52 protein-coding genes, 1 tRNA gene and 1 pseudogene (2 of these 54 only partly in view) are annotated in these 56,181 nt (G+C 64.1%); 35 read left to right on the top strand and 19 right to left on the bottom strand.

Annotated elements, in window-relative coordinates:
• On the top strand, positions 1-609 hold the 3' portion of the coding sequence (locus ACAW63_RS26905; RefSeq protein ID WP_371230455.1) for a glutathione S-transferase family protein. 327 nt of this gene lie to the left of the window's left edge; only the last 609 of its 936 coding nucleotides appear in the window; its start codon lies beyond the left edge, outside the window; its stop codon occupies positions 607-609.
• Here the strand turns inward: ACAW63_RS26905 and ACAW63_RS26900 are convergent.
• From ACAW63_RS26900 to ACAW63_RS26890, 3 genes are all read right to left on the bottom strand, one after another.
• Complete coding sequence (locus ACAW63_RS26900) at positions 590-1,510, bottom strand: DUF4344 domain-containing metallopeptidase (RefSeq protein WP_371230453.1); 921 nt, start codon at positions 1,508-1,510, stop codon at positions 590-592. The two genes, ACAW63_RS26905 and ACAW63_RS26900, sit on opposite strands and share 20 nt — an antisense overlap.
• 162 nt (positions 1,511-1,672) lie before the next feature.
• Positions 1,673-2,680 carry a nucleoid-associated protein YejK gene (gene yejK / locus ACAW63_RS26895; protein WP_331319167.1) on the bottom strand — a complete coding sequence of 336 codons (1,008 nt, stop codon included), beginning with the start codon at positions 2,678-2,680 and terminating at the stop codon, positions 1,673-1,675.
• A 113-nt stretch (positions 2,681-2,793) separates the two neighbouring features.
• Positions 2,794-4,155, bottom strand: coding sequence for a TAXI family TRAP transporter solute-binding subunit (locus ACAW63_RS26890; protein ID WP_371230451.1), 1,362 nt, complete (start codon positions 4,153-4,155; stop codon positions 2,794-2,796).
• A gap of 133 nt (positions 4,156-4,288) precedes the next feature.
• Here ACAW63_RS26890 and sbcD point away from each other — a divergent pair, with 133 nt between their 5' ends.
• From sbcD to ACAW63_RS26875, 3 genes are all read left to right on the top strand, one after another.
• Positions 4,289-5,515 (top strand): exonuclease subunit SbcD, encoded by a 1,227-nt coding sequence (gene sbcD / locus ACAW63_RS26885; protein ID WP_371230449.1) that lies wholly within the window; start codon positions 4,289-4,291, stop codon positions 5,513-5,515.
• Positions 5,512-8,961, top strand: coding sequence for an AAA family ATPase (locus ACAW63_RS26880; RefSeq protein ID WP_371230447.1), 3,450 nt, complete (start codon positions 5,512-5,514; stop codon positions 8,959-8,961). Before sbcD ends, ACAW63_RS26880 begins: the two co-directional genes overlap by 4 nt.
• A 336-nt stretch (positions 8,962-9,297) precedes the next feature.
• Complete coding sequence (locus ACAW63_RS26875) at positions 9,298-9,807, top strand: Dps family protein (protein WP_371234799.1); 510 nt, start codon at positions 9,298-9,300, stop codon at positions 9,805-9,807.
• Between the two features lie 66 nt (positions 9,808-9,873).
• Here ACAW63_RS26875 and ACAW63_RS26870 read toward each other — a convergent pair whose 3' ends face one another.
• Both ACAW63_RS26870 and prlC read right to left on the bottom strand, forming a co-directional pair.
• Positions 9,874-10,143: a YheV family putative zinc ribbon protein gene (locus tag ACAW63_RS26870; protein WP_275608395.1), complete on the bottom strand. Its 270-nt coding sequence runs from the start codon at positions 10,141-10,143 to the stop codon at positions 9,874-9,876.
• Entirely contained in the window at positions 10,143-12,188 is a 2,046-nt protein-coding gene (gene prlC, locus ACAW63_RS26865; RefSeq protein WP_371230445.1) for an oligopeptidase A, read from the bottom strand. The genes ACAW63_RS26870 and prlC overlap by 1 nt, the downstream gene beginning before the upstream one ends.
• Before the next feature lie 76 nt (positions 12,189-12,264).
• Between prlC and ACAW63_RS26860 the strand changes: the two genes are divergently transcribed.
• Together ACAW63_RS26860 and ACAW63_RS26855 are read left to right on the top strand one after the other, a co-directional pair.
• Complete coding sequence (locus tag ACAW63_RS26860; protein WP_371230444.1) at positions 12,265-12,807, top strand: gamma carbonic anhydrase family protein; 543 nt, start codon at positions 12,265-12,267, stop codon at positions 12,805-12,807.
• A 49-nt stretch (positions 12,808-12,856) separates the two neighbouring features.
• Positions 12,857-13,399, top strand: a complete 543-nt coding sequence (locus ACAW63_RS26855) for a hydrolase (protein WP_243806236.1) — start codon at positions 12,857-12,859, stop codon at positions 13,397-13,399.
• A gap of 146 nt (positions 13,400-13,545) precedes the next feature.
• On the opposite strand, the gene rlmF is transcribed toward ACAW63_RS26855, so the two are convergent.
• The 5 genes from rlmF to ACAW63_RS26830 all read right to left on the bottom strand — a co-directional run bounded on the left by rlmF (position 13,546) and on the right by ACAW63_RS26830 (position 19,133).
• The gene (gene rlmF / locus ACAW63_RS26850) at positions 13,546-14,565 is read right to left on the bottom strand and encodes a 23S rRNA (adenine(1618)-N(6))-methyltransferase RlmF (RefSeq protein ID WP_371230442.1); all 1,020 of its coding nucleotides are present in this window, start codon (positions 14,563-14,565) and stop codon (positions 13,546-13,548) included.
• A gap of 52 nt (positions 14,566-14,617) precedes the next feature.
• Complete coding sequence (locus tag ACAW63_RS26845; RefSeq protein WP_371230440.1) at positions 14,618-15,196, bottom strand: VTT domain-containing protein; 579 nt, start codon at positions 15,194-15,196, stop codon at positions 14,618-14,620.
• 10 nt (positions 15,197-15,206) lie between these two features.
• Complete coding sequence (locus tag ACAW63_RS26840; protein ID WP_371230438.1) at positions 15,207-15,503, bottom strand: helix-turn-helix domain-containing protein; 297 nt, start codon at positions 15,501-15,503, stop codon at positions 15,207-15,209.
• Between the two features lie 32 nt (positions 15,504-15,535).
• Positions 15,536-17,365, bottom strand: coding sequence for an SLC13 family permease (locus ACAW63_RS26835; protein ID WP_371230436.1), 1,830 nt, complete (start codon positions 17,363-17,365; stop codon positions 15,536-15,538).
• Between the two features lie 112 nt (positions 17,366-17,477).
• The gene (locus tag ACAW63_RS26830; RefSeq protein WP_371230435.1) at positions 17,478-19,133 is read right to left on the bottom strand and encodes a thiamine pyrophosphate-binding protein; all 1,656 of its coding nucleotides are present in this window, start codon (positions 19,131-19,133) and stop codon (positions 17,478-17,480) included.
• Between the two features lie 225 nt (positions 19,134-19,358).
• Between ACAW63_RS26830 and ACAW63_RS26825 the strand changes: the two genes are divergently transcribed.
• Positions 19,359-21,263, top strand: coding sequence for a M14 family metallopeptidase (locus ACAW63_RS26825; RefSeq protein WP_371230433.1), 1,905 nt, complete (start codon positions 19,359-19,361; stop codon positions 21,261-21,263).
• A gap of 6 nt (positions 21,264-21,269) precedes the next feature.
• Here the strand turns inward: ACAW63_RS26825 and ACAW63_RS26820 are convergent.
• The 6 genes and pseudogenes from ACAW63_RS26820 to ACAW63_RS26795 all read right to left on the bottom strand — a co-directional run bounded on the left by ACAW63_RS26820 (position 21,270) and on the right by ACAW63_RS26795 (position 27,480).
• A pseudogene (locus ACAW63_RS26820) lies at positions 21,270-21,537 on the bottom strand (DUF86 domain-containing protein).
• A gap of 40 nt (positions 21,538-21,577) precedes the next feature.
• The gene (locus ACAW63_RS26815) at positions 21,578-21,868 is read right to left on the bottom strand and encodes a nucleotidyltransferase family protein (RefSeq protein ID WP_371230432.1); all 291 of its coding nucleotides are present in this window, start codon (positions 21,866-21,868) and stop codon (positions 21,578-21,580) included.
• Between the two features lie 85 nt (positions 21,869-21,953).
• Complete coding sequence (locus ACAW63_RS26810) at positions 21,954-24,803, bottom strand: valine--tRNA ligase (RefSeq protein WP_371230430.1); 2,850 nt, start codon at positions 24,801-24,803, stop codon at positions 21,954-21,956.
• Between the two features lie 191 nt (positions 24,804-24,994).
• A complete protein-coding gene (locus ACAW63_RS26805; RefSeq protein ID WP_371230428.1) occupies positions 24,995-25,384 on the bottom strand; it encodes a DNA polymerase III subunit chi in 390 nt (129 codons plus the stop codon).
• Between the two features lie 19 nt (positions 25,385-25,403).
• Positions 25,404-25,832: a DNA polymerase III subunit chi gene (locus tag ACAW63_RS26800; RefSeq protein ID WP_371230426.1), complete on the bottom strand. Its 429-nt coding sequence runs from the start codon at positions 25,830-25,832 to the stop codon at positions 25,404-25,406.
• A 160-nt stretch (positions 25,833-25,992) separates the two neighbouring features.
• Complete coding sequence (locus tag ACAW63_RS26795; RefSeq protein WP_371230425.1) at positions 25,993-27,480, bottom strand: leucyl aminopeptidase; 1,488 nt, start codon at positions 27,478-27,480, stop codon at positions 25,993-25,995.
• Between the two features lie 201 nt (positions 27,481-27,681).
• Between ACAW63_RS26795 and lptF the strand changes: the two genes are divergently transcribed.
• Entirely contained in the window at positions 27,682-28,806 is a 1,125-nt protein-coding gene (gene lptF / locus ACAW63_RS26790) for an LPS export ABC transporter permease LptF (RefSeq protein WP_275608383.1), read from the top strand.
• Entirely contained in the window at positions 28,799-29,866 is a 1,068-nt protein-coding gene (lptG, locus tag ACAW63_RS26785) for an LPS export ABC transporter permease LptG (RefSeq protein WP_371230423.1), read from the top strand. Before lptF ends, lptG begins: the two co-directional genes overlap by 8 nt.
• Before the next feature lie 73 nt (positions 29,867-29,939).
• Here lptG and ACAW63_RS26780 read toward each other — a convergent pair whose 3' ends face one another.
• Entirely contained in the window at positions 29,940-30,452 is a 513-nt protein-coding gene (locus tag ACAW63_RS26780; protein ID WP_371230421.1) for an RDD family protein, read from the bottom strand.
• A 165-nt stretch (positions 30,453-30,617) separates the two neighbouring features.
• Between ACAW63_RS26780 and ACAW63_RS26775 the strand changes: the two genes are divergently transcribed.
• From ACAW63_RS26775 to ACAW63_RS26745, 7 genes are all read left to right on the top strand, one after another.
• On the top strand, positions 30,618-32,168 hold the full coding sequence (locus ACAW63_RS26775) for an EAL domain-containing protein (protein ID WP_371230420.1): 1,551 nt from the start codon (positions 30,618-30,620) through the stop codon (positions 32,166-32,168).
• 533 nt (positions 32,169-32,701) lie between these two features.
• Positions 32,702-33,094, top strand: coding sequence for a type IV pilin protein (locus tag ACAW63_RS26770; protein ID WP_343577633.1), 393 nt, complete (start codon positions 32,702-32,704; stop codon positions 33,092-33,094).
• A 5-nt stretch (positions 33,095-33,099) separates the two neighbouring features.
• Complete coding sequence (pilV, locus tag ACAW63_RS26765) at positions 33,100-33,651, top strand: type IV pilus modification protein PilV (RefSeq protein ID WP_343577757.1); 552 nt, start codon at positions 33,100-33,102, stop codon at positions 33,649-33,651.
• Complete coding sequence (locus tag ACAW63_RS26760; RefSeq protein ID WP_371230417.1) at positions 33,648-34,757, top strand: PilW family protein; 1,110 nt, start codon at positions 33,648-33,650, stop codon at positions 34,755-34,757. The genes pilV and ACAW63_RS26760 overlap by 4 nt, the downstream gene beginning before the upstream one ends.
• Positions 34,754-35,242, top strand: a complete 489-nt coding sequence (locus ACAW63_RS26755; RefSeq protein WP_343577637.1) for a hypothetical protein — start codon at positions 34,754-34,756, stop codon at positions 35,240-35,242. Before ACAW63_RS26760 ends, ACAW63_RS26755 begins: the two co-directional genes overlap by 4 nt.
• Positions 35,239-38,307, top strand: a complete 3,069-nt coding sequence (locus ACAW63_RS26750) for a pilus assembly protein (RefSeq protein ID WP_371230415.1) — start codon at positions 35,239-35,241, stop codon at positions 38,305-38,307. Before ACAW63_RS26755 ends, ACAW63_RS26750 begins: the two co-directional genes overlap by 4 nt.
• A 9-nt stretch (positions 38,308-38,316) precedes the next feature.
• Positions 38,317-38,823: a GspH/FimT family pseudopilin gene (locus tag ACAW63_RS26745; RefSeq protein ID WP_371230413.1), complete on the top strand. Its 507-nt coding sequence runs from the start codon at positions 38,317-38,319 to the stop codon at positions 38,821-38,823.
• Positions 38,824-39,034: 211 nt separating this feature from the next.
• On the opposite strand, the gene ACAW63_RS26740 is transcribed toward ACAW63_RS26745, so the two are convergent.
• A tRNA-Leu gene (locus tag ACAW63_RS26740) sits at positions 39,035-39,121 on the bottom strand.
• A gap of 106 nt (positions 39,122-39,227) precedes the next feature.
• Between ACAW63_RS26740 and queA the strand changes: the two genes are divergently transcribed.
• From queA to ACAW63_RS26710, 6 genes are all read left to right on the top strand, one after another.
• Positions 39,228-40,271 carry a tRNA preQ1(34) S-adenosylmethionine ribosyltransferase-isomerase QueA gene (gene queA, locus ACAW63_RS26735; protein ID WP_343577643.1) on the top strand — a complete coding sequence of 348 codons (1,044 nt, stop codon included), beginning with the start codon at positions 39,228-39,230 and terminating at the stop codon, positions 40,269-40,271.
• A 12-nt stretch (positions 40,272-40,283) separates the two neighbouring features.
• On the top strand, positions 40,284-41,402 hold the full coding sequence (gene tgt, locus ACAW63_RS26730) for a tRNA guanosine(34) transglycosylase Tgt (protein WP_275611997.1): 1,119 nt from the start codon (positions 40,284-40,286) through the stop codon (positions 41,400-41,402).
• A gap of 36 nt (positions 41,403-41,438) precedes the next feature.
• On the top strand, positions 41,439-41,780 hold the full coding sequence (gene yajC / locus ACAW63_RS26725) for a preprotein translocase subunit YajC (RefSeq protein ID WP_152225372.1): 342 nt from the start codon (positions 41,439-41,441) through the stop codon (positions 41,778-41,780).
• A 64-nt stretch (positions 41,781-41,844) separates the two neighbouring features.
• Entirely contained in the window at positions 41,845-43,707 is a 1,863-nt protein-coding gene (secD, locus tag ACAW63_RS26720) for a protein translocase subunit SecD (protein WP_370599948.1), read from the top strand.
• A gap of 10 nt (positions 43,708-43,717) precedes the next feature.
• Positions 43,718-44,635 (top strand): protein translocase subunit SecF, encoded by a 918-nt coding sequence (gene secF, locus ACAW63_RS26715; RefSeq protein ID WP_207887497.1) that lies wholly within the window; start codon positions 43,718-43,720, stop codon positions 44,633-44,635.
• A 158-nt stretch (positions 44,636-44,793) separates the two neighbouring features.
• Positions 44,794-45,330 carry a glycine zipper 2TM domain-containing protein gene (locus ACAW63_RS26710; protein WP_371230410.1) on the top strand — a complete coding sequence of 179 codons (537 nt, stop codon included), beginning with the start codon at positions 44,794-44,796 and terminating at the stop codon, positions 45,328-45,330.
• Between the two features lie 208 nt (positions 45,331-45,538).
• Here the strand turns inward: ACAW63_RS26710 and suhB are convergent, their stop codons facing one another.
• On the bottom strand, positions 45,539-46,354 hold the full coding sequence (suhB, locus tag ACAW63_RS26705) for an inositol-phosphate phosphatase (protein WP_371230408.1): 816 nt from the start codon (positions 46,352-46,354) through the stop codon (positions 45,539-45,541).
• A gap of 149 nt (positions 46,355-46,503) precedes the next feature.
• Here suhB and trmJ point away from each other — a divergent pair, with 149 nt between their 5' ends.
• The 13 genes from trmJ to pilW all read left to right on the top strand — a co-directional run.
• Entirely contained in the window at positions 46,504-47,283 is a 780-nt protein-coding gene (gene trmJ / locus ACAW63_RS26700) for a tRNA (cytosine(32)/uridine(32)-2'-O)-methyltransferase TrmJ (RefSeq protein ID WP_371230406.1), read from the top strand.
• Positions 47,276-48,055 (top strand): serine O-acetyltransferase, encoded by a 780-nt coding sequence (gene cysE / locus ACAW63_RS26695; protein WP_371230404.1) that lies wholly within the window; start codon positions 47,276-47,278, stop codon positions 48,053-48,055. The genes trmJ and cysE overlap by 8 nt, the downstream gene beginning before the upstream one ends.
• A 139-nt stretch (positions 48,056-48,194) precedes the next feature.
• Complete coding sequence (gene iscR / locus ACAW63_RS26690) at positions 48,195-48,689, top strand: Fe-S cluster assembly transcriptional regulator IscR (protein ID WP_152225360.1); 495 nt, start codon at positions 48,195-48,197, stop codon at positions 48,687-48,689.
• A 28-nt stretch (positions 48,690-48,717) separates the two neighbouring features.
• Entirely contained in the window at positions 48,718-49,932 is a 1,215-nt protein-coding gene (locus ACAW63_RS26685) for an IscS subfamily cysteine desulfurase (protein ID WP_275608366.1), read from the top strand.
• Positions 49,933-49,959: 27 nt separating this feature from the next.
• The gene (gene iscU / locus ACAW63_RS26680; RefSeq protein ID WP_015478505.1) at positions 49,960-50,346 is read left to right on the top strand and encodes a Fe-S cluster assembly scaffold IscU; all 387 of its coding nucleotides are present in this window, start codon (positions 49,960-49,962) and stop codon (positions 50,344-50,346) included.
• Between the two features lie 28 nt (positions 50,347-50,374).
• Positions 50,375-50,698 carry an iron-sulfur cluster assembly protein IscA gene (gene iscA / locus ACAW63_RS26675; RefSeq protein ID WP_207887490.1) on the top strand — a complete coding sequence of 108 codons (324 nt, stop codon included), beginning with the start codon at positions 50,375-50,377 and terminating at the stop codon, positions 50,696-50,698.
• Positions 50,699-50,706: 8 nt separating this feature from the next.
• Complete coding sequence (hscB, locus tag ACAW63_RS26670; RefSeq protein ID WP_275608365.1) at positions 50,707-51,228, top strand: co-chaperone HscB; 522 nt, start codon at positions 50,707-50,709, stop codon at positions 51,226-51,228.
• A gap of 45 nt (positions 51,229-51,273) precedes the next feature.
• The gene (gene hscA / locus ACAW63_RS26665) at positions 51,274-53,133 is read left to right on the top strand and encodes a Fe-S protein assembly chaperone HscA (protein WP_371230403.1); all 1,860 of its coding nucleotides are present in this window, start codon (positions 51,274-51,276) and stop codon (positions 53,131-53,133) included.
• 6 nt (positions 53,134-53,139) lie between these two features.
• Positions 53,140-53,478, top strand: a complete 339-nt coding sequence (gene fdx / locus ACAW63_RS26660) for an ISC system 2Fe-2S type ferredoxin (protein ID WP_015478501.1) — start codon at positions 53,140-53,142, stop codon at positions 53,476-53,478.
• A 14-nt stretch (positions 53,479-53,492) separates the two neighbouring features.
• Positions 53,493-53,693 (top strand): Fe-S cluster assembly protein IscX, encoded by a 201-nt coding sequence (iscX, locus tag ACAW63_RS26655; RefSeq protein WP_331319149.1) that lies wholly within the window; start codon positions 53,493-53,495, stop codon positions 53,691-53,693.
• A 251-nt stretch (positions 53,694-53,944) separates the two neighbouring features.
• Entirely contained in the window at positions 53,945-54,376 is a 432-nt protein-coding gene (gene ndk, locus ACAW63_RS26650) for a nucleoside-diphosphate kinase (RefSeq protein ID WP_015478499.1), read from the top strand.
• Between the two features lie 27 nt (positions 54,377-54,403).
• Entirely contained in the window at positions 54,404-55,552 is a 1,149-nt protein-coding gene (gene rlmN / locus ACAW63_RS26645) for a 23S rRNA (adenine(2503)-C(2))-methyltransferase RlmN (protein ID WP_275608362.1), read from the top strand.
• Positions 55,553-55,568: 16 nt separating this feature from the next.
• Positions 55,569-56,181 carry the 5' portion of a type IV pilus biogenesis/stability protein PilW gene (gene pilW / locus ACAW63_RS26640; protein ID WP_371230400.1) on the top strand. Its footprint extends 146 nt past the window's final position, so 613 of the gene's 759 nt are visible here — the first part of the coding sequence; the start codon lies at positions 55,569-55,571; the stop codon falls past the right edge of the window.

The following is a 56,181-nucleotide window of genomic DNA, read 5'->3' as shown; positions in this document are numbered from 1 at the left end:
GTGTTCCAGCCCGAATCCATCGCGGTGCGCTTCGGCAAGTTGCCGCCGGAGTTCCTCAAGGCCTTCATCGCCGATCGCAGCCAGCTGTTCAGCGGCGGCACCGCGAGCCGCCTGCCGGCTGAGCTGGCCCGACACCAGTGGCCGGTGTTCATGGCGCGGATCGAGCAACAGCTGGGGCGGGAGGAGGGCGACTTCCTGTTCGGCGAGCCATCGATCGCCGACTTCGCCCTGGCCCACTGTCTGTGGTTCCTCAAGGGGACGCCGGTGACCGCGCCGCTGGTGGACGACTACCCGGCGGCCAGCGCCTGGCTGGGCCGCGTGCTCGGTTTCGGCCACGGCGCCCACAGCGAGATGAGCGCAGAGGAGGCCATCGCGATCGCCCGCGACAGCCAGCCCGCCGCACTGCCGGAGGATGATTTCGTCGATCCCAATGGCTTCACGGCCGGTCAGCGGGTGGTGATCGCCGCCACCGACTATGGCGTCGATCCGGTGGAGGGCGAACTGCTGCATGCGGGGCGCGAAAGCCTGATCCTGCGTCGCGAGGACCCGCGCGCCGGCACCGTCCACGTGCACTTCCCACGCCTGGGCTTCAGCATCCGCCCGGCCTGAGCCCCGCGGGCCAGGGACATCGCCGCGTCACCGGGGTACGCAGGCGCGGCAGGTTCTCGGCCATCTCGCGAAAGTGCTGCAGGCGCTCGTAACAGAGCGCCATTTCCCCGGCGTTGATGTTGTACCAGGCATCCGGCGCGCCGCAGTTGACCAGTCGCAGGGTCAGCGGACGGGGCGGATGGAATTGCAGGAAGACCTCGTCGACGAGTGCCTGGAGGCGGTTTTCGTCGCGCAGCAGGGCGATCAGTTGCTCGCTTTCCTGGAGGTTGGTCAGCGGCGGTTCGAACTCTACGCGCACCCCGGGATGATGCCGTATGGCCTGGGTGCGCCGGACGTGGCGCACCCAGTTCACGGCCTTGCTGGCCTGCTGGAATTCCTGGTCGCAATACACCGCACGTTCGTAGGGCAAGCCCGTCAACGCCGGCACCCAGTCCAGCCGGCTCATGTCGCTGCCGTACAGCAGGCAGGCGATGTTGTAGTAGCGCTGCTCGTCCAGCGGGTGGCTGTCCCAGGCCAGCACCTGGTCCGGCGGTGGCTTGGGAGTCTGCCATTCCAGGCGCCAGTAGTCGGCGATGTCCAGCAGGCGCGCGTCGATCTCGTCCTGGGGCAGTTTCGCGTAGAGGCGGAACAACAGGATGAAGCCGAGCTGGTCGGCGGCATCCTCCTCGCGCCCCAGCACGGGCAGGTCGTATTCGGCGATCAGCATGTGCCCCATCTCGTGCATCACACTGAATTCGGCGTTGGCCAGCACGAAGCGCGCGACGTTGGGCGAAAGCGGTGGCGCCGGACCGGCGCATACGAGCCCGGCGCAGAGCAGGAACAGCAATGCGAGGTACGAGCGGTGCGCCCGGGAGCACCCGGAGCGCGGAGGGGAGACGGCGGTGAATGCGTGGGCGGACATGGCGGCCACCGTGAGAGTGAGGCGCCTCAATTGACTCTAGCAGCCGTGGCGAGGAGGTTTTCGGCGGTTCGTCGGTGGAGTATCGCGAACTGCCTCGACGCAGAAATCCGGACCCACAAAAAAGCCCATCTCTCGATGGGCTTTTTCATGCACGGCGTGGCGTCAGTTCTTGCGTCGCTTGAGCTGGTCGTGCAACTGGGTCGGCAGGCCGCGGATGATCAGCATGTCGCGCTCCTCGTCGTATTCCACCTTGCTGCCCAGCAGGTGTGCCTCGAAGCTGATCGACAGCCCCTCGGCGCGGCCGGTGAAGCGGCGGAACTGGTTGAGGGTGCGCTTGTCCGCCGGGATCTCCGGCGACAGGCCGTAGTCCTTGTTGCGGATGTAGTCGTAGAAGGCGCGCGGGGCCTGGTCGTCCATCAGCTCGGAGAGCGCGTCCAGGGCCATCGGCTCGCCGATCTTCGCCTGGCTGGTGGCGTAGTCCACCAGCACGTCGGTCTTCTCGCGGGCCTGCTCTTCGGGCAGGTCCTCGCTTTCCACGAAGTCGCTGAAGGCCTTGAGCAGGGTGCGCGTCTCGCTCGGCCCGTCGACGCCCTCGGTGCAGCCGATGAAGTCGCGGAAGTAGTCCGAGACCTTCTTGCCGCCCTTGCCCTTGATGAAGGAGATGTACTGCTTGGAGGTCTTGTTGTTGCGCCACTCGGAGATGTTGATCCGTGCTGCCATGTGCAGCTGGCCGAGGTCGAGGTGGCGCGACGGGGTGACTTCCAGCGACTCGGTCACCGCCACCCCTTCGCTGTGGTGCAGCAGGGCGATGGCCAGGTAATCGGTCATGCCCTGCTGGTAGTGGCAGAACAGCACGTGGCCGCCGGTGGAGAGGTTCGACTCTTCCATCAGCGACTTCAGGTGCTCCACCGCCTGCTTGGAGAAGGCGACGAAGTCCTTGCCGCCGTCCAGGTACTCGGTCAGCCAGCCGCTGAACGGGTAGGCGCCGGATTCGCCCTGGAACAGCCCCCAGGCCTTGTTCGGCTTGGCGTTGTAGCTCTCGTTGAGGTCGGCCATCAGGTTCTCGATGGCCTGGGAATCGCCCAGCTCGGCTTCGCGCGCGTGCAGCGTCGCGGGGTTGCCGTCGGGCTTCTTGTCGATCAGGTGGACGATGGCGTGGCGAATCGGCATGGCGGACCTGGATGTTCAATGCCGGCCTCGCGCCGGCAGGGTAGCGGCGGGGCGGCAGATGATTGGAAAACGCCAGAGTTTACCCGACCCGGCGGCGCCGTGCTTGGTGCCGGTCAGTCCGGGAGGTTGGCTTGTGCGTCCCGCTCCCGCCGGTTGCGCCGCAACTGGCGCAGGCGGCGGATGACGTAGTTCAGGTGCAGGTGCAGTTCGTACAGCTCGTTGTAGTACGACAGCGGCACCTCGACCTTGGCCAGCTCGGCCTCCAGTTGCTCCAGGCGCTCGATCTCGGTGCTCAGTTCGGCGCTGCCGGCGCGTTCGTCCAGGCGCCGGTCGATCTCGCGCAGGTAGCGGTACCAGCGGTAGATGCGCGCGCGGATGCGCCAGCGGTACAGTGGGCCGATGGACTTCATCAGCGGGATCAGGATGGCGATGAAGGGGATCAGCAGGATGATGTAGCGGTCGGCCAGCGAGGCGATACGGAACGGCAGGAAGCGCTGCAGCAGCGGCGGGCCGCTCTTGTAGTAGCGTTCGGCGTCGCTCTGCAGGGCCAGGGTGCGCGGCTCGGCGCTGGGGAAGGCGCCGGCCGGGTCGAGCAGGGTGCCTTTGCTCATCACCCGGCGCGCGGCCTCCAGGATCAGCGGGGTGAGCGCCGGGTGGAAGTTGTCGTTGATCACCAGGGTCGCCACCGGCGACAGCGTGGCCATGTCCTGTTCCGGGACGTTCTGCGCCAGGTTCAGCAGGCCTTCGCTGACCTCCACCCGCTTGAGGAACGGAATCCGCGCCTCGTAGGCGTGGGCACGGCGGAAGCCGGCGAGCTTGAGCTCCGGGCTGGCCGCCAGGCGCTGGATCAGCGGGTTCTCCGCCGGGCCGACGAAGAAGGCCGCGTCCAGGGTGCCGGCCAGCAGCTCGCTGGCCACCGTGTTGCCGCCTCGGGCCTGCCAGTTCGCCGGCAGCGGGTCGCTGGGGATGTCATTGGCCTTGAGGATGGCTTCGGTCACCGCCTCGGTGCCGCTGCCCGGCGTGCCGATGGCCAGCCGCAGCGGCAGCAGGTCGGCGATGCGGTCGATCTTCAGGTCGCGACGCTGGAACAGCCACAGGGGCTCCTGGAACATCGCCCCGAGTGTCTGCAAGCCGCCGCGCTGGGCGGGTTCCAGTTGCTGCTCCTGGCCGCTCTGCACCAGCCCGATGTTCACTCCGCTGCCTTCATCCAGCAGCTTCTCCAGGTTCTGTCGCGAGCCCGCGGTTTTCACCAGGTTCAGCTCGAAGCCCTGCTTGGCCAGCTCCTCCTTCAGGTGTTCGCCGAAGATCGCATAGCCGCCGCCCGGCGCGCCGGTGGCGAGGGTCGCGCTCATGGGCGGTGGCGGGGCGACGAAGTAGAACAGCGCGGCCACCAGCGCGGCCAGCACCGGCACCAGCCAGAGGTTGGCGCGGACGAGGATGGCGAGGTCCTTGAGCATGTTGACGAGGCGTTGCATGGAGAGTCCTTTTCGCGTCGAGCCGTCCTGAAAAGATAGCCAGCCTGCGCGGCGGTGGCCGGCGAATCCGCCATCACGGCGGTGGAAGCCGCTATCATCCCAGCCTTTGGATAACGGTTGCGGACGTCACGGTATGCGCATTCTCCACACCTCCGACTGGCACCTGGGCCAGCACTTCATGGGCAAGAGCCGCGAGGCCGAGCACCAGGCGTTCTGCGCCTGGCTGGTCGGGCAGGTGCGCGAGCAGGGGGTGGATGCGGTGATCATCGCCGGCGACGTGTTCGACACCGGCGCGCCGCCCAGCTACGCCCGCGAGCAGTACAACCGCTTCATCGTCGAGCTGCGCGATACCGGTGCACGCCTGGTGGTGCTGGGCGGCAACCATGATTCGGTGGCCATGCTGGAGGAGTCCCGCGAGTTGCTGGCGCGCCTGGATACCCTGGTGATCGCCGCGGTCGGCACCGACCTGGATGCGCAGGTGCTGGTGCTGCCGCAGCGTGACGGCGAACCCGGCGCGATCCTCTGCGCTATCCCCTTCATCCGCCCCCGCGACGTGCTCACCAGCCAGGCCGGGCAGAGCGCGCAGGACAAGCAGCTGGCGCTGCAACAGGCGATCCAGACGCACTACCGGCAGCTGTTCGAACGCGCCGAGGCGCAGCGCGAAGCCCTCGGCCGCCACCTGCCGATACTCGCCACCGGCCACCTCACCACGGTGGGCGCCAGCGCCAGCGAGTCGGTGCGGGAAATCTACGTCGGCACGCTGGAAGCCTTCCCCACCAGTGCCTTCCCGCCGGCGGACTACATCGCCCTGGGGCACATCCATCGGCCGCAGAAGGTCGGCGGGCTTGAGCACATCCGCTATTGCGGCTCGCCCATCGCGCTGAGTTTCGACGAAGCCACCCAGGGCAAGGAGGTGCTGCTGGTGGACCTGGATGACAGCGGCCTGCGCAGTGTCAGCGCCTTGCCGGTGCCCTGCTTCCAGCCGTTGAAATCGGTGTCCGGCAGCCTCGCCAGCCTGCCCGCCGAACTGGCCCGCGTAGCTCGGGAGGGCAGCGTGGAACAGCCGGTATGGCTGGAGGTACTGGTGCACACCGACGACTACCTCACCGATATCCAGGTGCGCGTCGAAAAGCTGTGCGAGGACCTGCCGGTGGTCGTCCTGCGCACCCGCCGCGAGCGCGGCAATGCGCAGGCGGCCCTGTTCAGCGAGGCGAAGGAAACCCTCGACGAGCTCAGTCCCGAGGATGTGTTCCGCCAGCGCCTGGACAGTGAGGAGCTGGAGGCCCCGTTGCGCGAACGCCTGAGCGGGTTGTACCGGCAGGTGGTCAGCGAGTTGCAGGATCAGGAGCAGCAGCCATGAGAATCCTCAGCCTGCGCCTGAAGAACCTCAACTCGCTCAAGGGCGAGTGGAGGATCGATTTCACCGCCGAGCCCTTCGCCGGCAACGGCCTGTTCGCCATCACCGGTCCCACCGGCGCCGGCAAGACCACGCTGCTCGATGCCATCTGCCTTGCGCTCTATCACCGTACGCCGCGTATGAGCGTGCTGTCGCAGAGTGGCAACGAACTGATGACCCGGCACACCGCCGATTGCCTGGCGGAAGTGGAGTTCGAGGTGAAGGGGCAGCCCTACCGCGCCTTCTGGAGCCAGCGCCGCGCCCGTGACAAGGCCGAGGGCGCGCTGCAGGCGCCGAAGGTGGAGCTGGTGCGCATCGACCGCGCCAGCGGCGAGGGGGAAATCCTCACCGACAAGATCAACGACAAGCTCAAGCAGACCGAAATCCTCACCGGCCTCGACTTCGAGCGCTTCACCAAGTCCATGCTGCTGGCCCAGGGTGGTTTCGCCGCCTTCCTCGAAGCCAACGCCAACCAGCGCGCCGAGTTGCTGGAGGAACTGACCGGCACGGAGATCTACGGGCTGATCTCGCAGCGCGTCTTCGAACGGACCCGCGACGTGCGTGGCGCGCTCGACCAGCTGCGCGCCCGCGCCGAGGGCGTCGAGTTGCTCAGCAGCGAGCAGCGGGAAGCCCTCGAACAACAGAACCACCAGGCGCTGTTGCAGGAAGCCTCGCTGCAGGGCCGCCAGGTGGCGTTGCAGGCCCAGCACCGCTGGCGCGAGGACCTTGGCCGCGCCGAGCAGCAGATGCAGCAGGCCAGCGAGAAGGAAACGGGTGCCCGGCAGTCGCTCGATGCGGCGCAGCCGGACCTGCAACGCCTGGCCGCCAGCGAGCCCGCCGCGCGTCTGCAGCCGCTGCACCAGGCCTGGCGCGCCAATCATGACAGCCTGGCGCAGGACCGCGCCGCGCTGGAGGACAATCGCAGCGAGCAGGCCGCCAGCCGCGAACGGATCGCCGAGGCGCTGTGGAGCGCCAGCCAGCTCGCCCGACAGGTCAGCGATGCCCGTGGCGCGGACCTGAACGCCCTCGCGGAGCAGCGCTCGGCGCTGGAAGCTCGTCTTGCCCAGCAACCGCAACGGGCCCGGCTGGGAGAATTGCTCGGGGGCTGGCGCGCGCAGTTCGCCCAACGTGCTCGTCTGGTGTCGGCCTGTGCCGATAGCCAGCGTCAGTTCGATCTCGCGGAGCAGGCGTTCCGCGACGCCGGCACCCGCCGAGAGGTGCTGCAAGGCGCCGTCAGTCATGCCGAGCAGAAGCTGGGCGAGGCTCGCCAGAACGAGTCCGCCGCCCGGCAGCAACTGGATGAGTTGCTGGCCGGTGCGACCGAGGCGCAACTGCGCGAACGTGCGCAGCAGTCGCAGGCGCTTGGCCGTGGATTCGACCGCCTGGAGCAGATCGCCCAGGCACGGGCCCAGGCCGCCGCGCAGCTCGCCCGCTGGCAACCGGAACTGCTCGCGCTGCGCCAACGCAAGGGCGAGCGCGACGGCGCCATCGTCGCCCTGCGCGAGCGCTACAAGGCGATGCAGCAGCAGGTTGCCGACCGGGAAAAGCTCCTGCAGCAGGAGCAGCGCATCCACCAGCTCGAACACTGGCGTGCGCAATTGCAGCCGGGCGAAGCCTGCCCGCTCTGCGGCTCCCAGCAGCACCCGGCGGTGGACGCCTACCAGGCACTGGATGTGTCGGCGACCCAGACCGCGCTGGAAGAGAGCAAGCGGGCGCTGGCCGAGCTGGAGAGCCAGGGCATTGCCCTGCGCGGCGAACTGGCCGAGCTGGACGCGCAGATACAGCAAGGGCAACGTCAGCTCGACGAAGCCGACGCGGCGCTCCGGCAACAGCACGAAGCCTGGCAACAGCAGTGCGCTACCCAGGGATTGCAGCTGGAGGATGAGCAGGCGCTGGCGAGCGAGCGCCAGCGTCACGAAACGGCGCTGGCTGATCTGCAACAGCAGTTGAAGGCGCTGGAAGAGCACAAGGCTCGCCTGCAGGAGAGCTTACAGGCGCGCGTCGATGCCGAGCGGGCGCACAGCGAGGCGGCGCAGCAACTGGCGCTCTTCGAGGGCGAGCAGCAGTTCGCTCGGCAGCGCCAGGAGGAGCGTACGCAACAGATCGCCAACCTGCGTGGTGAGTTGCAACAGCAGGAGGAAGCCTTGGCTGCCGCGCTGGCGGAGTTGGGCTATGGCCTGCCGGACGATGGCGAGCAGTGGCTGGCCGAGCGCGATGAGGAGTGGCGACTCTGGCAACGGGACCAGCAACTGGCCCAGCAATTGGCCGCCGGCGAGCGTGATGCGGCGCAGGCCGCCGGCGCGGCGCGGGAGGCCGCACAGCAATGGCAGCAACGCTGGCAGGACGCGGCGTTCGAGCCACGGCCAGAATTGCCGAAGGGTGACGATCCGCAGCAGGCACTGGCCGAATCCGAAATCCGTCTGAGCGCCAGCCTGCGCCAGGCCGATGCGCTGCAAGGCCGCGAACAGACGCTGCTGGAGCGCCTGGAGCAGGACCAGGCACGTCTGACGCAGAGCCAGGCGGCTTGGCAGCACGCCCTGGAGCAGAGTCCGTTCGCCGACGAGTCCGCATATCTGGCGGCGCTGTTGGACGACGCCCAGCGCGCCGACCTCGGCACCCTCAAGCAGAAACTGGAAACCGCCATCACCGAGGCCATGGCCTTGCGTGCGGCGGCGTTGCGGGACGTCGAGCGCCTGAAGGCCGAGCCGCATGGCGATCTGTCGCTGGACGAACTGAACCAGCAACTGCTCACCCTCAACGCCGAGCTGCGCGAACTGGGTCAGCGCCAGGGCGAAATCCGTGCACAGTTGCAGGGCGACGATGCGCGGCGCGCCAGCCAGCAACGCCTGTTCGAGGAGATTAGCCGGCAGGAGGAGGAGCACGATCTCTGGCAGCGTCTGAACAGCCTGATCGGTTCGGCCGACGGCGCGCGTTACCGGCGCTTCGCCCAGGGCCTGACCCTCGACCACCTGGTGCACCTGGCCAACCGCCAACTGCAACGCCTGCACGGCCGCTACCAGTTGGCGCGGCGCAGCGACGGCGAGCTGGAGCTGGAGGTGATCGACACCTGGCAGGGCGACACCGCGCGTGACTGCAAGACACTCTCCGGCGGCGAGAGCTTCCTGGTCAGCCTGGCGCTGGCGTTGGCCCTGTCCGACCTGGTCAGCCACAAGACCAGCATCGACTCGCTGTTCCTCGACGAAGGTTTCGGCACCCTCGATGGCGAGACGCTGGAGGTGGCGCTGGACGCCCTCGACAGCCTCAATGCAACGGGCAAGACCATCGGCGTGATCAGCCACGTCGAAGCGCTCAAGGAGCGCATCCCGGTGCAGCTCAAGGTGCACAAGGGCTTTGGCATGGGCTACAGCCAGCTCGATGCGTGCTTCCGCTTCACGCCGGAGAAGGGTTGAGGAGATTGTTTCACGATTGATCTGCAGTCATGGGGAACGCATTGGCGCCAGCGGCTGTCGACTTGCAAACAACGCTGAGCGAGATAGGCTCAAAACCGCGTAAGTCAGCCACGCCCCGAATGGGAAGGCATCCACAGGTATCGTGATCTTTCGTAGAGGTGATTTGTGATGAAGAAATCCGCATCGGCTCCGAAGAAACCTGCGGCGGCAAAAACCGCCGCTACGAAGCCGGCAGCGAAGGCGGCCGCCAAACCTGCAGCCAAGCCGGCCGCTAAGCCGGCCGCCAAGGCCGCCGCCAGCAAACCCGCCGCCAAGCCCGCTGCTGCGAAACCCGCCGTGCGTCGCGCACCGGCCCTGGCCACGCCTTCGGACCTGAGCAAGAACGCCACCCGCGATCTTTCCGCCGCGCTCAACCGCCTGCTGGCGGACGTCTTCGCCCTCTATCTGAAGACCAAGAACTTCCACTGGCATGTCAGCGGTCCGCACTTCCGCGATTACCACCTGCTGCTGGACGACCATGCCACCGAAATCTTCGCGATGACTGACGCCATCGCCGAGCGCACCCGCAAGATCGGCGGCAACACCATCCGTTCCATCGGCCACATTGCCCGCGACAAGCGCATCCTCGACAACGATGCCGAGTTCGTGCAGCCGCTGGACATGCTGGCCGAGCTGCAGGAGGACAACAAGGCGCTGACCTCCTACATGCGCGAAGTGCATGACCTGTGCGACGAGTACCATGACATCGCCACGGCCAGCCTGATCGAGAACTGGATCGACGAAACCGAGCAGCGCACCTGGTTCCTCTTCGAGACCAGCCGCCGCGGCGACGGTACCGGCCACTGATCCTCGGCGCATGAAAAAAGCCGTTTCTCCCGAAGGAGAAACGGCTTTTCCATTTACAGCGCAGGCTTACTCGCCCGGCTTCTTCAGCTTCGGGTTGGGGAAGAACTGCACGCTCTGCACCTTCGGGTCGGCGGGCTTCTTCAGGCCGCTGACGTTGACCCGCGTGGTCAGTTCCTTCGGCACCGACTGGCCCTGGGCGTTGAGGGTGTCGGCATAGCCGCAGGCCACGCATTCGCGGTGCGGCACGCCGTCTTCATCCCACATGACGATCTTGTCCTGCTCGCTGCACGCCGGGCACACCGCCCCGGCGATGAAGCGTTTCTTTACCTCGGCCATCACGCAGCCTCCTCGGAAAGGCCGGAGTGGCGCAGCAGGGCATCGATGGACGGCTCGCGGCCGCGGAATGCGACGAACAGTTCCATCGGCTCCTGGGAACCACCCTTGGCCAGGATCGCATCGCGGAACGCCGCGCCGGTCGCCGGGTTGAGCACACCTTCTTCCTCGAAGCGGGAGAAGGCGTCGGCGGATAGCACTTCGGCCCACTTGTAGCTGTAGTAACCGGCCGCATAACCTCCGGCGAAGATGTGCGCGAAGCTGTTGGCGAAGCGGTTGTACGCCGGTGGGCGCATCACAGCGACTTCATCGCGCACGGTTTCCAGCACGTCGAGCACGCTGCGGCCGTCGCCGTGGGTGGCGTGCAGTTCGAAGTCGAACAGGGAGAACTCCAGCTGGCGGACCATCATCAGGCCGGACTGGAAGTTCTTCGCGGCCAGCATTTTCTCCAGCAGGTCCTGGGGCAGCGCGGCACCAGTCTCATAGTGGCCGGAGATCAGCGCCAGGCCCTCGGGCTCCCAGCACCAGTTCTCCATGAACTGGCTGGGCAGCTCCACCGCGTCCCAGGCCACGCCGTTGATGCCCGAGGCACCGGCGTGTTCGACGCGGGTCAGCAGGTGGTGCAGGCCGTGGCCGAACTCGTGGAACAGGGTGGTGACTTCATCGTGGGTCAGCAGCGCCGGCTTGCCATTCACCGCCGGGGTGAAGTTGCACACCAGGTAGGCCACCGGCGATTGCAGCTCGCCGCCGGCGGTGCGGCGACGGTCGCGCGCGCCGTCCATCCAGGCGCCGCCGCGCTTGTTGGCGCGGGCGTAGAGGTCGAAGTAGAAGCGGCCGACGTGCTGGCCGTTTTCCTCGATCTCGAACAGGCGCACGTCCGGGTGCCAGCGTTCGAAGTCGTTCAGCTCGCGGATCTGGATGCCGTAGAGCTTCTGCACGATGGCGAACAGGCCGGAGAGCACCTTGTCGATCGGGAAGTAGGCGCGCAGGGCTTCCTGGGACACGCTGTAGCGCGCCTCGCGCAGCTTCTCGCCGAAGTAGCTGGCGTCCCAGCTCTGCAGATTCGGGCAGCCCTGTTCGGCGGCGTAGGCCTTGAGCTGCGCAAGATCCTGGGCGGCGAAGGGTTTGCTGCGCACGGCCAGGTCGCGGAGGAAGTGCAGGACCTGCTCGGGCGTCTCGGCCATCTTGGTGGCCAGGGACAGCTCGGCGAAGTTCGCAAAGCCCAGCAGGCGCGACAGCTCCTGGCGCAGGTCGAGGATTTCCTGCATCACCGGGCCGTTGTCGTTCTGCCCTGCGTTGGGGCCCTGGTCGGAGGCGCGGGTGCAGTAGGCGGCATAGACCTCTTCGCGCAGGGCGCGGTCTTCGGCATAGGTCATCACCGCGAAGTAGCTGGGGAACTCCAGGCTGATCAGCCAGCCGTCCAGGGCCTTGGCCTGGGCGGCGGCCTGCATCTGCGCCTTGGCCGAGTCGGTCAGGCCGGCGAGTGCCGCTTCATCGGTGATGTGCTTGGTCCAGGCCTGGGTGGCATCCAGTAGCTGGTTGGAGAAGCGGCTGCCCAACTCGGACAGGCGCGTCTGGATTTCGGCGTAGCGCTGCTGCTGGTCGGCCGGCAGGTCGATACCCGACAGGCGGAAATCGCGCAGGGCGTGTTCGAGGATGGTCTTCTGGGCGACGTCGAAGTCCTGGGACTCGGCGCCGGCGGCCAGCGCTTCATAGGCCTTGAACAGCTCGCGGTTCTGGCCCAGCTCCGTCCAGTAGGCGGACAGCAGCGGCAGGCAGCCTTCGTAGGCCTCGCGCAGTTCGGCGCTGTTGCACACCGCGTTGAGGTGGCTGACCGGGCTCCAGGCCTTGCCCAGGCGGTCATGCAGTTCGTCCATGGCCAGCACCAGGCCGGCCCAGGTCGGGGTGCCGTTCTGCTCGGCGAGAATGCGCGCGATGGCGGCGCGGTTGTCGGCGAGGATCTGCTCGATGGCCGGCTTCACGTGCTCCGGACGGATGGACGAGAAGGGCGGCAGGTCGTAGCTCTGCAGAAGGGGATTCGCGCTCACGGTGGCACCTTGGTTGAAGAAACACTCGGCCATCTTAAATACAATCGGCCGTATTCGCAGCCAGAGAGACTCTATCGTGACTATTCGTTCGTATCAGGGCAAAACGCCAGCGCTCGGCGAGCGTGTGTTCGTCGACGCCAGTGCCGTGGTCATCGGCGACGTGGAGATCGGCGCGGACAGCTCGGTGTGGCCGCTGGTCACCATCCGCGGCGATATGCACCGCATCCGCATCGGCGCGCGCACCAGCGTGCAGGACGGCAGTGTGCTGCACATCACCCACGCCGGCCCGTTCAATCCGGACGGCTTCCCGCTGACCATCGGCGACGAGGTGACCGTCGGCCACAAGGTGCTGCTGCATGGCTGCACCATCGGCAACCGCATCCTGGTGGGCATGGGCTCCATCGTGATGGACGGCGCGGTGATCGAGGACGAGGTGATCCTCGGCGCCGGCAGCCTGGTGCCGCCGGGCAAGGTGCTGGAAAGCGGTTACCTCTACGTTGGCAGCCCGGTGAAGAAGGCCCGTCCGCTGACCGACAAGGAGCGCGCCTTCTTCAGCTACAGCGCCGGAAACTATGTGAAGCTCAAGGATCTGCATATCGCCGAGGGCTATGCCGGCTGAGCATTCGACCAGCCATGACATTCACGCCCCCATGAGAGGAGAGCCCGCCATGTTGCTACGCGCCCAGACGTCCACCCTGTTGATCATCGATATCCAGGAACGCCTGTTCCCGGCCATTCATGAAGCCGAGTCGGTGCTCGAACACACCGCCTGGCTGCTGGCGGTCGCGCAGCGCCTGGGCGTGCCTGCGCTGGCCACCGAGCAGTATCCGAAGGGCCTGGGCCCGACCCTGCCCGCGCTGCGCGATGCGCTGCCGGCCGAGGCGCTGCTGGAGAAGATCGCCTTCTCCGCCGTGACCGATCCCGGCCTGTTGCAGATGCCCGGCGGGGAGCGTCGGCAGTTCGTGGTCTGTGGCACCGAGGCGCATGTCTGCGTGCTGCAGACGGTGCTGGGCCTGCTGGCCGAGGACCGCGAGGTGTTCGTGGTGGACGAGGCGGTCGGTTCGCGCCGCCCGCGGGACAAGGCGCTGGCGCTGGAGCGGATGCGTCAGGCCGGGGCGATGATCGTCTCGCGGGAGATGGTCGCTTTCGAGTGGATGGAGCGCGCCGGCACGGAAGTGTTCCGGGAGATCAGTAAGCAATTCATCCGCTGAGAACCTGTTTACGATCTCGCGAGCTAGAGCAGAACAAGGCAAAAACAGGCGAGGACGCGGAGTTTACGAGCTGTAAATGAGCAGTCCGAGCCTGTTTTTAACGCAGTTATGCCGACGCGCAGCAGATCGTGAACAGGTTCTGAGCGTCATTTCCACCCGGTGCGCCATGTCGCGCGCTGCTCGGGTTCGAGGAAGGTCCAGGCGACGAAGCGGCTCTGCTTCTGGCCCTGGGCCATGTCCACGGTGCGGATGCTGATGGCGCCGGCCTTCTTCAGGGCGCGGCGGAATTCGTCGAGATTGCCGGCCTTGGACACCAGCGAGCTGAACCACAGCACCTGATTGCCGACTTCCGCACTTTCCGCCGCCAGCTTGCGCAGGAAGGCGATCTCGCCGCCTTCGCACCACAGCTCGTTGCTCCGCCCGCCGAAGTTCAGCTTCGGTAGCTGGCGCGACGGGTCGAGCTTGCCGAGGTTCTTCCATTTGCGCCGGCTGCCGCTGCTGGCTTCCTCGGGCGAGGCGTGGAAGGGTGGGTTGCACAGGGTGGCGTCGAAGCGTTCATCGGCGCCCAGCAGGCCATGGAAGATGTGCTTGGGGTCGTGCTGCTGACGCAGTTCGATGGCCTCGTTGAGGCCGGGGTTGCCATTGAGGATGGCGTGGGCCGAGGCGAGGGCGGCGGGCTCGATGTCCGAGCCAAGGAAGCGCCAGCCGTAGTCGCGGTGGCCGATCAGCGGGTAGATGCAGTTGGCGCCGACGCCGATGTCCAGCACGCGCACCTCCGGCCCGCGTGGAACCCGGCCGGCGTTCTCCTCGCCGAGCAGGTCGGCCAGGTAGTGCACGTAGTCGGCGCGGCCCGGAATCGGTGGGCAGAGGAAGCCGGCGGGGATATCCCACTGGGCGATGCCGTACTGCGCCTTGAGCAGCGCGCGGTTGAATACGCGCACGGCCTCGGGATTGGCGAAGTCGATGCTCGGCTTGCCATAGGGATTGGTGATGACGAAGCGGCCCAGCGCCGGGCAGCCCTCGATCAGCGCCGGGAAGTCGTAATGCCCCTGGTGCCGGTTGCGCGGGTGCAGCAGGTTCGGCCGCTTGGCGGCGGGGTCGCGCAGGGCCTGAGCGGGTTTCGCGGGTGTAGCGGGGCGTTTCGGCGATTTGGGCGGTTTCGGCATGAGGGTGCGCTGGGCAGGTAAGCGGTGGGCGATTTTCCCACAGATGGGCGCCTCAGCCGAGCAGCGTGTTGCCCAGGTGGTCGAACAGCAGGCAGCACAGCAGCAGCGGAATGGGCAGGCCAAGCAGGGTGCCGAGCATGTAGGGCGAAAAGCCCACGCCGGACAAGGCGAGGCTGTAGTTCAGCGTGGGGGCGGTGATGAACGCCAGGCGCAGGAGGAACACGCTGCCGGCCGGGCGCTGGTCGAGGTGACTGAATACCGCGCGGGTGAGTCGGTTGTTCAGCAGACGCAGCCCGTCGCCGCCCACCGCGCGTATCACCAGGAAGGTGAAGCCGCAGGAGAGCACCGCCGCGCCGTAGGTGATCAGCCCGCCCCACAGCTTGCCCAGCGCCAGCACGGCGGCGGCGAGGAACAGCAGGCCGGGGACGTGCAGCAGGTTGCCCAGGGCGAACAGCCCGACGAACAGCAGCAGGCCGCGCACGCGGTTGTCCTGCAGTTCGCTGCGCAGGTAGCCGAGACTGAAATCCTCGTGCAGGCCGCTGGCGCGGTAGAGCGCGAACAGCACCAGGGCGAAGGCGAGCAGCAGGATCAGTCGGCGAAAACGCCAGACGACGGGCGGGACGGCAAGCATCTGGGCGGGTTCAGGGGTACTGCAGCACGTCCTTGATCTGCGCTAGGTGCTGGACGATCCAGCGCGGATCGATGGCGCCCCAGTCGCGGATGCGGTAGTGCCCGGCGTTGTTGCGCTCGCCGTCGTGCTGCTCGAAGGTGCAGTCGATGTCCAGATCGGTCAGCGCGGCCATGGTGTCCTGGGCGGTGCGCCGGGGCATGCCGGTGGCCTCCATCAGCGCGGGCACGCTGGTGGCCGTGCCGCTGTCGATCAGCCAGGCGACATAGAGGCGGCGGTAGAAACTGCTTTTGGTCTTGCTCACTTCCATCGAGACGTTTCCTTGTTGGCCTTGTGGGTCCACTACAGCGGCAGCAGCCAGGGTACCAGCAGAACGCTGACGATCATCACCAGAATCGTGAAGGGTACGCCAACCTTGACGAAATCTCCGAAGCGGTAGCGTCCGGGACCGAGCACCAGGGTGTTCACCGGCGAAGAGATCGGCGTCATGAAGGCTGCCGAGGCGGCCAGCGCGACGATCATCGCAAAGGCCTGGGGCGAGGCGCCGAGCGCTTTCGCCGTGGCGATGGCGACTGGCGCCATGAGCACGGCGGTGGCGGTGTTGGAGATGAACAGGCCGATTACCGCGGTGAGCACGAACAGGCTGGCGAGGATCGCGTAGGGCCCCGCATCGCCGAGGGCGCCGACCAGGCCATTGACCGCCAGGGTGATGCCGCCGGTCTTCTGCAGGGCGAGGGCGAACGGCAGCATGCCGACGATCAGCAGCAGGCTCTGCCAGTGGATGGCGCGGTAGGCGCTGTCCATGTCGATGCAGCGGAAGGCGCCCATCAGCAGGCAGGCGATCAGCGCGGCCATGACGTTGGGCACCAGTCCGCTGACCATCAGGATCACCATCACTGCCAGGCTGAACAGCGCGTGGGGCGCCTGGCTGGCGGCGGGGGCGGCTTCGTCCTCCTCCGCCGGCAGGCTGAGCACCAGGAAGTCGCGCCCGCGCGCCTGAAGCTGGCGGATGTCCTTCCAGGCGCCGATCACCAGCAGGGTGTCGCCGACTTTCAGCTTGGCTTCCAGCAGACCTTCCACCAGCGCCTCGCGGTTGCGCCGCAGACCGACCACGTTGAGTCCGTACTGGCTGCGGAAGCCCAGCTCCAGCACGCTCTTGCCCTGCAGGGCGGACTCCGGCGGCAGGGTCACTTCGGCCATGCCCACTTCGTGGGCACGTTCGGTGAAGTAGTCGCCCTGCAGGCTCAGCGGCTCCAGCCCGTATTCGTGGTACAGACCCAGCAGGTCGCCGCGCTCGCCGTAGATGTCCACCAGCAGCACGTCGCCGGCCTGCAGGACGATGTTGGCGGTGGGGCCGAGGATCTTCTGGCGGAAGTGCACCATGCGTTCGATGGCGACCACGTTGGTGCCGGCGCGGGCGCGCAGCTCCACGTCGCCCAGGCTTGCGCCCACCAGCTGCGAGTCGGCGCGGATGCGCAGGCGGCGTTCGCGGCCGGCCAGCTGATAATCGCGGATCAGGTCGCCCAGGGTGCGGCGCTTGAGGCTTTGCTTGTCGTCGCCCGCGTCGTCGCCCAGCCAACGGCGTGCCACCAGCATGTAGCCGATGCCCAGGGCGAGAATGACCAGGCCGAAGGGGGTGAAGCTGAAGAAGCCGAACCCGGTCGAGCCTTCGCGCACCAGCTCGCTGTGCACCACCACGTTGGGCGCGGTGGCGACCAGGGTGAGCATGCCGCTGATCAGCCCGGCGAAGCTCAGTGGCATCATCAGCCGGCGTGGCGAGACGTGCAGGCGCGCGGCGATGCTCAGAACCACGGGAATGAAAATGGCGACCACGCCGGTGGAACTCATCACCGAACCCAGCCCGGCCACGGCCAGCATCAGCAGCACCAGCAGGCGCGTCTCGCTGGCGCCGGCGCGGCGCGTCAGCCATTCGCCGATGCGGTAGGCCACGCCGGTGCGCACCAGGCCTTCGCCGATGACAAAGAGCGCGGCGATGAGGATGACGTTGGGGTCGGCGAATCCGGCCAGCGACTCCTGCACGCTGAGGATGCCGGAGAGGGGCAGGGCGACCATCACCAGCAGGGCGACCACGTCCATTCGTGGCCGGTTGATGACGAACAGTCCGACGGCGGTGGCGAGCAGGGCGAGAACCCAGATCAGTGGCAGACTCATGTGCTTCCCTAGCGAGTATTCGGCGCCATTGTGCCCGCCGAGGCGGGCGCAATGTCTTGATCCGATGCAGCTTAGCGAAGCCAGTGGTCCTGTGCGGCGGCGAATCGCATTGTTACGGCAGGCGTGCGATAGGGGTGATCTGTCTGGGATCGGTGCGCAGCTCGATCAACGCCGGCTTGCCGCTGGCCTGGGCGCGCTGGAAGGCGGCGGCGAAGTCCTCGGTGCGCTCGACGAGTTCGCCGTGGGCGCCAAAGGCCCTGGCGAGGGCGACGAAGTCGGGGTTGCGCAGTTCGGTCGCGCTGATGCGTCCCGGATACTCGCGCTCCTGGTGCATGCGGATGGTGCCGAGCATGCCGTTGTTGACCACGATGACGGTCAGTGCGGCGCCGTACTGCACGGCGGTGGCCAGCTCCTGCGGGTACATCATGAAGCAGCCGTCCCCGGCGAAGCACACCACGCTGCGCTGCGGGTCGCGCAGCTTGGCGGCGATGGCGGCGGGGAAGCCGTAGCCCATGGCGCCGTTGGTGGGGGCGAGCTGGCTGCGCGGCGAGCGATAGCGGTAGAAGCGGTGTACCCAGACGGCGTAGTTGCCGGCGCCGTTGCTGATCGCCGCGTCCTCGGGCAGGGTCTCGCTTAGGTAACTGACGACTTCCGCCAGGTCCACGCCTTGCGGACGCTCGGCGTTCTGCGGCGGGGTGGAGTAGGCGAGGTAGTCGGCGCGGGCCGCGGCGGTCCATCCGGCCCAGGGGCGTTCGCTCAATGGGGGAAGGGCGTCGAGGGCCGCTGCGATGGCAGGCATGCTGGCCTGTATGGGGAGGTCGGCCTGGTAGACCCGGCCCAGTTCGCTGGCGTCCGGGTGGATGTGGATCAGCGTCTGAACGGGGCGTGGGCTCTGCACCAGGGTGTAGCCGGCGCTGGGCGTTTCGCTGAGGCGCGAGCCGAGCACCAGCAGCAGATCGGCCTCCTGCACCCGGGCGGTGAGTTTGGGCGAAGCGCCGAAACCGAGCTGGCCGGCATACTGGGCGTCGCGGTTGTCGTAGAGGTCCTGGCGGCGGAACGAGGCCACCACCGGCAGGTCGTTGGCCTTGGCGAAACGCTGCAGGGCATGGCGTGCGGCGTCGTCCCAGCCCGTGCCGCCGATCACCAGCAGCGGTTTGCGGGCGCGGGCCAGCAAGCCGCGCAGTCCCTCCAGCGCAGCCTGCGGCGAGGCGATCTGCGCAATGCGCGGCGCGGGGATGTCCGCTACCGGCGCTGAGCCGAACAGCACTTCCTCCGGCAGCCCCACCACCACCGGGCCGGGACGTCCGGACTGGGCCACGGCGAAGGCCTGGGCGACCACTTCGGGGATGCGGCGGATGTCGTCGATCTCCGTGGCCCACTTGGCCAGGCCGCCGAACATCTGCCGGTAGTCCACTTCCTGGAAGGCTTCGCGGCCCTTGAAGGCGCTTTCCACCTGGCCGACGAAGAGAATCATCGGCGTCGAATCCTGTTTGGCCGTGTGCACGCCATTGGCCGCATGGGTTGCGCCCGGTCCACGGGTAACGAAGCAGATGCCCGGGCGCCCGGTGAGCTTGCCGTAGGCGTCGGCCATGTTCGAGGCGGCGCCTTCGTGGCGGGTGACGACGGTGCGGATCGATCGGGCGTCGTGCAGGGCATCGAGCACCGGCAGGTAGCTCTCGCCGGGGATGCAGTAGACGGTATCGACCGCATTGCCCAGCAGGGCTTCGACGAGGATCTGGCCGCCATTGCGGACGGGGAGGTCGGACATGGGAGTCGGTTTCCTGGATGGGCAGGGGTGCGCTGATCTTCGGCGAACTGCCGCGCCGAACCAAGCGAGCATTCTTCGCAAGGTCATTCCAACGAGGAATGAATGGACCGCCCCAGAGCGGCTGCGACGACGAACCGCGCCGGCGTCTTTCCTGGGTTGGCTATGGTTGATGCACGGGCGCCCCCGCGCCCGCAGGACGTTTTATTGCAGAAGGAGCCCCCTCCCATGTCCCCCCTCTCGTCCCGAGCCCTGCTCGCCAGCCTGTTCGCCACCTCCAGCCTGCCCCTCTACGCCGCCCTGCCTTCGGCGCCGGGCTATGTCGATGACAGTGGCTATAGCGCCGCGGCCAAGACCCGCATCCTACCGGCGATGTTCGAGCAGAAACTCGGCAGCACCAGGTACATCGCCAAGGCCGACAACCCGCTGATCACACTGGCCGAATCCAGCGGATTCAAGCAGACCTCCGATTACCACCAGACCCGCGCCTGGCTGCAGACGCTGGTCGATGCCTCCGGCGGCGCCATCACCCTGAGCGACCTGCCGGAGAACAGCGCCACCGGCGAGCCGATGCTGCTGGTCACCGCCAGTCGCGAGGCGGACAAATCGGCCGCCGGGCTGAACAAGTCCGGCAAGCCGACGATCTTCGTCGAGGCGGAAATCCACCCCGGCGAGGCTAATGGCAAGGACGCGATGTTCATGCTGCTGCGCGACATGACCACCGGCGACAAGCCACTGGCTGGCCTGCTGGACAAGGTCAACATCCTCTTCATTCCCACCGTGAACATCGACGGCGACCTGCGCCGCAGCCCCTACGGACGAATCAACCAGAATGGCCCGGAGGTTACCGGCTGGCGGGTCAACGGCCTGAACTACAACCTCAACCGCGACTTCACCAAGCTCGACAGCGCGGAAATCCGCAACGTCGCCTCGGTGTTCAACCAGTACGACCTGAGCTTCTTCGCCGATACCCACTCCACCGATGGCGCCATGTACCCCTACGACAGCTCCTACTGCCACAACGGCAACGGCTGGTCACCGGCCTCCAGCGAATGGATGGACAAGGTCATGCGGCCGCCGGTGTACAAGGAATTGGAAGGCGACGGCCATGTGGTCCATGAGTGCATCAGCTTCAACGACAACCAGGACCCGACCAAGGGCTATTACCCCTATCGCACGGACCTTGCGCGCTTCTCCAACCAGTACGGCGACATCCGCAACGTGCCCTCGATCCTCATCGAGCAACACGCGCTGCATCCCTACGAAACCCAGGTGCTGGGCAACTACGTGATGCTCAAGGCGATGTTCCAGGTGATCGGCGACAACGCCGACTCGCTCAAGCAGGCCATCGCCAAGGACCGCGAGCGCCTCGCCGCGCAGAAGGACGTAATCCTGACCTGGAAGCCCGGCAAGGAACAGCACACGCCGTTCGCCGTAGGGGACTACCGTTACGAGGAGTCACCGATCACCGGCAAGAAGACCATCGTCTGGAGCAACAAGCCCAAGCAACTGAACGTGCCGATCAGCGACAACTCGGTGCCGGACCTGGTAGTGAAGCGGCCGAAGCAGTACGTGGTGCCGGTGCAGTGGAGCGAGGTGATCGCGCGCCTGAAGTCCCACGGCATCCAGATGAAGACCCTGGACAAGGCCACGCCCATCGAGGTGACCTTGAACCGCATGGACAACATCAAGCTGGCCGGCGGCTTCGAGCCGGACCGTGCCGCCACCAACGAGATTCCCGGCTATGAAGGGCACCTGTTGGTCAGCGGCGTGGGCAAACCATTCCAGCGCCTGCAGACCTACCCGGCCGGCTCGGTGGTGATCGATACCGACCAGCCGCTGGGCGTGCTGGCGATCAACCTGCTGACGGCAGAAAGCCCTGACTCGTTCTGGTCCTGGGGCTTCTTCAACTCGACGCTGGTGGTGGCCGAGGAGCCGGAGGAGTACGTGATGGAGCCAATGGCGCGGAAGATGCTTGCCGAAGACCCGAAGCTCAAAGCCGAGTTCGAGAAGAAGTTGAAAGACGACAAGGCCTTCGCCAAGGACGCCCAGGCGCGCCTGCAGTGGTTCTACCAGCGCACGCCGTTCTATGACGTGAATGCCTATGTGTACCCGGTGGGGACGGTGTACTGAGGCAGTTCAGGGTTGTTGCTGGCGCAGCTCCCGCAGCTGCGTCAGCAGTTTGGGGACCTCGTCGCGGACGATGCTCCACAGGGTGTCGTTATCGATGCCAAGATAGCCGTGGATCAGTCGGTTTCGGGTAGCCACCAGCATGCGCCAGGGAACCTGCGGCTTCGCCGATGATCTCCAGATTGCGCAAGGTCGCGTCATAAACCAACGGGGTAGCGACGAAGGCCTGCTGATCCAGATTTGCGCAGTAGGCGAGGACCTTCTCGGCGCACGCCATCATGTCGTCGACGTAGAAATACCAGACTCGCTCGGGACGCTCAGACATTCACCGCCTCCGCTTCGATGAAGGGGCGTAGCTCCGGGCGAAGCGCCTTTTCGGTTACCAGGTCGACACTGTGGCCTAGCAAGTCTTCGAGGTAGAACTGCACGCCGAAGTAGCGCTCCGAGGTCGCAGGGCCGTCGAAACTGACCAGAATATCCACATCGCTATCCGGTCCTGCGTCGTCACGTGCCGTCGAGCCGAACAGAGCCAGCCTGACCACACCGAAGCGCGTGGCCAGTTCTGGCTTGCAGCTTTCCAGCAGGGTCAGGGTGTGGTGGCGGTCCATATTGGTTACCGGATCAGTGAATACGCCTGAAGGTAGCACAAGCGGAAAAAACAAGGCCCGCATTGGCGGGCCTTGTGGATGACGCTTACAGACTGGCGATCTTCTCGCGCTGCTGGATCAGGTTGGTCACCGCCTGCTCGGCTTCGGCGAGCTTGGCGCGTTCCTTTTCGATCACATCCGCCGGGGCCTTGGCGACGAAGCCTTCGTTGGCGAGCTTGCCGCCGACACGTTTGACTTCGCCTTCCAGGCGCTGGATTTCCTTGTCCAGGCGGGCCATTTCGGCGGCCTTGTCGATCAGGCCGGCCATCGGCACCAGCACCTGCAGGTCGCCGACCAGAGCGGTGGCGGACATCGGCGGCTCTTCGCCTTCGCCCAGCACGCGGATGGTCTCGAGCTTGGCCAGCTTCATCAGCAGCGGCTCGTTGTCGGCCAGGCGGCGATGGTCTTCGGGCGAGGCGTTGTTCAGCACCAGGTCGATGCGCTTGGCCATGGAGATGTTCATCTCGCCGCGGATCTGGCGGATGCCCAGCATCAGGGCCTTGACCCACTCGATGTCGCCTTCGGCGGCGGCGTCGATCTTCGCCTCGTCGGCGACCGGCCAGGGTTGCAGCATCAGGGTGTCACCGGTCTTGCCGGCGGATGCCTTGATGCGCTGCCAGATTTCCTCGGTGATGAACGGCATGAACGGGTGCGCCAGGCGCAATGCGGTTTCCAGCACGCGCGCCAGGGTGCGGCGGGTGCCGCGCTGGCGTTCGATCGGCGCGTTCTCGTCCCACAGTACCGGCTTGACCAGCTCCAGGTACCAGGCGCAGTACTCGTCCCAGATGAATTCGTAGAGGGCCTGGGTGGCCAGGTCGAAGCGGAAGGCGTCCAACTGACGGGCGACTTCGATCTCGGTGCGCTGCAGGGCGGAGATGATCCAGCGGTCCACCGAGGACAGCTCGACCGGCTCGCCATTCACGCCGGTGTCCTTGCCATCGGTGTTCTCGATGACGAAGTTGGCGGCGTTCCACAGCTTGTTGCAGAAGTTGCGGTAGCCCTCGACGCGGCCCATGTCGAACTTGATGTCGCGGCCGGTGGATGCCAGCGAGCAGAAGGTGAAGCGCAGGGCGTCGGTGCCGTAGCTGGCGATGCCTTCGGGGAACTCGGCGCGGGTCTGCTTGGCGATCTTCTCGGCGAGCTTGGGCTGCATCATGCCGCTGGTGCGCTTCTCCAGCAGTTCGTCCAAGGTAATGCCATCGACTATGTCCAGCGGGTCGAGCACGTTGCCTTTGGACTTGGACATCTTCTGGCCCTGGCCGTCGCGCACCAGACCATGGACGTAGACGGTCTTGAACGGGATCTGCGCGCTGCCATCGCCATTCTTGATCAGGTGCATGGTCAGCATGATCATGCGCGCCACCCAGAAGAAGATGATGTCGAAGCCGGTCACCAGCACGTCGGTGGGATGGAAGGTCTTCAGGTATTCGGTCTGCTCCGGCCAGCCGAGGGTGGAGAAGGTCCACAGGCCCGAGCTGAACCAGGTGTCGAGGACGTCTTCGTCCTGGCGCAGGTTGGCGTCGCCCAGGTTGTGCTTGGCGCGCACTTCGGCCTCGTTGCGGCCGACGTAGACGTTGCCGGCGTCGTCGTACCAGGCCGGGATGCGGTGGCCCCACCACAGCTGGCGGCTGATGCACCAGTCCTGGATGTCGCGCATCCAGCTGAAGTACATGTTCTCGTACTGCTTGGGCACGAACTGGATGCGGCCGTCTTCCACGGCGGCGATGGCGGGTTCGGCCAGCGGCTTGGTGGAGACGTACCACTGGTCGGTCAGCCAGGGTTCGATGACGGTGCCGGAGCGGTCGCCCTTGGGCACTTTCAGCGCGTGGTCGTCGATCTTCTCCAGCAGGCCGGCGGCTTCGATGTCGGCGACGATCTGCTTGCGCGCGACGAAGCGGTCCATGCCGGCATAGGCGGCGGGCAGGCTGGCATCCAGCTCGGCGTTGACGCTGCCGTCGAGCTTGAACACCTGGGCGACGGCGAGGACGGCGGCGTCCTTGTCGAAGATGTTGATCAGCGGCAGGTCGTGGCGCTTGCCGACTTCGTAGTCGTTGAAGTCGTGGGCCGGGGTGATCTTCACGCAGCCGGTGCCGAACTCGCGGTCGACGTAGTCGTCGGCGATGATCGGGATGCGGCGGCCCACCAGCGGCAGGTCGACGAAGGTGCCGATCAGCGCGGCGTAGCGCTCGTCTTCCGGATGAACGGCGACCGCGCTGTCACCGAGCAGGGTTTCCGGACGGGTGGTGGCGACGACCAGGTGGTCCTTGCCGTCGGCGGTCTTGTGACCGTCGGCCAGCGGGTAGCGCAGGTGCCAGAGGTGGCCCTTCTCGTCGTGGTTCTCCACTTCGAGGTCGGAAATGGCGGTGTGGAACTTGGTGTCCCAGTTGACCAGGCGCTTGCCGCGGTAGATCAGGCCGTCCTCGTGCAGGCGCACGAAGGCTTCCTTCACGGCCTCGGACAGGCCCTCGTCCATGGTGAAGCGCTCGCGCGACCAGTCCACGGAGGAACCCAGACGGCGAATCTGGCGGGTGATGGTGCCGCCGGACTGGTCCTTCCACTCCCAGACCTTCTCCAGGAACTTCTCGCGGCCCAGGTCATGTCGGGCGATGCCCTGTGCGGCCAGCTGGCGCTCCACCACCATCTGGGTGGCGATGCCGGCGTGGTCGGTGCCCGGCTGCCACAGGGTGTTGCGGCCCTGCATGCGGCGGTAGCGGATCAGCGCATCCATGATGGCGTTGTTGAAGCCGTGACCCATGTGCAGGCTGCCGGTGACGTTCGGCGGCGGGATCATGATGGTGTACGGCTCGCCGGAACCTTGCGGGGCGAAATAGTTGTTCTGTTCCCACAGGGGGTACCAGTGGGATTCGATGGCGTGGGGCTGGTAGGTCTTGTCCATGAGCGCGGCGGGACCCTGATAAGGCTAGACGGAAAACCGGTGAGTATAACGGGGCGCGGGCCTTGCAGGCCACCGGGGCGGCAGGGGAAGCAATTGTAGGAGCGAGCTTGCTCGCGAACCGTTACCACTGCGAGCTTGCAGAGGAGCGTTCGCGAGCAAGCTCGCTCCTACAAGGAAAGGGGGCGCTGCGGTCAGCTCTTGCGCTGGGCCAGCAGGCGCTGCATCCGTGCTTCCAGGCGGCGCTGCAGCTCGGCTTCGATCTGCGGCGCGAAGTCGTCGATCACGTCCTGCAGGATCAACTGGGCGGCGGCGCGCAGCTCCAGGTCCAGGCGATTGAGTTCGCTGGCCTGGGGCGAGACTTTCGGCTCGGCAGGCTCGGCAGGCTCGGCAGGCTCGGCAGCGGGCGGCTCCGGCGTACGTGGCGCCGGAGCGATGACATCGGACAGCAGTGGGATGTTGTCCGGCTCGAAGGATTCGGTGAGCAGCGGCGGTTCGGCACCTGACTCATCCAGCAGTTCCTGGATCGATTTCAGGTCTTCCAGCAGGTGATCGGGGTCGTGCGGGGGCTTACGGCTGTCCATGGTCTTGGCTGATGCGTTCTCAAGGGCGCGGCAGGCGATGGTCCTGCAAAGGATAGCCCTGCTCGCGGTAGCGGCGGAAATTCTCCCGCGCGGCCTGACGAATCGCCGGTTCTTCGATCACCAGTTCGGCGACCCGGTTGAAGCGGTCGACGAAGGGGGGAATGGCCAAGGTCAGGTTGATCAGCAGGTCCCGGTGGCTCTCCGGCGGCTCACCCAGGGCGAGCACCACCGGCGAGTCGGCGTCTTCTTCCACCGCGTTGTGTGGGATGAAGGTTTCGCCCCGGAAGTTCCACAACCGTGCATCCAGCGCTTCGCGCTGGGCCTCGTCGGCACACAGCACGAAGATGCGCATGCCTTGCCGCCAGGCCTTTTCGGCCAGGCGGCAGGCGATGGTCAGGCGTGCGTCGGGATCGGCGCTGGGAATGACGTAGAAATCCACGCGCGTCATTTTTTGGCCCCAAAGCTGCTGCGTTTGCTCATGCTGCGTTGAAAACCTGCGCAAATTGCTCATTTACAAAACGTAAACTGCGCATGTGCGCAGGCTTTCGCCTTGCCTGAGCGGCACTCGCGACGCTTCGGGTTCCAAAAAACATTGCTGTCTTACTCCGTTACTTCACGCGGTCCAGCAGGTACTGGGTCAGCAGCGGAACCGGGCGTCCAGTGGCGCCCTTGTCCTTGCCGCCGCTGATCCAGGCGGTGCCGGCGATGTCCAGGTGCGCCCAGTGGTACTTCTTCGCAAAGCGCGACAGGAAGCAGCCGGCGGTGATGGTGCCGGCCTTCGGCCCGCCGATGTTGGCGATGTCGGCGAAGGGGCTGTCCAGCTGCTCCTGGTATTCGTCGAAGAGCGGCAGCTGCCAGGCGCGGTCGTCGGCGACTTCACCGGCTTTCAGCAGTTGCTTGATCAGCGCGTCGTTGTTGCCCATCAGGCCCGAGGTATTGGAGCCCAGGGCGACGATGCAGGCGCCGGTGAGGGTGGCGATGTCCACCACCGACTGCGGCTTGAATCGCTCGACGTAGGTCAGCGCGTCGCACAGCACCAGGCGGCCTTCGGCGTCGGTGTTGAGGATTTCGACGGTCTGGCCGCTCATGGTGGTGACGATGTCGCCCGGACGGGTAGCGCCGCCGCTGGGCATGTTCTCGGCGCAGGCCATCACGCCCACCAGGTTGATCGGCAGCTGCAGTTCCAGCACGGCGCGGAAGGTGCCGAACACGGAGGCGGCGCCGCACATGTCGAACTTCATCTCGTCCATGCCCAGGCCGGGCTTGAGGCTGATGCCGCCGGTGTCGAAGGTGATGCCCTTGCCGACCAGAACATGGGGGGCTTCATCTTTCTTGCCGCCGTTGTACTGCAGCACGATGAGGCGCGGCGGCTGGTCGCTGCCCTGGGCGACGGCGAGGAAGGAACCCATGCCCAGCTCGCGCAGCTTCTTCTCGTCCAGCACTTCGACCTTCAGTCCCTTGTGCTCCTTGGCCAGCGCCTTGGCCTGCTCGCCGAGGAAGGTCGGGTGGCAGAGGTTCGGCGGCAGGTTGCCCAGGTCGCGGGTCAGGGCCATGCCGTTGGCGATGGCCTGGGCTTCCTTGGCGCCCTGTTCGACGGCGGCGGCGTCGGCCTTGTCGACCAGCAGGGTGATCTTCTTCAGCTTTGGCACTTCGGCCTTCTGACTCTTGAAGCGGTCGAAGACGTAGGTGCCATCGGCCAGGGTTTCCACCTGCAGGCGGGCCTTGCCGTGGGCGTTGCGGCCTTTCACGGCGAGATCACCCAGGGCCAGCACGGCGTCGCCGCCGCCCAGGTTCTTCAGGGTGGCGAGGACCGAGGAAACCAGTTTGCGGTAGGCGCGGTCGGAGAGGTCGCGTTCCTTGCCGGCGCCGACCAGCAGCACGCGCTCGGCCTTAATATTGGGTAAATCCTGCAGGAGTAACGTTTGCCCGACCTTGCCCGCCAGATCGCCACGCTTGAGCAGGGTGCCGATAGCGCCGCCGGTGACGTCGTCAACGGCCTTGGCAGTGGCGCCAAGCTTGCGGCCTTCGCCGACGGCGATGACCAGGGTGGCGGTTTTCAGGGTTTCCGGGCGTACGCTTTTTACAAGGAATTCCATGGCTTGGTGTCCCCAGGACAAAAGGCTCACGATGGCAAGGTGGTCCGCGATGCTCAGGCAGACTGCGCAGTGACAGGCCTGGCGAATCGCAGGATAATGCCGGCTATTTTCGCTGGATCGCGCTCGCGCGGGCCGGCAAACGCTTCACGACGGCTAGTTTGAGCGTAGCCGCCCGAGCGTGACAACCCTGGAGTGTCCGGTTTGATTGTCTTCCGTTATCTGTCCCGCGAAGTGCTGATCACCATGAGCGCAGTGAGCGCCGTGCTGCTGGTCATCATCATGAGCGGCCGTTTCATCAAATATCTGGCGCAGGCCGCCCAAGGCATGCTCGATCCAGGCTCGCTGTTCATGATCATGGGCACGCGCCTGCCGGGCTTCCTCCAGCTGATCCTGCCGCTGGGGCTGTTCCTGGGGATCCTGCTGGCTTACGGACGGCTGTACCTGGACAGCGAGATGACCGTGCTGACCGCCACCGGCATGAGCCAGCAGCGCCTGACGGCCTACACCCTGGCGCCGGCGCTCCTGGTGGCGCTGATCGTGGCCTGGCTGAGCCTGTGGGCGGCACCGCAGGGAATCGCGCAGATGCAGTTGCTGCTGAACAAGCAGGACGCGATGACCGAGTTCGACACCCTGGCGCCGGGACGTTTCCAGTCGATGCGCGACGGCTCGCGGGTGACCTATACCGAGACCCTGGCCAATGAACGCACGCAACTGGGTGGCGTGTTCATCGCCGACAAGAATCCGCCGCGCAACGGCAAGGCGGGCAGCGCTTCGGTGCTGGTGGCGAACAGCGGCGAGCAGCAGATCCATGCCGACGGCAGCCGCTACCTGATCCTCAAGGACGGCTATCGCTACGATGGCCTTCCGGGGCAGGCCGACTACCGCGCGATCAAGTACGACACCTATGGTGTGTTGCTGCCCAAGCCGGAAGTCAGCAGCGAGATCGACGACCGCGACGCCATTCCCACCAGCGAACTGATCGGCAGCGATGAAGTACGCATGAAGTCCGAGCTGCAGTGGCGCCTTTCCATTCCGCTGCTGGTCTTCGTGGTCACCATACTGGCGGTGCCGCTCTCGCGGGTGAATCCGCGTCAGGGTCGCTTCCTCAAGCTGCTGCCGGCGGTGCTGCTCTACATGGCTTACCTGGCGCTGCTGATCGCCGGCCGTGGCATGCTCGACAAGGGCAAGATCCCGCTCGCCCTGGGCCTGTGGTGGATCCACGGACTGTTCCTGGCGATCGGATTGCTGCTGCTGTACTGGGAGCCGCTGAGGCTCAAGCTGGCCGCCGCACGGGCGAATTCTGGGCGGGAGCCGAAGCATGCGTAAGCTGGATCGTTACATCGGCATCACCGTTTTCATCTCCATTCTCGCCGTGCTCGGTGTGATTCTCGGCCTGGCCGAGCTGTTCGCCTTCGTCGACCAGTTGGGGCAGATCACCGAGACCTACACCCTCGTCGATGCACTCAAGTTCGTGCTCCTCACCGCACCCAGCCGTGCCTACGATATGTTGCCGATGGCTGCGCTGATCGGTTGCCTGGTGGGCCTCGGCAGCCTGGCCAGCAGCAGCGAGCTGACCATCATGCGTGCCGCTGGCGTGTCGCTGCAGCGCATCGTCTGGGCAGTGATGAAGCCGATGCTGGTACTGATGTTCGGCGGTATCCTGCTCGGCGAGTACGTGGTGCCCTACACCGAGACCCAGGCCCAGAACGACCGCGCCATGGCCCAGAGCGAAGGCGGGGTGCTGAGTTCGCGGAACGGTCTGTGGCACCGTCAGGGCCACGAATTCATCCAGATCAACGTGGTTCGCTCGGACGGGATGCTGCTGGGTGTGACGCGCTACAACTTCGATGATGCGCGCCGCCTGCAGACCGCCAGTTTCGCCAAGCAGGCAACCTTCCAGAATAACCAGTGGGTGCTGAAAAACGTGACCACCACGGTTCTGCATATGGATGAGAAACGCAGCGAAGTGGTGAACAAGCCCAGCGAAGTGTGGAACATTCAGCTCACCCCGCAACTGCTGAACACTGTCGTGACGGAGCCTGAGGCCCTGTCGATCAGCGGGCTGTGGAACTATATCCATTACCTGCAGGAGCAGGGGCTGAGCGCCAACCGCTATTGGCTGGCATTCTGGACCAAGATCCTGCAGCCGGCAGTCACCGCGGCGCTGGTGCTGATGGCGATTTCCTTCATCTTCGGCCCGCTGCGCAGCGTGACGCTGGGGCAGCGTGTCTTCACCGGCGTGCTGGTGGGTTTCAGCTTCCGCATTGCCCAGGATCTGCTGGGTCCATCCAGTCAGGTGTTCAACTTCCCGCCGCTGCTGGCGGTGCTGGTGCCCGCGGCGATCTGCGCCTTCCTCGGCATGCTGTTGCTGCGAAGGGCGGGGTGATCTCGCTCCTGCAAAGAACGCCACAAACGAAAAAGCCCGCCGATTGGCGGGCTTTTTCATGGGCGAATGGGGCTCAGCGCCGCCCCTGAGTCGCCTTGCGTACGTCCTTGGGAATCTGGATCACCACGCTTTCCGAGTAGCGATCCTGCCAGGTGCGCTTGTCCTTGTCCCAGAGCATCCACAGGAAGCCCAGCCCCAGGCAGGCCCAGGAGCCGATGGAAATGGTAAAGCGCAGCAGCGCCTGGAGCAGGCTGATGTGCGAGCCGTTGGCGTTCTGCACGCGAATGCCCCAGACCTGCATGCCGAGGGTCTGGCCGTTGTGGGTCCAGAATTTGGCGAAGAATGCGAACACGCTAATGAACAGCAGGCTGGAGAGCAACGGATCGCCGATCAATCCGCCCTGGTCGGCCAGTTGCTTGAGCCTCTCGCCGCCATAGATGAGTCGCAGGACGCCCTGCTGGTAGACCAGGGTCACGACCATCATCAGTGCTACGCAGAGCAGGAAGTCATAGAACATGGCGGCGAAACGGCGGATGAGCGTGGCGGGCGGGAAGTTTCCCGCGGGCTGGAGCTGCGGTATGGACATGGCGCCTTCTGGAGCGAATCGTTGATCGGTAGGGCACAGCCCCGGATGAATGGGGCGGGATTATACGGTTTCTGGCCCGGTTCGGCCTTTATCGCGCTGGCCCTGTTCTAAGCTGCACCCATACCGTTTCCCTGGAAACGAACGGTCGTACAGCAAGGAACAAGGATGCCGTTACGCAACTATGCCCGGCGCCGGCTGGTGCCGCGATTGGTGTTTGCCCTGTCGATGGCGCTGCTCCCCCTGGCGCTGGGTAGCTCCATTATCTATTGGCAGGCCCTGCGCAGCCTGTCCGCTGAGGCGCGCACGGCATCCCACGAGGCACTGCACCTGTTCGATCTCATGCTGGGCAATGCCGAGGGGGCAGCCAAGGTTGCGCTCTCGCAGAAGGGAAAGCCCTGCAGCGACTCGACCTTGGTGCTGCGCGAGCAGGTGGCGGTGGTGCCCTTCGTGCGCACGGTCAACCTCACGCGGGACGATGCCATCTATTGCACCTCTCTGTTCGGCGACTTCAAGGCGCAGCTGGAGGGCTCCGACTACGTGGATGGGCGCCTGCGCCTGATGGCGGGCAACCCGGTGACCCCCAATGTCGCCATATTGATCCTGCGCCGGGTCGAGGGGGAGTACGGCGCGCTGGCCTCCATCGATGGACGTTATCTGAGCAATACCTTGCAACTGGTCGATCAACGCAGCGACCTGCAGTTGCAAGTCGGCGGGGTGTGGATGGATGAAGACGGCCATGTGCATGCCGGGACGCCCGTTCCATTGCCGATCGGCCATATACGCTTGGTCTCCGAGCGTTACCCGTACGCAGTGATAGGGGGTTTTCCCGAAGGCGCTGCGTGGATCCATATCCGCCAGGAGGCGCTACCGCTGGCCGTCTTGTTACTGACGCTGGGGGGTGTCTCCGGGCTGGCCTGCTACTGGTTGTGGGGGCGTTCCGCAACGCCGAGCCTGGAGCTCGAGCGGGCGCTGATGGCTGGAGAATTCATCCCCTACCTGCAGCCGCTGGTGGATGCGCGCGATGGGCGTTGGGTCGGTGCGGAAGTATTGATGCGCTGGCAACATCCGCGCGAGGGAATGGTTGGGCCGGACCTGTTCATCCCGATGGCCGAGCGTTCCGGCCTGATCGTGCCGATGACGCGCGAGCTGATGCGCCAGGTGGGGGAGGGGCTGGCTCCCCATGGCGAGCTGCTGGGAGAGGACTTCCACCTGGGCTTCAACATCAGCGCCGTACATTGCACGGAGACGAGGTTGCTCGATGATTGCCTGAGCCTGCAGGCGAAGTTCCTGCCGAACCGGCCGACCCTGGTGCTGGAACTGACCGAGCGGGAACTGATCGCTGCCAACGACGCCACCGATCAGTTGTTCGACCGTCTGGATGGCCTGGGCATTCTGTTGGCCCTCGACGATTTCGGCACGGGCAACTCGAGTCTGGCGTACCTGCACCGTTTCAAGGTGGACGCGCTGAAGATCGACAAGAGTTTCGTCGCGATGATCGGCGTGGAAGCACTTTCAGTATGCATCCTCGACAGCATCGTCGAGCTATGCGGCAAGTTGGACCTGATGATCATCGCCGAGGGGGTGGAAACCGAGGAGCAGCGGCGCTACCTGGCCGAACGTGGGGTGGATGTGTTGCAGGGGTACTTGTTCGGTAAGCCGATGTCGCTGGATGCTTTTGTGCAGGCGATGCGTGAGGAAAGCGAACGGGCGCGTTGAGGGCTGGTGCGCCTTTCGTGGCGGGTCGCGCAGTGCATGCCTGCGAATCGGCTGGACTGTCCCCAGTGGCGGAATTTCTACGGAGTTTTCTGGCCGCATTTCGCTTCTGCGTCCTACTTCCGATCCCGGTATAGCGACAAAATAAAAATGATATCTAGTTCACACTTTTTAGTTTGCACGGGCTGCCGTTTAACTTTTTTTTGACATTCGTTATTTTGAATTAAGGGAGAGTTTCAGCCCTTGGCTGCGTGTAGATCGCGTATTTCAGGGGAAAGTTGAAGAAATCGATGGCTATAAGCAGTCGCCATGAGGCTTGTCGCGATCAGGACGTTTCGCTCTAATGGCGCGCCCTTGCTGGCCTTGGGCCGTTACTGATCGGCCTTTCAAGGATTGGATTCAGTGAATTATTCGTTGATTAATTTTCTATACAGCGCTGAGCGACGACTGGTCCCAAATTGCCGGTCAATGGAATGGCAGTTCGCCATTTCGCTAATAGAGTTGTCTGGAAAGGCTAAAGAACAAGAGTCCGAATAATGCCTATTCGTTCCCGTGGATTTACCCTGATCGAACTGATGGTGGTTGCTGCGATCGTCGCCATTCTGGCGGCTATCGCCTATCCCAGCTATCAGCAGTACGTCATTCGCGGCAAACGCTCGGCGGCACAGGCGCAGATGATGGATATCGCCAACCGCGAGCAGCAGTACCTACTGGCCAATCGAGCCTATGCGGACAAGACGGCGCTGGAGGCGGGCGGTTATTCGTTGCCTAGTGAAGTGTCGAGTAACTACGGCTACAGCATCACCGTCAACAACGCGGCAACGCCGCCGACTTTCACCATCACCTTCACACCGTCTGGCGCTCAGGCCAGCGATGGCAACCTGACCCTCGACAGTACCGGCAGCAAGATGCCGACGAACAAGTGGTGAGCGATATGGGCGTCTCTCGACAGCGTGGTTTGACCCTTATCGAACTGTTGGTCAGCATCCTGATCATTTCTTTGGGCCTGCTCGGGCTGGCCAAGCTGCAGACTCGTATGCAGCTGTCGGACATGGAGTCGTACCAGCGCGCCCAGGCGCTGCTGTTGCTCAACGATATGTCCAGTCGGATGACCGCCAATCCTAATAACTCCTCCAGCTACGTCACTGGTAGCGCCAGCCCGGTTGGCACGGGAATGACTTGTCCCACCAGTACCTCCACGCGTCAGCAGTCGGACATGGCGGACTGGTGTAACAGCCTGCAGGGTGCAGCGGAGGTCGGTGGTGGTAACGTCAAGGCTGGCGCCATGCTGGGCGGGCGTGGCTGCATCGAATCCCTGGGGAGCGGGCAGTATCTGATCACCGTGGCTTGGCAGGGTATGAGCCCTATATCCGCGCCCCCCAGCAGCGTGGCTTGCGGCAGCGGTAGCTACAATGGCGGTAATGATTGCACCAGCGACCGCTGCCGGCGTGTGGTGACAACCATCGTGCGGGTGGCCACGCTATGAGGCGCACCGCTCCGCAACGCGGGTTTACCTTGGTCGAGATGATGATCGCAGTGACCATCGGCCTGCTGATCATGGTTGGTGTCCTGACGCTCTACCTGAATCTGCGTCGTACTAACGATGACATGGCCAACACCAACTCGTTGATTGAGAACGGCCGTTTCTCCGTCCAGTTGATGCAGGAAGATCTGGCCCATGCCGGCTTCTGGAACGGTTACATCCCGCAGTTCGACGACCTGACCTCCTCCGATGTTCCGGGGGATGTACCCTTGGCACTGCCGCCGGTATGCGGGGATTTCTCGACCTGGACGCTGGCCGACAAGACTGCCGCTCTCGGCATCGCAGTGCAGACCTACTCGGCGGTTCCCCCCGGCTGCTCCGGAGTCGTGACCAACCTGGCTGCCAATTCCGACGTGCTGGTGGTTCGGCATGTCGATACCTGTGTACCGGGTGTCGGCAATTGCGAGGCGTTGACGGCCGGCAAGGTGTATTTCCAAGTGTCATCCTGCGACACCGAGCCCTCCGCGTCCTATGTGTTCGGTACGGGCGGATTTACCCTGCACCAACGCGACTGCATCAACTTGGCCGAGCGTCGCAAGTACATCACCGACATCTATTACGTACGCGACTACGCGGTGACGGCGGGTGACGGCATTCCCACGCTGATGCGCTCGCAGTTCGACTTATCCGCTGGCGTCAATGCTCAGCAGGTGGCCGTACCGCTGATCGAGGGTGTCCAGGCGCTCCGTGTCGAGTTGGGCATCGACAATGTCAGTGATTCCGGTGGCACGGTTCGCTACGACCAAGCGGTCATCTGGGCTGACCCCAACAACAAGACGTCGCCCACCAACCGTGGGGACGGATCGGCTGACGGCAGTTTCATTCATTGCGGTGCGGGCTCCTGTACCGTCGATGAATTGATGAATGTGGTGGAAGCCAAGCTTTACGTCCTGGTGCGTAGTCGTACGGCGACGCCGGGCTATTCCTCGGACAAGACCTATGCCTTGGGGGGCGTCACCCTGGGGCCGTTTACGGATGGCTACAAGCGACACCTGTTCACTTCCAGCGCGGCGCTGGTGAACGTTTCCCGCAGGAGGCAGACGCCATGAGCATGAGCGGCAAGGCACAGATGCAGCGCGGCGCGACCTTGGTGGTTACTCTGGTGATGCTGCTGATGCTGATGTTGATGGTAGGCAGCGCCTACACCCTGAGTGGTAGCAACCTCAAAGCGGTGGGCAACATGCAATTCCGCAACGAGGCGATCGCCTCCGCCAACATTGGTATCCAGCGGGTGCTCGATTCGGCCTTCACCACGACACCGACCGCCGAAGACCTTGATGTCGATCTAAACAACGATGGTACCCGGGACTACGTGGTGAGTATGGCAACACCCGTGTGCACGAGCGCCCGGCCGAGCGGCAACTCTTCGCTCTGTGGTCAGGGAACCAAAAGTATGTGCAATCAGGACTGGAATACAGTTTGGTCGTTGAATGCAACGGTGACGGATTTGGTGAGCGGTGCTTCGGTCAAGGTGCGTTCGGGCGTGCGTGTGCAGCTCACCGATACGCAGAAGCGCACGGTGTGCGGAGTATGAAAATGAAAACTCATGGCAATGTCTCGGTCCGCCTTTGGCGAGTGTTTGCATTCTGCGCCCTGTGCATCGCGTACTCGATGGCTCGCGCTGAGGACATCGACCTGTTCGTCGGCACGCCACCCAACTCTGCGGATGCGCCTAACGTATTGATCGTCCTCGACAACACAGCCAACTGGAACACTCCTTTTGACAATGAGAAGGCCGCGCTGGTGTCGGTAGTCAATGGACTCCAGGCGAACAAGTTCCGTGTTGGCCTGATGATGTTCACTGAGACTGGTGGCGGTGACAAAGGCAATGACGGTGCCTATGTCCGGGCTGCCATACGTTTGCTTGATGCAGGCACCAAGACCAAGTACCAGACCTTGGTTGGCAGTTTGGACGTTGGAGGTGACAAATCCAACGGTGGCAAGATCAGCAAGGCCATGGAAGAGGCCTGGCTCTATTACTCGGCGAGTGCCCCTTATGCCGGTAACAAGAAGGTAAAGACGGACTATACGGGAAATACCTCCGGTAGTACCGCTTCCAACGCAATCTACGCGCTTAGCGGCAATGCTCTGTCGGCGAAGGATGGCAGTCCGTATAACAACCCTATCGTCACTGGCTGCGCGAAAAATTTCATCATCTACATCAGCAACGGCGCGGCACAGGACAATAACAACGACATCACACAAGCCACCGCAGCGCTCTCTGCAGCGGGAGGCAACACCTCCGCGATTCCGATTTCGCCCAGCGGCTCGCAGGATAATGTGGCAGATGAATGGGCGCGCTTCATGAAGAAGAGCAGCCTTGGCATTACCACCTATACAGTGGATATCAACAAGGTCACCACTGGTCAGGGGCCAGGATGGACCGCTTTGCTCAAGAGCATGGCCAACGTCAGCAGCGGTAAGTACTTCGACGTGACGTCCAACGGCACGGAGATCGCCGATGCGCTGAACGCTATCTTCTCCGAGATTCAAGCAACCAACAGTGTGTTCGCCTCGGTCACCCTGCCGGTGAGCGTGAATACCCAGAGCACCTACTTGAACCAAGTGTATGTCGGCATGTTCCGTCCGGATGCCGATTCATTCCCGCGCTGGGCCGGCAACCTCAAGCAATACAAGCTGGGGATGGTCAACGGCAAGCTGCAAACGGTGGATGCCGCCGGCAATAGCGCGATCAACAGCGCAACCGGCTTCATCACCGAGTGTGCGAGGAGCTTCTGGACGCCTAGCACTACGGACGGTTACTGGACCTTCAAGCCGCAAGGCAACTGCCTGACAGTGCCCGGCTCGGATGTTTCCAACTACCCCGATGGCAATATCGTTGAGAAGGGCGCTCAAGCCTATAAGTTACGCCAGGCCAGCGCTCGCACGATGAAGACTTGTGCCCCGACGGGGTGCAGCACACTCACCGACTTCAATACGAGCAACGCAGCGATTACCCAGACATTGCTGGGTGCCGCCAGCAGTACCGAGCGCGACAATCTCATCAACTGGGCGGTGGGTTCCGATAACCAGGACGAAAACACCAACAGCAACGTGACCGAGATGCGCCCATCGGTTCACGGCGACGTCGTGCATTCGCGTCCGGCCGCCATCAACTATGGTACGACTGCCGCCCCCCAGGTGGTCGTCTACTACGGAGGGAACGATGGCCTGCTGCATGCCATCAACGGCAACCGCACCACTAACATCGGTTCGGTGACTCCTGGTAGCGAGATTTGGTCGTTCATGCCACCGGAGTTCTATCCGAGCATCAAGCGGCTGCGCGACAACAGCGTGACTATCAGTTTCCCTGGCCATACCACTGGTACGCCCACGCCGCAGCCCAAGTCCTATGGCATGGATGGCTCGGTTAGCGCGGTGCAGCAAGGCTCTAGCACCTGGATCTATTCCGCCATGCGTCGTGGTGGGCGATCGATCTACGCTTTCGATGTCACGACTCCTACCAGCCCGGTGCTGAAATGGAAGCTGGGCTGCCCAAACATGGATAATGACACCGGCTGTAGTACCGGTTTCGACGGCATCGGCCAGACCTGGGCAACTCCGACCGCCCTCAAGGCGGCGGGTTACAGCAGCGGGAATGCGACGATGCTGGCCATGGGAGGCGGTTACGACCCCTGTGAGGATGGTGATCCCAATACCTGCACCGCCAGCTCCAAGGGCAATAAGATCTATCTGCTGAATGCTGATACCGGCGCGCTGCTCAAGACCTTCGCCACTGATCGTGGCGTGGTGGGGGATGTGACCATACTCACCGACGACAATGGCTTGGCTACCTATGGTTATGCCGCAGATCTTGGAGGCAATATTTACCGCATCTCCGGGGTCGATGCTGCTAGCGCCATTGGTACAGCTGCACCGGCCAACTGGACCATCACCAAGATTGCCGCGCTGGGGTGTGACACCGCTTCCAGCTGCACGGCGAATCGCAAGTTCATGTACGGTCCTGAAGTTGCGGTGAGCAATGGTGAGTATGTGATCGCTGTCGGCTCAGGCGATCGTGAGAAGCCTATCCTCGCCTATACCTCCGCCAGTTCTGTGTCCAACCGCTTCTACAGCCTGCGGGACAAGCCCTCTGACCCGACCTGGCTGACCTCGGAGAACTCGACTTGTAGTGCCAATCTAATCTGCAACGCTTCGTTGCTGGCTATTACGACCACCGCGACGCCATCGACCAGCGACCTAAACGCTCATCCGAAGGGCTGGTATCTGGCATTGCAATCGACGGAGCAGGTGGTGACTTCGGCGTTGGTGTTGTTCGATACCATTATTTTCAGTACCCACCAACCGGCGGTGGTCAGTGCGACCAGTTGTGTCAGTCTCGGGACGGCACGTAATTACAACATCAACTACAAGAATGCCGCCGGTTCCAATGGCGATCGTTTTTCGGTGATTGCGGGCGGCGGGCTGGCCCCGTCGCCAGTGGCTGGCGTCGTCATCCTCGATGATGGAACTCAGAAGCCATTCATTATCGGTGGCGGTAACTGTGCTACCGACTCTTCGCTGCAGGGATGCGAAGCCGTTCCGCCAGCTTCGGGTATCCGGCCGAAGTCCTGGGTGTACTGGAACATCGAGCGATAGGAGAGAAGGATGGGATTGCACTTACGTCGAGCGGCCGCTGGTTTCACCCTGATTGAGTTGATGGTGACTATCGCGGTGGCGGCGGTTTTGCTCTCGCTTGCTGTACCATCGTTCACCGAAGCGACCCTGTCCGGCAAGCTTGCCGCCAGCGCCAACGATCTAGTTGCTGGTGTGGCGGTAGGGCGGAGCGAGGCGATCAAGCGCAACTCCGTAGCCCGCATGTGCGTGTCCACCAATGGCACCAGCTGCGGTAGTGGTGGTTGGGAGCAGGGATGGATCATCATCATTCCCAGTGACTCCACTGTGGTTCAGAAGCACGCAGCGGCGCCGGGGGGATTCAAAGTCACCTCCAGCGTCACGCAGATCGACTTCCAGCCCTCCGGCGTCGGCAGTACCCAGGCGAGCATTACCGTCTGTCGTGCCACACCCACAGCGGGTTCGCAGGAGCGGGTGGTGCAAGTCGACGCAACCGGACGTGCCTACGTCAGCAAAACTACCACTGGCAGTTGCTCGTAACGTTCGCCTGAGTCCATGAGGCATCCGTAGAAGCTCCTTTTGGTGCCTTCGGGCCTGCTCAATCAGTTTTGGATCCTCGCCAAAATTCCGCATTACATCGGCGGAGGGCGGGCGCACGGAAGACGGCCCTCGAGGGCAAGATCGCAGACAACAAAAAACCGGCTCTAAGTCCGGTTTTTAGTGGTGTTCTGACACTATTTTGAGGTGTCAGTGGTGCCCCGGGAGAGACTCGAACTCTCACTCTGTCGCCAGAAACGGATTTTGAATCCGCCGCGTCTACCGATTCCGCCACCGAGGCAATGGCGGCGGAGTATAGGGAGACGCTCTGCATCGGTCAATCCGCTCGATTGGTCAGAATTTGGCAATTCCAGTAATATATCCGGCCCTTCGAGATAGCTCCCTCCATGCGTGTCGCTGACTTTCATTTCGATCTGCCCGAGGCGCTGATCGCCCGCCATCCGCTCGCAGAGCGCCGCGCCAGCCGTCTGCTGGTGCTGGACGGTCCGAGCGGTGAGCTCAGCCATCGGCAATTCGCTGACATCCTCGGCTTCCTTCAGCCGGGTGACCTGATGGTGTTCAACAACACCCGGGTGATTCCTGCCCGCCTGTTCGGCCAGAAGGCTTCCGGCGGAAAGCTGGAAATCCTTGTGGAGCGTGTACTGGACAGCCATCGTGTGCTGGCCCATGTACGCTCCAGCAAATCGCCCAAGCCGGGTTCCAGGATCCTCATCGATGGCGGTGGCGAAGCAGAAATGCTGCAGCGCCATGATGCGCTGTTCGAGCTGGGCTTCAGCGAAGAGGTGCTGCCGCTGCTGGAACGCGTCGGCCACATGCCGCTGCCGCCCTATATCGACCGTCCGGACGAAGACTCTGACCGCGAGCGCTACCAGACCGTGTACGCCGAGCGTGCTGGTGCCGTGGCTGCGCCGACCGCCGGCTTGCACTTCGACGAGGCACTGCTGGAGTCGATCCGCGCCAAGGGCGTGGAAACCGCTTTCGTCACCTTGCACGTAGGCGCCGGCACCTTCCAGCCGGTGCGGGTCGAGCGCATCGAGGATCACCACATGCACCACGAATGGCTGGAAGTCAGCCAGGACGTGGTCGACGCCGTTGCCGCCTGCAAGGCGCGTGGTGGTCGGGTGGTCGCCGTGGGCACCACCAGTGTGCGTTCCCTGGAGAGTGCCGCGCGCGACGGCGTGCTCAAGCCTTTCAGTGGCGACACCGACATCTTTATCTTCCCGGGCCGACCGTTCCACGTGGTCGACGCCCTGGTCACCAATTTCCATCTGCCCGAATCCACACTGCTGATGCTGGTTTCGGCCTTCGCCGGCTACCCGGAGACCATGGCTGCCTACGCGGCCGCGGTGGAGCAGGGCTATCGCTTCTTCAGCTACGGCGACGCGATGTTCATTACCCGCAATCCGGCACCGCGCGGCCCCGAGGACTGATCCATGAGTTTCATGAAATTCGAACTGCTGGCCACCGAGGGCAAGGCCCGTCGCGGCCGCCTGACCTTCCCCCGTGGTGTGGTGGAAACCCCGGCGTTCATGCCGGTGGGTACCTACGGCACCGTGAAGGGCATGCTCCCGCATGACATCGAGGGTATCGGCGCGCAGATCATTCTCGGCAACACCTTCCACCTGTGGCTGCGCCCGGGCACCGAGGTGATCCAGAAACACGGCGACCTGCATGACTTCATGCAGTGGAAGGGGCCGATCCTCACCGACTCGGGCGGCTTCCAGGTGTTCAGCCTGGGCGCGCTGCGCAAGATCAAGGAGGAGGGCGTGTACTTCGCCTCGCCCGTGGACGGCGCCAAGGTCTTCATGGGCCCGGAAGAATCCATGGCCGTGCAACGCGCGCTGGGCTCTGACATCGTGATGATCTTCGACGAGTGCACCCCGTACCCGGCGGAGTTCGACGTTGCCAAGCGTTCCATGGAGCTGTCGCTGCGCTGGGCCAAACGCTCGAAGATCGCCCACGGTGATAGTCCGTCCGCGCTGTTCGGTATCGTTCAGGGTGGCATGCATGAAGAACTGCGCATGCGCTCGCTGGAAGGCTTGCAGGAGATCGGCTTCGACGGCCTGGCCATCGGCGGCCTGTCGGTGGGCGAGCCCAAGGAAGAAATGATCCGCGTACTGGACTTCCTGCCGCCGCACATGCCCGCTGACAAACCTCGTTACCTGATGGGTGTGGGCAAACCCGAGGACCTCGTGGAAGGTGTGCGCCGGGGTGTCGACATGTTCGACTGCGTCATGCCCACCCGCAATGCGCGCAATGGCCACCTTTTCGTTGACACCGGGGTGATCAAGATCCGTAACGCGGTTCACAAACATGACGAATCGCCGCTGGACCCGACCTGCGATTGCTACACCTGCAAGCACTTCTCCCGCGCCTATCTCTACCACCTGGACAAGTGCGGCGAAATGCTCGGCAGCATGCTCAATACCATCCATAACTTGCGGCATTATCAGCGGCTTATGGCTGGTTTGCGCGAGGCAATCCAACAGGGTACATTGGCGAACTTTGTCGACGCCTTCTACGCCAAGCGCGGCCTTCCCACGCCGCCGCTGGCGGACTGACCTTTCATCGAAAAAGCTTTGTGACAGGAGTTTCCAATGAGCTTTCTAATTCCCGCTGCCTTCGCTGACGCTGCAGCCCCCGCCGCCGCTGCCGGCCCGGCTGGCACCGGCTTCGAGTGGGTGTTCCTGGTCGGTTTCCTGGTCATCTTCTATCTGATGATCTGGCGTCCCCAGGCCAAGCGTTCCAAGGAGCACAAGAACCTGATCGCCGGCCTGCAGAAGGGTGATGAAGTCGTCACTTCCGCGGGCATCGCCGGCAAGGTGACCAAGGTTGCTGACGATTTCGTCGTGGTCGAAGTCTCCGACAGCGTCGAGCTGAAGTTCCAGAAGGGCGCGATTGCCGCGACCCTGCCGAAAGGCACGCTGAAGGCCATCTGAGCCAACCAACAGAAACCCAATCGACGGGGCGCATGATGCGCCCCGCGTCATAACGGGCGGTGTCATGCTCAACAAGTATCCCCTGTGGAAGTATCTGCTGATCCTGGCGGTCCTGGCCGTCGGTTTCATCTATTCCGCACCCAACCTCTATCCGGATGACCCGGCCGTGCAGATCAGTGGTGCGAGCACCGCGCTGCAGGTGTCGCAGGCCGACCTGGACAAGGCCAGCAAGGCGCTGACCGACGCGGGTATCGCCGTCAAGGCGGGCTCCCTCGGCAAGAACAGCGGCCTGATCCGCCTGGCCAAGCAGGAAGACCAGCTGCCGGCCAAGGACATCGTCCGCCGCGCCCTGGGTGACGACTACGTGGTCGCCCTGAACCTGGCGCAGACCACCCCGAACTGGCTGCGCTCGATCGCTGCGCACCCGATGAAGCTGGGTCTGGACCTGTCCGGTGGTGTGCACTTCCTGCTGGAAGTGGACATGGACAAGGCGGTCGACGCCCGCATGAAGGTCTACGAAAGCGAAATCAAGAGCGCCCTGCGCAAGGAGCGTGTGCGCTACCGCAGCCTGCCGGCGCAGGACAGTGGCATCCAGCTGGGCTTCACTGAAGAAGCCGACCTGGACAAGGCCAAGTCCATCATCGCCAAGGACTACCGTGATTTCGAAGTCATCCAGAGCGAGCGCACCGGCATGCAGGTGCTGCGTCTGGGCATGACCCCGGCGAAGCTGGCGGAAATCCGCGAGTATTCGATCAAGCAGAACCTCACCACCGTCCGCAACCGCGTGAACGAGCTGGGCGTCTCCGAGCCGCTGGTACAGCGCCAGGGCGCCAATCGCATCGTGGTCGAGCTGCCGGGTGTGCAGGACACCGCCGAAGCCAAGCGTATCCTCGGCAAGACCGCCAACCTGGAATTCCGTCTGGCCGCCGAGCCGGATGCGATCAAGTCCGCCACCGAAACCTTCGAGTTCCGTGAGCCGCGCCGGCCGCCGGCGACCCTGGAGCGTGGCGTGATCATCACCGGTGACCAGGTCACCGACGCCAGCGCCAGCTTCGACGAGAACGGCCGCCCGCAGGTGAACATCCGCCTGGATGGCCACGGCGGCGAGCTGATGAACCGTGCGACCCGCAACAACGTCGGCCGCAGCATGGCGGTGGTATTCATCGAGCAGAAGCCGATCACCCGCTACGCCAAGCAGGTGGTCGACGGCGTCGAGCAGGAAGTCGCTGTTCCGGCGTTCAAGGAAGAGAAGAAGATCATCAGCCTGGCGACCATCCAGTCGCCGCTGGGCAACCAGTTCCGCATCACCGGTCTGGACGCTCCGGGCGAGTCCTCGGAACTGGCCCTGCTGCTGCGCGCCGGCGGCCTGGCCGCGCCGATGTACTTCGCTGAGGAACGCACCATCGGCCCGAGCCTGGGTGCAGACAACATCGCCAAGGGTATCGATGCCTCCCTCTGGGGCATGGTCTTCGTGTCCCTGTTCATCATCGTGATCTACCGCTTCTTTGGCGTGATCGCCACCGTCGCCCTGGCCTTCAACATGGTCATGCTGGTAGCGCTGATGTCGATCCTCGGCGCGACCCTGACCCTGCCGGGTATCGCGGGTATCGTGTTGACCATGGGTATGGCGGTGGACGCCAACGTGCTGATCTTCTCGCGGATACGTGAGGAGCTGGCGGCTGGCATGTCCGTGCAGCGGGCGATCCACGAGGGCTTCAACCGTGCCTTCACCGCGATCCTCGACGCCAACCTGACCTCGCTGCTGGTCGGCGGCATCCTCTACGCCATGGGCACCGGCCCGGTGAAGGGCTTCGCCGTGACCATGTCCCTCGGCATTATCACCTCGATGTTCACGGCCATTCTGGTCACCCGTGCGATGGTCAACCTGATCTTCGGCGGCCGCGACTTCAAGAAGCTGTGGATCTAAGGGGCCTGAGATGAACATCAAGATCGGTACTATCAACTTCATGGGCGTTCGCAACATTGCGTTCGCCGGCACCCTGATCCTGACCCTGATCGCCCTCGGCAGCTGGTTCGTCAAGGGCATCAACTTCGGCCTCGACTTCACTGGCGGTACGTCGATCAAGCTGGCCTACGAGCAGCCTGCGGACCTTGCCAAGGTGCGTGAGCAACTGGTCGCCGCCGGTTTCGGCGAGGCGGTGGTGCAGAGCTTCGGCGACACCCGGGATGTGCTGGTACGCATGCCCAGCGAAGACCCGGAACTGGGCAAGAAGGTCGCCGCTGCGCTGCAGAAGGCCGATGCTTCCAACCCGGCGAAAGTGAATGGCGTCGAATACGTCGGCCCGCAGGTGGGTGAAGAGCTGCGCGACCAGGGCGGCCTCGGCATGCTCCTGGCGCTGGGCGGCATCCTGCTGTACGTCGGCTTCCGCTTCCAGTGGAAGTTCGCCCTGGGTGCGATCCTGTCGCTGATCCACGACGCCATCATCGTGATGGGCGTGCTGTCGTTCTTTCAGATCACCTTCGACCTGACCGTGCTGGCCGCGGTGCTGGCGGTGGTGGGCTATTCGCTGAACGACACCATCGTGATCTTCGACCGGGTGCGCGAGAACTTCCGTGTACTGCGCAAGGCCAGCCTGATCGAGAACATCAACATCTCGACCAGCCAGACCCTGTTGCGGACCATCGCCACCTCGGTGTCGACCCTGCTGGCCATCGCCGCGCTGCTGTTCTTCGGTGGCGACAACCTGTTCGGCTTCTCCATCGCCCTGTTCGTCGGTGTGATGGCGGGGACCTACTCGTCGATCTACATCGCCAACGTGGTGCTGATCTGGCTGAACCTGTCCAGCGAGGACCTGATTCCGCCGCCGAGCAAGGAAGCCGACGAGCGCCCGTAATAGAGCGCTTCCAGGCTCTTCCGGAAACTCCCGCTACGGCGGGAGTTTTCGTTTGTCGGCTGTGCACTACGAACTTGCTGGAACTTTCTTACAATTCAAGCGCTCCAAGGCAAGGTGAAGGGCTGAGCCCGAACGAGACGAGAGACCAGGAGGTTTATGTGAACAAGTCGTTGCTCATCGGTACCGTGCTGGGCGCTGTAGGCGTGACTGCCGGTGGCGCCGTGGCCACTTATAGTCTGGTGGATCGCGGGCCTCAATATGCCGAAGTGCTCGCTGTCCAGCCGGTCAAGGAAACCATCAAGACGCCTCGCCAGGTTTGCAAGGATGTCGCGGTGACACACCAGCGTCCGGTCAAGGACCAGCATCAGATCGCCGGTACGGCGATCGGCGCCATCGCTGGCGGCCTGCTGGGCAACCAGATCGGCAGCGGCAACGGCCGGAAGATCGCCACCGTGGCGGGCGCCATCGGCGGTGGTTATGCCGGTAACAAGGTGCAGGAGGGCATGCAGGAGCGTGACACCTACACCACCAATGAAACCCGCTGCAGCACTGTCAACGACACCAGCGAGAAGGTCGTCGGTTACGACGTGAAGTACCTGCTCGACGGCAAGCCCGGCCAGGTGCGCATGGATCGCGATCCGGGTTCGCAGATTCCGGTCGACAAGAGCGGCCAACTGATCCTGGGTCAGCAATAAGCAGTCGCCAGGGGTGAGCGAAAAAGGCGCCCATGGGGCGCCTTTTTCTTTGCCTTGCTTTTCGTAGGGGCGAGCTTGCTCGCGATTCGCTCAGAGCCGTAGTGTCAGAATGAAAAAGCTTCGCGAGCAAGCTCGCTCCTACAAGGAAAGCGTTCTCGCAGGCGCAAAAAACCCGGCATTGCCGGGCTTTTTCATTCGAGGCTCAGGCTCAGCGCTTGAGCGACGGCGGCAGGTGCGGCTGGATGCTGGTCAGCAGCGCCTTGAAGCACTTGGTGTTGCCGGCGACGATCTGGCCCTTCTCGAGGAATTCGTGACCGCCGGTGAAATCGCTCACCAGGCCGCCCGCTTCCTGGATCAGCAGGGCGCCGGCAGCCATATCCCACTCGGACAGGCCGAACTCCCAGAAGGCGTCGTAACGGCCGGCGGCGACGTAGGCCAGGTCCAGGCTGGCGGCGCCGGCGCGGCGGATGCCGGCGGTCTGGCCGACCAGGCTGCGGAACATGCCCAGGTAGGCGTCCAGGTTGTCCATCTGGCTGTCGCGGAACGGGAAGCCGGTGCCCAGCAGGGCGCCTTCCAGGCTCTTGCGGTTGCTGACGCGCAGGCGGCGGCCGTTCAGTGCGGCGCCACGGCCGCGGCTGGCGGTGAACTCTTCCTGGCGGATCGGGTCGAGGACCACGGCGTGCTCGAGGCGGCCGCGGTATTTGCAGGCGATGCTGACGGCGAAGTGCGGAACGCCATGGATGAAGTTGGTGGTGCCGTCCAGCGGATCGATGATCCACAGGTAGTCGGCGCCTTCGCCGCTGCCTTCCAGCATGCCGCCTTCTTCGCCCATGATCCCGTGATTCGGGTAGGCCTTGCGCAGGGCGGTAACGATGGAGAGTTCGGCGGCGCGATCGACTTCGGTGACGTAGTCCTTGGCTTCTTTTTCGTTGACCGAGAGGGTGTCCAGGCGTTCGATGGAGCGGAAGATCAGTTCACCGGCGCTGCGAGCGGCGCGCAGGGCGATATTCAGCATGGGCTGCATGGAGAGGTCACCTGGGTCGTTAAAGAAAGCCGGACATTCTAACAGAAAACCATGGCGCTCATAGAGCGACCTGTCGCCTGCGTGGCGCAAGACCCACCGCTGCGGTAGGATTCCCTCCCTTTTTTCGCTTTTGTGTGGAGTCGCTGGCGTTGCTCGACAGAATTCGCGTGGTGCTGGTCAACACCAGTCATCCCGGCAATATCGGCGGTACGGCCCGTGCGATGAAGAACATGGGCCTGTCGCGCCTGGTGCTGGTCGATCCGATGGATTTCCCCAGTGGCGAGGCGCGCGCCCGTGCTTCCGGCGCCGATGACATCCTCGATGCGGCCGTGGTCGTGTCGACCCTGGAAGACGCCCTGGCCGGTTGCAGCCTGGTGCTCGGCACCAGTGCGCGCGACCGCCGCATTCCCTGGCCGCTGCTCGACCCCCGTGAGTGCGCCACCACCAGCCTGCAGCACGTGCAGCAGGGTGGTGAGGTCGCGCTGGTCTTCGGTCGCGAATACGCGGGTCTGACCAACGAGGAATTGCAGCGATGTCAATTCCATGTGCATATCCCGGCCAATCCCGAGTTCAGCTCGCTGAACCTGGCGACGGCGGTGCAGGTGCTGGTCTATGAGGTGCGCATGGCCTGGTTGGCGGCCCAGGGCCAGCCGACCAAGCAGGAGAAGGTGGAGTCCACCGCGATGCTCAACAGCATTCCGGCGACCTCGGATGAGCTGGAGCGCTTCTATGCGCACCTGGAATCGACCCTGGTGGATATCCAGTTCCTCGACCCGCAGAAGCCGCGCCATCTCATGTCGCGCCTGCGCCGCTTGTACGGCCGCAGCGGCGTGAGCAAGCTGGAGATGAATATCCTGAGGGGTATTCTGACCGAAACACAGAAGGCTGCCCGTGGGGAGCTTTCCAAGCGGAGTGATGAAGATGTTTGAGCGTGTGCGCGAAGATATCCAGAGCGTATTCCATCGTGACCCGGCGGCGCGCAACGCCTTCGAGGTGCTCACCTGCTATCCGGGGCTGCACGCGGTGTGGCTGCATCGTCTGGCTCATGCCCTGTGGACGTCCGGCTGGAAGTGGTTGGCACGGATGGTGTCCAATTTCGGGCGCTGGATGACCGGTATCGAGATTCACCCCGGCGCCAGGATCGGTCGGCGTTTCTTCATCGACCACGGCCTGGGCATTGTCATTGGCGAGACTGCCGAGATCGGTGACGACGTGACCATCTACCAGGGCGTGACCCTGGGCGGCACCAGCTGGAACAAGGGCAAGCGTCACCCGACCCTGGCCGACGGCGTGGTGGTGGGGGCGGGCGCCAAGGTGCTCGGTCCGTTCACTGTCGGTGCTGGCGCCAAGGTGGGCTCCAACGCGGTGGTCACGAAAGAGGTACCGCCAGGGGCTACCGTCGTGGGTATTCCTGGCCGGATCATCATGAAGGACGATGCCGACCAGGCGGCCAAGCGCCAGGCCATGGCCGAGAAGCTCGGCTTCGATGCCTATGGTGTGAGTCAGGACATGCCCGACCCGGTGGCGCGTGCCATTGGTCAGTTGCTCGATCACCTGCAGGCAGTTGATGGTCGCCTGGAGGGAATGTGCAAGGCGCTGACGGCTCTAGGCAGCGACTATTGTGCGAAAGATCTGCCGGCGCTGCGTGAAGAAGACTTCGCTGGCGTGAAGGACACCGAGGACAGCAAGTCGGCGCAGTGATGCGCCGACGCTGGCACTCTGCTAAAATACGCCGCCGCTCGCTGGTTAATTCCGACTAAAGTAATAGGGCTTATAGTTGACCTAAATAGTCGGAAAAGAGCATACTTCCCCTACACCAGCGATTCTTCCGGATTTCCCCATGCGATTGACCACCAAAGGCCGCTATGCCGTCACCGCCATGCTCGATCTGGCGTTGCACGCCCAGCGTGGCCCGGTTTCTCTCGCCGATATTTCCGAGCGCCAGGGTATCTCCCTGTCCTACCTGGAACAGCTGTTCGCCAAGTTGCGCCGTGGCAACCTGGTGGTCAGCGTGCGCGGTCCTGGCGGCGGCTACCAGCTGTCCCGGGACATGACCGGCATCCACGTCGCCCAGGTGATCGATGCGGTCAACGAATCGGTCGACGCCACCCGCTGTCAGGGGCAGGGCGACTGCCACTCCGGCGATACCTGCCTGACCCACCACCTGTGGTGTGACCTCAGCCAGCAGATCCACGAGTTCCTCAGCGGCATCAGCCTGGCCGACCTGGTCGAGCGCCGCGAAGTTCAAGAGGTGGCCCAGCGCCAGGACGAGCGCCGCTGTTCGGGTAGCAAGACGCCGCGCCTCGACAAGATTGAAGCGTCCGCCATCGATTGAGCGAACGCCCGCCTGTAGGAGTTACCTGATGAAATTGCCGATTTACCTCGACTACTCCGCCACAACCCCGGTGGATCCGCGTGTCGCTCAGAAAATGGCTGACTGCCTCCTGGTAGATGGCAATTTCGGCAACCCGGCGTCGCGCTCCCACGTCTTCGGCTGGAAGGCCGAGGAAGCAGCCGAGAACGCTCGTCGCCAGGTCGCCGAGCTGGTCAATGCCGACCCCCGCGAGATCGTCTGGACGTCCGGTGCCACCGAGTCCGACAACCTGGCGATCAAGGGTGTTGCGCACTTCTACGCCACCAAGGGCAAGCACATCGTCACCTCGAAGATCGAGCACAAGGCGGTCCTGGATACCTGTCGCCAGCTGGAGCGCGAAGGCTTCGAGGTCACCTACCTGGAACCGACTCCCGAGGGCATCATCACCCCGGCGATGGTCGAGTCCGCCCTGCGTGAGGACACCATCCTGGTGTCGGTCATGCACGTGAACAACGAAGTCGGCAGCGTCAACGACATCGCCGCCATCGGCGAGCTGACCCGCTCCCGCGGCATCCTGCTGCACGTCGACGCCGCCCAGTCGGCCGGCAAGATCGACATCGACCTGGAAAAGCTCAAGGTCGACCTGATGTCCTTCTCCGCCCACAAGGTCTACGGCCCCAAAGGCATGGGCGCCCTGTACGTGCGCCGCAAGCCGCGCGTACGCCTGGAAGCCCAGATGCACGGCGGCGGTCACGAGCGCGGCATGCGTTCGGGCACCCTGGCGACCCACCAGATCGTCGGCATGGGCGAGGCCTTCCGCATCGCCAAGGAAGAAATGCACCAGGAGATGGCCCGCATCGAAGGCCTGCGCAAGCGCTTCTTCGAGCAGGTCCAGGGCCTGGAGGAGCTGTACGTCAACGGCAGCGCCACTTCCTACGCGCCGAACATCCTCAACGTCAGCTTCAACTACGTCGAGGGCGAGTCGCTGATGATGTCGCTCAAGGACCTGGCCGTATCGTCCGGTTCCGCCTGCACCTCGGCCTCGCTGGAGCCGTCCTACGTGCTCCGCGCCCTGGGTCGCAACGACGAACTGGCGCACAGCTCCATCCGTTTCAGCTTCGGCCGCTTCACCACTGAAGAAGAGGTCGACTATGCCGCCAATAAGGTGGTGGAAGCCGTTTCCAAGCTGCGTGAACTCTCGCCGCTGTGGGATATGTTCAAAGAGGGCGTCGACCTGTCCAAGGTCGAATGGCAGGCCCACTGACCCGCCCCATAGATGTGAGGATTAGCCATGGCTTACAGTGACAAGGTCATCGACCACTACGAAAACCCGCGCAACGTCGGCAAGCTCAATGCCGAGGACCCGGATGTCGGCACCGGCATGGTCGGCGCGCCGGCCTGCGGCGACGTGATGCGTCTGCAGATCAAGGTCAACGAGCAGGGCGTCATCGAAGACGCCAAGTTCAAGACCTACGGCTGCGGCTCGGCCATCGCCTCCAGCTCCCTCGCCACCGAGTGGATGAAGGGCAAGACCCTGGACGAAGCCGAATCCATCAAGAACACCACCATCGCCGAAGAGCTTGCCCTGCCGCCGGTGAAGATCCACTGCTCGGTGCTCGCCGAGGACGCCATCAAGGCGGCCGTACGCGACTACAAGCAGAAGAAAGGTCTTCTCTGAATCGCGATTCGTTGAGTAAGGAGTTCCCATGGCCATCAGCATGACCGAAGCCGCCGCCAACCACGTTCGTCGCTCCCTCGAAGGGCGCGGCAAGGGCGAGGGCATTCGTCTTGGCGTGCGCACCACCGGGTGTTCCGGTCTGGCCTATGTGCTGGAGTTCGTCGACGAGCTGGCAGCCGAGGACCAGGTGTTCGAGAGCCACGGCGTGAAGGTCATCATTGACCCGAAAAGCCTGGTCTACCTCGACGGCACCGAGTTGGACTTCACCAAGGAAGGCCTCAACGAGGGCTTCAAGTTCAACAACCCGAACGTGCGCGGTGAGTGTGGCTGCGGCGAAAGCTTCAACGTCTGAGGCCGGGCGTGGGTAGTCCCTGTCACTTCGCCCTGTTCGACCTGCAGCCAGGCTTCCGGATCGACCTGGAAGCCCTTGGCAACCGCTACCGCGAGCTGGTGCGCAATGTCCATCCGGATCGTTTCGCCGATGCCTCCGAGCGCGAGCAGCGACTGGCGCTGGAAAAGGCCGCCGAGCTCAACGACGCGTACCAGACGCTCAAGAGCGCTCCGCGCCGTGCCCTTTACCTGCTGGCCTTGCGTGGCAATGCGTTGCCATTGGAAGCCACGGTGCAGGACCCGGAGTTCCTCCTGCAGCAGATGCGTCTGCGCGAGGAGCTGGAAGACCTGCAGGACAGCGCCGATCTCGATGGCGTGGCGTACTTCAAGCGCCAGCTGAAATCGGCCCAGCAGCAGCTGGACGCGGAGTTCGCCGACTGCTGGGATGATCCCGCCCGCCGCGAGCTGGCCGAGCGCCTGGTGCGGCGCATGCAGTTCCTCGACAAGCTGGCGCAGGAAGTGCGGCAGCTCGAAGAGCGACTCGACGATTAATCCGCGCGGCCCGTGCCGCGCCCGATAAGCCTGATTAGAAACCGCATGGCCCTACTGCAGATCGCCGAGCCCGGACAGAGCCCCCAGCCACACCAGCGTCGTCTGGCCGTGGGGATCGACCTGGGCACCACCAATTCCCTGGTCGCCGCCGTGCGTAGCGGTGTTGCCGCTCCGTTGCCCGATGAGCGTGGCGAAGTCATCCTGCCGTCGGCGGTGCGCTACCTCGCCGATCGTATCGAGGTGGGGGAGAGCGTGCGTGCCGGTGCGGCCCTGGACCCGCTGAACTCCATCATCTCGGTCAAACGCCTGATGGGGCGCGGCCTGGAGGATGTGAAACAGCTCGGTGGTCAACTGCCGTACCGCTTCGTTCAGGGCGAGTCGCACATGCCCTTCATCGAGACCGTCCAGGGCGCCAAGAGCCCGGTGGAAGTCTCGGCGGAAATCCTCCGTACCCTGCGTCAGCGCGCCGAATCCACCCTCGGTGGCGAGCTGGTCGGTGCGGTGATCACCGTGCCCGCCTATTTCGACGACGCCCAGCGCCAGGCCACCAAGGACGCCGCGCGCCTGGCCGGTCTGCATGTGCTGCGCCTGCTCAACGAGCCGACCGCGGCCGCCGTGGCCTATGGCCTGGACAAGAATGCCGAGGGCGTGGTCGCCATCTACGACCTGGGCGGCGGTACCTTCGACATTTCCATCCTGCGCCTGACCCGTGGTGTCTTCGAAGTCCTGGCCACCGGCGGCGACAGCGCCCTGGGCGGCGACGATTTCGATCATGCCATCGCCGGCTGGATCATCGAGCAGTCCGGTATTTCGGCCGATCTCGATCCGGGTGCCCAGCGTCGTCTGCTGCAGACGGCTTGTGCAGCCAAGGAGGCGCTGACCGATAGTGCCAGCGCTCCGATAGCCTACGAAGGCTGGAGTGGCGAGCTGAGTCGCTCGCACATGGAGTCGCTGATCGATCCGCTGATCCAGCGCAGCCTCAAGGCCTGCCGGCGCGCCGTCCGTGATTCCGGCGTGGAGCTGGAAGAGGTCAGCGCCGTGGTCATGGTCGGCGGTTCCACCCGTGTGCCGCGCGTGCGCGAACTGGTGGGCGAGCTGTTCGGTCGCGAGCCGCTGACCGATATCGACCCGGACCAGGTGGTCGCCATTGGCGCCGCCATTCAGGCCGATGCCCTGGCCGGCAACAAGCGCGGCGAAGAGCTGCTGCTGCTGGACGTAATCCCTCTGTCGCTCGGCCTGGAAACCATGGGCGGGCTGATGGAGAAGGTGATTCCGCGCAACACCACCATTCCGGTGGCTCGCGCCCAGGAATTCACCACCTACAAGGATGGCCAGACGGCCATGATGATTCACGTGCTGCAAGGCGAGCGTGAGCTGGTCAAGGACTGCCGGTCCCTGGCACGCTTCGAGCTGCGCGGCATTCCGCCGATGGTAGCGGGCGCTGCGAAGATCCGCGTCAGCTTCCAGGTCGACGCCGATGGGCTTTTGGGCGTGTCCGCCCGTGAGCTTTCCTCGGGCGTCGAGGCGAGCATCCAGGTCAAGCCGTCCTACGGCCTGACCGATGGCGAGATCGCCCGCATGCTGCAGGATTCCTTCCAGTACGCCGGTGACGACATGGCCGCCCGTGCCCTGCGCGAGCAGCAGGTCGAGGCCCAGCGCCTGCTGGAGGCCGTGCAGTCGGCCCTGGACGCCGACGGCGAGCGCCTGCTGGACGCCGAGGAGCGCGTGGCGATCGATGCCAACATGGAATCCCTGCGCGAACTGGCGGCCGGCAGCGATACCGCCGCCATCGAACAACAGATCAAGCGCCTGTCCCAGGTGACCGACGCCTTTGCCGCGCGCCGTATGGACGCCACCGTCAAGGCCGCACTGGCCGGTCGCCGGCTCAACGAAATCGAGGAATAAGCCAAGATGCCGCAGATTGTATTTCTGCCGAACGCCGAACATTGCCCGGAAGGTGCGGTGATCGAGGCCCAGCCGGGCGAAACCATCATGAAGGCGGCACTGCGCAACGGCATCGAGATCGAGCATGCCTGCGAGATGTCCTGTGCCTGCACCACCTGCCACGTGATCGTGCGCGAAGGCTTCAACTCCATGGAAGCCTCCGACGAGCTGGAAGACGACATGCTGGACAAGGCCTGGGGCCTGGAGCCGGATTCGCGCCTGTCCTGCCAGGCCGTAGTCGGCGAGGAAGATCTGGTGGTGGAGATTCCGAAGTACACCATCAACCAGGTGTCCGAAGGTCACTGAGCGGAGCGCCAACGATGAGTCTGAAATGGGTTGATGTGCTCGAAATCGCCATCCAACTGGCTGAATCCAAGCCGGATGTCGATCCGCGCTACGTGAATTTCGTCGATCTGCACTCCTGGGTGCTGGCATTGCCGGAGTTCAGCGACGATCCCTCCCGCGGCGGTGAAAAGGTCCTGGAAGCCATCCAGGCCGCCTGGATCGAAGAGCTCGACTGAGGGCGCGCGGCACGCTTGCCGCGTACCCATTTGTCATGAACCCGCGTATAATTCGCGGGTTTTATCTTTAGGTGTGCTCTGAAAAAATTCCCGAGGGAATTTCTTCAGCCGCCGGCCCCGCAGCAGTCGGGGGCGGTCCCGCGTCGCCGTCCGCCGGGCGGTGCCTGCGGCAAACCCTTGAATCACAGGAGCTCCTGGCCCACGCCAGGGGCTCCTTGGCTTTACCAACCTTGCTTTCCGGAGTTATTTCCATGGCCCTGCAACGTACCTTCTCCATCATCAAGCCCGACGCTGTTGCCAAGAACGTCATCGGCGAAATCCTGACCCGCTTCGAAAAAGCCGGTCTGCGCGTCGTCGCTTCGAAGATGGTTCAACTGTCCGAGCGCGAAGCTGGCGGTTTCTACGCCGAGCACAAAGAGCGTCCCTTCTTCAAGGACCTGGTTGCCTTCATGACCTCCGGCCCGGTCGTCGTTCAGGTTCTGGAAGGCGAAGACGCCATCCTGCGCAACCGTGAGCTGATGGGCGCCACCGATCCGAAGAAAGCCGACGCCGGCACCATCCGCGCCGACTTCGCCGTTTCCATCGACGAGAACGCCGTACACGGTTCCGACTCGGAAGCTTCCGCAGCTCGCGAAATCGCTTACTTCTTCTCCAGCACCGAGGTGTGCGAGCGCATTCGCTGATTTCAGCGAATGAGCGAGGGTGAATCCATGACTGATACCGCTGTAAAGGCCAACCTGCTGGGCATGACCAAGCCCCAGCTCGAGGAATTCTTCGAGTCCATCGGTGAAAAGCGCTTCCGCGCCGGCCAGGTGATGCAATGGATTCACCACTTTGGCGCCGTCGATTTCGACGCCATGACGAATGTCGGCAAGGCCTTGCGCGAAAAGCTCAAGGCCGTTGCCGAAATTCGTCCCCCGGAGATCGTCAGCCAGGACATTTCCTCTGACGGTACCCGCAAGTGGGTGGTGCGCGTGGCCTCGGGCAGTTGCGTCGAGACCGTGTACATTCCCCAGGGCGGCCGCGGCACCCTGTGCGTGTCGTCCCAGGCCGGTTGCGCGCTGGACTGCAGCTTCTGCTCCACCGGCAAGCAAGGCTTCAACAGCGACCTGACCTCCGCCGAGATCATCGGCCAGGTGTGGATCGCCAACCAGTCGTTCGGGACCATCCCGGGCAAGATCGACCGTGCCATCACCAATGTGGTGATGATGGGCATGGGCGAGCCGCTGCTGAACTTCGACAACGTCGTGACCGCCATGAGCATCATGATGGAAGACCTCGGCTACGGCATTTCCAAGCGCAAGGTGACCCTGTCCACCTCCGGCGTGGTGCCGATGATCGACAAGCTCGCCGAAGTGACCGACGTGTCCCTGGCCCTGTCTCTGCACGCGCCGAATGACGAACTGCGCAACAAGCTGGTACCGATCAACAAGAAGTACCCGCTGGATATGCTGCTCGATGCCTGCTATCGCTACATCACGCGCCTGGGCAAGGAGCGCGTGCTGACCGTCGAGTACACCCTGCTGGCCAACGTCAACGACCAGCCCGAGCATGCCGAGCAACTGATCGCACTGCTCAAGGATTTCCCTTGCAAGATCAACCTGATTCCGTTTAATCCGTTCCCGCATTCGGGTTACGAGCGGCCGAGCAACAATGCCATCCGCCGTTTCCAGGACATGCTGCACAAAGGCGGCTTCAACGTGACGGTGCGCACCACCCGTGGTGACGACATCGACGCCGCCTGTGGTCAACTGGTGGGCCAGGTGATGGACCGCACCCGCCGCAGCGAACGCTATATCGCCGTCCGCCAGTTGGCGACGGAAAACGAGCAGGCGTCGAACGCCGCCAATCGAAACTGAACGAGGGAGGATTCCAATGACCCTGCGCGCCGCGCTGTTCTTGCTGTTGGCAACCGTGCTGACGGGTTGCGTGACGTCTGGTAAACAGGATCCTCTGAAAACCGAGAAGGGCCGGGATGAGGCACGTGACGCCTACATCCAGCTGGGGCTCGGCTACCTGCGGGCCGGCAATGCCGAACAGGCCAAGGTCCCGCTGCGCCAGGCGCTGGAGATCGATCCGTCCAGCGCCGACGCGCACACTGCGCTGGCCGCGGTCTACCAGACCGAGATGGAACCGCAGCTGGCCGAGACCGAATACCGCAAGGCGCTGTCCTCCCGTTCGGATGACGCACGCATCCTGAACAACTACGGCGGCTTCCTGTTCGAGCAGAAACGCTACAAGGAAGCCTACGACGTCTACATCAAGGCCGCCGAGGATGGTCTGTATCCCGAGCGTTCGCGCATCTTCGAAAACCTCGGGCTGGTCTGCCTGCAGCTCAAGCAGCGCGAGCAGGCCAAGGAATACTTCGAGAAGGCCATTCGCCTCAATCGCAATCAGCCCAGCGCGCTGATCGAGATGGCCGAACTCAATTACCAGGATCGTCAGTACGTTCCGGCGCGAGCCTACTACCAGGAATACCTCAAGCAGG

Source organism: Pseudomonas sp. QE6 (genome assembly GCF_041379005.1).
GTDB lineage: Bacteria > Pseudomonadota > Gammaproteobacteria > Pseudomonadales > Pseudomonadaceae > Pseudomonas.
The sequence above is the reverse complement of the archived record's forward strand: the minus strand, read 5'-3'. Positions and strand labels throughout refer to the sequence as shown.

What these genes read in the sequence shown, in the direction of transcription:
- ACAW63_RS26840 (WP_371230438.1), bottom strand. Translation starts at nt 15,503, where the DNA reads ATGGAAGTGAGCAAGACCAAAAGCAGTTTCTACCGCCGCCTCTATGTC.
- ACAW63_RS26830 (WP_371230435.1), bottom strand. Translation starts at nt 19,133, where the DNA reads ATGTCCGACCTCCCCGTCCGCAATGGCGGCCAGATCCTCGTCGAAGCC.
- pilV (WP_343577757.1), top strand. Translation starts at nt 33,100, where the DNA reads ATGGGCGTCTCTCGACAGCGTGGTTTGACCCTTATCGAACTGTTGGTC.
- sbcD (WP_371230449.1), top strand. Translation starts at nt 4,289, where the DNA reads ATGCGCATTCTCCACACCTCCGACTGGCACCTGGGCCAGCACTTCATG.
- lptG (WP_371230423.1), top strand. Translation starts at nt 28,799, where the DNA reads ATGCGTAAGCTGGATCGTTACATCGGCATCACCGTTTTCATCTCCATT.
- ACAW63_RS26780 (WP_371230421.1), bottom strand. Translation starts at nt 30,452, where the DNA reads ATGTCCATACCGCAGCTCCAGCCCGCGGGAAACTTCCCGCCCGCCACG.
- ACAW63_RS26810 (WP_371230430.1), bottom strand. Translation starts at nt 24,803, where the DNA reads ATGGACAAGACCTACCAGCCCCACGCCATCGAATCCCACTGGTACCCC.
- iscX (WP_331319149.1), top strand. Translation starts at nt 53,493, where the DNA reads ATGAGTCTGAAATGGGTTGATGTGCTCGAAATCGCCATCCAACTGGCT.
- yejK (WP_331319167.1), bottom strand. Translation starts at nt 2,680, where the DNA reads ATGCCGATTCGCCACGCCATCGTCCACCTGATCGACAAGAAGCCCGAC.
- queA (WP_343577643.1), top strand. Translation starts at nt 39,228, where the DNA reads ATGCGTGTCGCTGACTTTCATTTCGATCTGCCCGAGGCGCTGATCGCC.
- ACAW63_RS26855 (WP_243806236.1), top strand. Translation starts at nt 12,857, where the DNA reads ATGTTGCTACGCGCCCAGACGTCCACCCTGTTGATCATCGATATCCAG.
- iscA (WP_207887490.1), top strand. Translation starts at nt 50,375, where the DNA reads ATGGCCATCAGCATGACCGAAGCCGCCGCCAACCACGTTCGTCGCTCC.
- ACAW63_RS26805 (WP_371230428.1), bottom strand. Translation starts at nt 25,384, where the DNA reads ATGGACAGCCGTAAGCCCCCGCACGACCCCGATCACCTGCTGGAAGAC.
- rlmF (WP_371230442.1), bottom strand. Translation starts at nt 14,565, where the DNA reads ATGCCGAAACCGCCCAAATCGCCGAAACGCCCCGCTACACCCGCGAAA.
- rlmN (WP_275608362.1), top strand. Translation starts at nt 54,404, where the DNA reads ATGACTGATACCGCTGTAAAGGCCAACCTGCTGGGCATGACCAAGCCC.
- suhB (WP_371230408.1), bottom strand. Translation starts at nt 46,354, where the DNA reads ATGCAGCCCATGCTGAATATCGCCCTGCGCGCCGCTCGCAGCGCCGGT.
- ACAW63_RS26890 (WP_371230451.1), bottom strand. Translation starts at nt 4,155, where the DNA reads ATGCAACGCCTCGTCAACATGCTCAAGGACCTCGCCATCCTCGTCCGC.
- ACAW63_RS26770 (WP_343577633.1), top strand. Translation starts at nt 32,702, where the DNA reads ATGCCTATTCGTTCCCGTGGATTTACCCTGATCGAACTGATGGTGGTT.
- secF (WP_207887497.1), top strand. Translation starts at nt 43,718, where the DNA reads ATGAACATCAAGATCGGTACTATCAACTTCATGGGCGTTCGCAACATT.
- ACAW63_RS26685 (WP_275608366.1), top strand. Translation starts at nt 48,718, where the DNA reads ATGAAATTGCCGATTTACCTCGACTACTCCGCCACAACCCCGGTGGAT.
- iscU (WP_015478505.1), top strand. Translation starts at nt 49,960, where the DNA reads ATGGCTTACAGTGACAAGGTCATCGACCACTACGAAAACCCGCGCAAC.
- ACAW63_RS26795 (WP_371230425.1), bottom strand. Translation starts at nt 27,480, where the DNA reads ATGGAATTCCTTGTAAAAAGCGTACGCCCGGAAACCCTGAAAACCGCC.
- tgt (WP_275611997.1), top strand. Translation starts at nt 40,284, where the DNA reads ATGAAATTCGAACTGCTGGCCACCGAGGGCAAGGCCCGTCGCGGCCGC.
- ACAW63_RS26755 (WP_343577637.1), top strand. Translation starts at nt 34,754, where the DNA reads ATGAGCATGAGCGGCAAGGCACAGATGCAGCGCGGCGCGACCTTGGTG.
- ACAW63_RS26760 (WP_371230417.1), top strand. Translation starts at nt 33,648, where the DNA reads ATGAGGCGCACCGCTCCGCAACGCGGGTTTACCTTGGTCGAGATGATG.
- cysE (WP_371230404.1), top strand. Translation starts at nt 47,276, where the DNA reads ATGTTTGAGCGTGTGCGCGAAGATATCCAGAGCGTATTCCATCGTGAC.
- ACAW63_RS26800 (WP_371230426.1), bottom strand. Translation starts at nt 25,832, where the DNA reads ATGACGCGCGTGGATTTCTACGTCATTCCCAGCGCCGATCCCGACGCA.
- ACAW63_RS26815 (WP_371230432.1), bottom strand. Translation starts at nt 21,868, where the DNA reads ATGGACCGCCACCACACCCTGACCCTGCTGGAAAGCTGCAAGCCAGAA.
- ACAW63_RS26870 (WP_275608395.1), bottom strand. Translation starts at nt 10,143, where the DNA reads ATGGCCGAGGTAAAGAAACGCTTCATCGCCGGGGCGGTGTGCCCGGCG.
- ACAW63_RS26825 (WP_371230433.1), top strand. Translation starts at nt 19,359, where the DNA reads ATGTCCCCCCTCTCGTCCCGAGCCCTGCTCGCCAGCCTGTTCGCCACC.
- iscR (WP_152225360.1), top strand. Translation starts at nt 48,195, where the DNA reads ATGCGATTGACCACCAAAGGCCGCTATGCCGTCACCGCCATGCTCGAT.
- ACAW63_RS26835 (WP_371230436.1), bottom strand. Translation starts at nt 17,365, where the DNA reads ATGAGTCTGCCACTGATCTGGGTTCTCGCCCTGCTCGCCACCGCCGTC.
- ndk (WP_015478499.1), top strand. Translation starts at nt 53,945, where the DNA reads ATGGCCCTGCAACGTACCTTCTCCATCATCAAGCCCGACGCTGTTGCC.
- yajC (WP_152225372.1), top strand. Translation starts at nt 41,439, where the DNA reads ATGAGCTTTCTAATTCCCGCTGCCTTCGCTGACGCTGCAGCCCCCGCC.
- ACAW63_RS26775 (WP_371230420.1), top strand. Translation starts at nt 30,618, where the DNA reads ATGCCGTTACGCAACTATGCCCGGCGCCGGCTGGTGCCGCGATTGGTG.
- ACAW63_RS26900 (WP_371230453.1), bottom strand. Translation starts at nt 1,510, where the DNA reads ATGTCCGCCCACGCATTCACCGCCGTCTCCCCTCCGCGCTCCGGGTGC.
- secD (WP_370599948.1), top strand. Translation starts at nt 41,845, where the DNA reads ATGCTCAACAAGTATCCCCTGTGGAAGTATCTGCTGATCCTGGCGGTC.
- ACAW63_RS26750 (WP_371230415.1), top strand. Translation starts at nt 35,239, where the DNA reads ATGAAAATGAAAACTCATGGCAATGTCTCGGTCCGCCTTTGGCGAGTG.
- ACAW63_RS26880 (WP_371230447.1), top strand. Translation starts at nt 5,512, where the DNA reads ATGAGAATCCTCAGCCTGCGCCTGAAGAACCTCAACTCGCTCAAGGGC.
- ACAW63_RS26745 (WP_371230413.1), top strand. Translation starts at nt 38,317, where the DNA reads ATGGGATTGCACTTACGTCGAGCGGCCGCTGGTTTCACCCTGATTGAG.
- hscA (WP_371230403.1), top strand. Translation starts at nt 51,274, where the DNA reads ATGGCCCTACTGCAGATCGCCGAGCCCGGACAGAGCCCCCAGCCACAC.
- ACAW63_RS26845 (WP_371230440.1), bottom strand. Translation starts at nt 15,196, where the DNA reads ATGCTTGCCGTCCCGCCCGTCGTCTGGCGTTTTCGCCGACTGATCCTG.
- fdx (WP_015478501.1), top strand. Translation starts at nt 53,140, where the DNA reads ATGCCGCAGATTGTATTTCTGCCGAACGCCGAACATTGCCCGGAAGGT.